Consider the following 57,671-nt stretch of genomic DNA (forward strand, 5'->3'; position numbering starts at 1 on the left):
TAAGTGAAATTGGTATTACATTCGCTAATGCGTAAGCGTTGGCCCCGATACGGCTTGTGAATCTCGCTCTAAATGTTGCAGCTCATCAATCAGCTCCAGCAACTCCGGCTCAATATAATCAAAGTCACGGGATTGTTTTAAGGCCGTTTCCAGCGTTTCGGCCAGGTTCTTGAGCGTCGGCACACCGGTATAACAGCAGGCGCCATGAAACTTGTGGATCACCGTTAGCAGCGTTTGGGTATCTTCCTGTTGCGCCGACTCACTCAGCTGGCTGAGGGTTTCGGGGACACTTTGCAACAGCATATCCAACATCTCCAGGGCCAGCTCTGGTTTATTGCCAGCGCGTTGCAGGGCCAGCTCCCAGTCCAGCAAGTGGCTTTCAAACGGGGCAATGCTGGCCACCTGAGGCTGTTGTGCCTTTTGTTTTTCCGGCGGCAATGACGGGCTGTGGTCGCAAATGATCTGCCGCAGCATGTCTTCGTCGATCGGTTTTGTCATGTAGCCATTAAAGCCATCTTTGATCAGCTGCTCTTTTTCACCCGTTAATGCATGCGCCGTCACTGCAATGATAGGCGTATCATCATTCAGGGAAGACTCTTTAATGGTTCTGCACGCAGTGATGCCATCCATGATCGGCATCTGAATATCCATAAAGATCAGGTCGTACTTTTGTGACTTACATAAACTCACCGCTTGCGCGCCATTGTGAGCCGTATCTATGGTATCGACCTGCTCTTCCAGCAGGGTGTAAAGCAGCTTTAAATTGGCGTCATTGTCATCGGCTATCAGCACTTTGAGCGGCAGGTGTGCTAAGTCTGTGTCGTCAATTGATACGCTGGGATGATCTAAGCGATAAGGCGCTGCCAGCATGTCGCACAGCTTTCTGTGATGCATAGGTTTGCTGATACAGGCATCGGCGCCACTGCCAATTAATGATTCACGCATATTGTGAGAAATGGTGTTGACCATCAGGTACAGATAATCCGCCATCTCTCTGGCCTGGGTAATATAGGCCTTCACAGTTTGCATATCATCCACCGTTGCCATGTTACCGATCAGGCAGATGTCATACTTAAATTCCTGCTCCAGTGCGGCCAAAAAGGTTTCTTCATTTTTACAGCAGGTCACTTGCATCGCCCAATCTTCAAGCTGAGCTTTAACGGCATTGCGGGTATGCTCCTGTGGCTCAAAGTACAGCACGCGCTTGTTTTCCAGTGGCTTGGTAGGCAGGTCGTCATCAAACAAGCGACTTGGCAGATTAAAAATGGCATTAAAGGTAAAGCACGAACCACTGCCGGGTGCAGAGTTAAGCGTGATGCGGCCACTCATGGCTTCGACAATATGTTTGGTGATGATTAAGCCAAGACCTGTGCCGCCGAACTTGCGGGTAATGCTGGAATCGGCCTGAGCGAATGGGGTAAACAAGGTGTCTTGTTTTTCCTGTGCAATGCCGAGCCCCGTATCACTGACCGAGATCAGCAGCGAGGTCTGGCTGTCGCCCTTGAGTCGATGGCTGATATCGACTTTCACTGAACCTTTTTCGGTGAACTTGATGGCATTGCTGATCAGATTGATCAGGACCTGTTTAAAGCGTGTCGGATCGCCCACCAGGTTATCCGGCACCTGGCGATTGATGGCAATCGACAGTTCCAGTTGTTTTTCATAGGCGCTCGGGGCAAGCAGCGTCATCACTTCATTCACCGCATCCCTGAGCTGGAACTGAATACTTTCCAGCTCCATGGCACCGGCTTCGAGCTTCGAAAAGTCGAGAATATCACTGATGATGGTCAGCAGGCTGTTGGCCGACAGCTCTATGGTATCTAAGTAGTCTTTCTGGTGCTTGTTAAGGGGCGTTTTGTAAAGCTGGCGGGTAAAGCCAATCACGCCGTTCAGCGGGGTTCTTAATTCGTGACTCATCTTAGCGAGGAAGTCGGATTTAACCCGGTTGGCCACCTGGGCTTCTTTTTTCGCAATATTCAGCTGGATATTCTGGGTTTCGTATTGCTCCAGTGTTTCCCGGTAATCGCTGGTGGCCTGATCTATGTGCTTTTGCATTTCGTCGCGTTGTAGCACCATTTTTTCGCTGATGGTGATGAGGCCCTCACGAAGTAAGTCGAATTCGCCCTGCATCGGCTGTTCTACGCCAATTTTGGTTTTGCCCTCAAGCAGTTTATCTGTGGCCAACAGTAAGTGAGACAGCGGTGTTGAGAACATGCGGCTGAGCCGGGTCGAGACAAAGGCACTCAGCAACAAAGCCACCATAATGATGGCGCCACTGAACAGCAGTGCTTGTTGCTGGCCAATAATGGCTTGGTCTTTACTGAGCTCTATCATCAGCACTGCGGTGGTGCGGGTATGGGCATTTTGCCAATCCGAAGTCCCTTGCTGTTGCGGCTGTTTTACGGGCGCAAAGATAATGTATCTGTCGAGGTACTGAACGATTTCAGTGGCATGTAATTCCGTGACATTGCCACGATAATGGAGCTGATTAAAATCGTTATGATAGTTACTGGTTAACAGCAACTGATTGTCTTCATTGAACAGCGCGATGCTATTGACGAAACTGCCATGCTGGTTGTGGGTGGTGGTGATCACCCGATGCAACCTGGCTTTATCTCGCTCAGCCAACGGTTGTTCCACCGTCATTGCCAGGGTATTGGCCAGGCTGGTGCCTTGTTGCTTGAGGATTTGTTCAAGCTCAACGTAACGATTTATAGTAAAATAGCCGCCAAGTACCAGGCCGATTAACACCGTTGGGATCAGGGTCAACACTAATACGCTGTCGCGCAAACTCAATTTAGACATAAATTGGATGTAAAACAGTAAGTAGTCTGAGCCCTAGAGTATCGAGTTAACAGGTGTTTAGCAATCTTATAGGGGCGGCAATATGGCACAAATATTTCGTGCTGGAAAATCTTCTAAACAACGTAGTAAGCAAGTCGAGACAGTTGAGCTGACAATTGACTCACTGGATCATCAGGGGCGCGGTGTGTGCAGACACCAGGGAAAAGTCGGCTTTGTGGATGGTGCACTGAGTTCCGAGCGGGTTAAAGCACGTATCAAGACTCAAAAAAGTCGTGTTTTCGAAGCGCAAACCGTCAAGGTGCTGGAGCCAAGTGAGGAGCGGGTTACGCCGTTTTGCGAATACTATCAACAATGTGGTGGCTGCGCGTTACAGCATCTGGACGCCGATGCGCAGCTGGTGCATAAGCAGCAGGCGGTTTCGGCCTTATTTAACAAATTCGCCAAAGCTTCTGAGTTGCCCTGGCTGGCACCACTGACTGGGCCTGAGCGCCATTATCGCCGCGCCGGGCGTATTGCCTGCATCTATGACAAACAAAATAACCAGCTCAAACTGGGGTTTCGCTCTGCCGGGTCAAAGAAAATTATTGAAATTGATCACTGTGCGGTCATGGTTGATGCCTTTGCTGGTGGCTTTGAAGCGCTGCGCCAGGCTCTAAATGCCCACCCAGAACTTCGCAGCGTCAGCCATATCCAGTTCTGTGCAGCGGATAATGGGGCGTTTGTACTACTGCGTCATACCCGGGCAATTAGCCCACAGGTTAAAGCACAGGTTGCAGAGCGTCTTGCGGGGCAAAACTGGCAGCTTGTCTGGGATGATGGCAAGTCGCAGCCAGAATATGCGCTGTTGCCAACCTATGAGAGCGCCGGCGTAACGTTTGCGTTTAAGCTCGACAACTTTATTCAGGTTAACCGCGATATCAATGAGCAAATGCTGCAAAGGGCACTTGAGTGGTTAGCGTTGACGGGCACTGAGCAGGTTCTGGATCTGTTTTGCGGAATTGGTAACTTCTCCTTATTGCTGGCAAAACACGCAAATAAGGTGGTTGCGGTAGAAGGGGTGACAGAGTCGGTTGCAATGGCACGGCAAAATGCGCACACTAACCACATCGACACGGTCAGTTTTCACCAGTTTGACCTCACTCAGCCCCTGACAACGGCGAACTGGTTTCATGCGGCGCTGGATGTGCTGGTGTTAGACCCCTCACGCACCGGGGCGTACGAGATATTACGGCAGTTGCCGTTGACGCAGTTTAAACAGGTTTTATATGTGTCCTGCGATCCGGTGACTATGGCCAGAGATGCGGCATTGCTACTGGAAGCGGGCTTTGTGGTCGATAAAGTGTGTTTAATGAATATGTTCCCGCACACAGGACATATAGAAACCATGGCGTTGTTCCAAAGGAGGTAGTCATATGGTTGCGACTCGCCAGTCTCATCAATCCGGTCTTCCGGCTGACTTTCATGCCCGGCTTGGGTTACTGAATTTATCGCAGGAAAAGCGCGACCGGCTGGATCAGGTGTATGCTTTATGCCCGCAAGATGAGGCGACCACCACTTTGGCCAAAGCCATTGAAATGGTTGAGATCCTGGCAGAGCTGAACTTCGATTCGGAGTCGCTGGCCGGGGCTTTTTTGACTCCTTATTTCCTGTCCGGACAAATTGAGATCGACGCCATAGAAGAGGCACAGGGAGAAAATGTTGCCCTGCTGCTCAAAGGCGTAGAGCAAATGGCCTCCATCAGTACGTTGGCCCATCAGGGCAAGGGCAGCTTGCAGATAGACAAAATTCGGCGCATGTTACTGGCCATGGTGGAAGATGTCCGCGCCGTGGTGATCAAGCTGGCGGAGCAGATCTGCTATTTGCGCGCCGTTAAAAACGCCTCTGAGGAAGAGCGGGTGGTGGCAGCCAAAGCCACGGCCAATATTTTTGCGCCACTGGCCAACCGGCTGGGGATCGGACAGCTCAAATGGGAGCTCGAAGATCTTTCATTTCGCTATTTGCACCCAAAAACCTACAAGAGCATTGCCAAGCAGTTGTCGGATAAACGCCTGGACCGTGAAGCCTATATGGCCAATATGGTTGAGCTGGTGCAGAGCAAGCTCAAAGAGGCGGGTATTGAGGCCGAAGTGTATGGCCGGCCTAAGCACATTTACAGTATCTATAAAAAAATGGTGCAAAAGAATTACGAGTTTGATCAGCTCTTTGATATCCGCGCGATGCGGGTGGTGGTCAATGAAATTCAGGACTGCTACGGTGCGCTGGGTATAGTGCACACCAACTGGCGTCATCTGCACAAAGAGTTCGACGATTATGTTGCCACACCAAAGCAAAACGGTTATCAGTCCATTCACACTGTGGTGTTTGGCCCTGAGGGCAAAACTGTGGAGATCCAAATTCGCACCCAGGCCATGCATCAGGATGCCGAGCTGGGCGTGGCGGCGCACTGGATGTACAAAGAAGGGGCTCTGCCGGGCCGTGGTTCAGGGTATGAACAAAAGATTAGCTGGCTGAGAAAACTGCTGCAATGGCAAGAAGAAGTGGTCGATGGCAGCGAGCTGGCCGAAGAGCTGAAAAACCAGGTTGTAGAAGACAGAGTGTATGTCTTTACCCCCAAAGGCGATATTTTTGATTTGCCATTAGGCGCGACGCCACTGGATTTTGCCTACTACATTCACTCTAACGTTGGACACCGCTGCATCGGTGCCAAGGTATTTGGCAAAATTGTGCCCTTTACCCATAAGCTATCGACCGGCGATCAGGTTGAGATACTGACCCAGAAAAACCCGTCGCCAAGTCGTGATTGGCTCAGCCCGTCGCTGGGCTATGTGCACTCATCCAGAGCGCGCAGCAAGATCCATCACTGGTTTAAGCAGCAGGACAGAGATAAAAATCTGCAGGCGGGTAAAGAAATTCTGGACGGTCATCTGCAAAAGCTTGACCTGACTTACAAAGATCTCGACTCCGCCATTGAGCGCTTTAATTTTAAAGAGCTTGACGATTTAATGGTGGCCATTGGTGCTGGTGATATTCGCATCAACCAGTTCCTGAATTATGTTCAGGACAAGCCAGAGCCGATGCCTAAGCTCAAAATGAGCACGCCGAAAAAACACAAAGGCGATAGCAATGGCATTGTGGTTGAAGGTGTTGGCAATCTGATGAGCCATGTTGCCAAGTGTTGTCAGCCGGTTCCGGGGGATGAGATTGTCGGTTATATCACCCAAGGGCGGGGCATTGCCGTGCATCGTGCCGATTGTGACTCCTTTGCGCATATTTGTGAGCAGCATCCGGAGCGGGAAATTGCCGTCAGCTGGTCAGACGATGTGCGTGCCTGTTATGCCGTGACCTTACATATCGAGGCCAATGACCGCCACGGCCTGATCCGCGATATCAGCTCGGTACTGGCCAACGAAAAACTCAATGTGATGAATATGAACGTCAATACGCAGGATGATAAGCACATTGCCATTTTCACCATGAAACTCGAAGTGGGCGACTTATCCGCGATGAACCGCTTACTGACCAAGCTAATGCAAATAGAAGGCGTATTTGAAGCCCGGAGACAACACTGACTATGAGCGCCTCGTTGCAGCAATTACTGGAGATTATGGCAACCCTGCGTGACCCGCAAAAGGGTTGCGCCTGGGATCAACAACAAAGCTTTGAAACCATAGTGCCCCACACCCTTGAAGAAGCCTACGAAGTGGCCGACAGCATAGAGCAGCAAGACTTTGTCGGGCTCAAAGATGAATTGGGCGATTTACTGTTTCAGGTGATTTTTTATGCTCAGTTGGGCAAAGAAGCCGGGCTCTTTGAGTTTGAAGACATAGTGAAAGGGCTGAATGATAAGCTGGTGCGCCGCCATCCTCATGTTTTTGACACTCCTAATAGCACGTTGAGCGAGGCTGAATTAAGTGCGCAGTGGCAGGCCATCAAAGATAAAGAGCGCAGTGCAAAGCCGGTGCGGTTTGGCGACGATGTCCCACTGAATTTACCCGCCTTATCGCGCGCTGCGAAAATTCAAAAGCGCGCTGCGTCTTTGGGGTTTGACTGGCCGACCTATCAGGGCGCGCTGGACAAAGTAGCTGAGGAAGTGACGGAAGTCAGTGAGGCACTCAGTCACGACCCTGACTCCGAGCACAGTGCGGAGGAGCTCGGCGATCTGCTGTTTGCTACGGTGAATGTGGCGCGTCATATCAAACGCGACCCGGAGCAGCTTTTGCGCCGTGCCAGTGACAAATTTATCGCCCGCTTTAGTGCCATCGAGGGCATTCTGGCGGAGCGGGAAATCGCCTTGTCGGACGCCAGCCTGGCGCAAATGGATGACGCATGGGAAGAAGTCAAACGACGCCAGCGTTCAGGTGAGAATAATTAAAGGGGGTGATTTTTCGCTGGATTGCCCCCTGCGCTTTTGCTATACTATTGCCCCGTCTTGATTCTTATTTAAATTCCATTTTTCCTGATATTCTAGGGTTCGCATGAGTACAAAATTTATCTTCGTAACGGGCGGAGTTGTTTCCTCCTTGGGTAAAGGTATTGCAGCTGCTTCATTGGCTGCGATATTAGAAGCGCGTGGTTTAAACGTCACTATCCTTAAGCTGGATCCTTATATCAATGTTGACCCTGGCACAATGAGCCCGATCCAACATGGTGAAGTCTTTGTGACAGAAGACGGCGCAGAAACTGACCTGGACTTAGGTCACTACGAGCGTTTCATTCGCACCAAAATGACCAGCCGCAACAACTTCACGCAGGGTCGTGTTTTTGAAGATGTACTGCGTCGTGAGCGTAAAGGTGAATACCTGGGCGCGACCATTCAGGTGATCCCACATATCACTAACGACATCAAGCGTCGTGTTCTGGAAGGGGCTGAAGGCCACGATATTGCTATCGTTGAAATCGGCGGTACTGTGGGTGACATTGAGTCACAACCTTTCCTTGAAGCCATCCGTCAGCTGGGTACAGAGCTGGGCCGCGAGCACGCTTTGTTTATGCACCTGACCTTAGTGCCGTTCCTGGGCGCTGCGGGCGAAGTAAAAACCAAGCCAACTCAGCACTCGGTAAAAGAGCTGCGCTCAATTGGTATTCAGCCGGATATCCTGGTCTGTCGCTCAAACTGTAAACTGCCAGCTAACGAGCGTGCCAAGATTGCGCTGTTCACTAACGTAGAAGAAAAAGCCGTAATCTCATTGCAGGATGTAGACAGCATCTACAAAATCCCGGCACTGCTTAAGTCACAGGAACTGGATGACCTGGTTTGTCGTCGTTTCTATCTGGATGTACCAGAAGCAGACTTGTCTGAATGGGAACAGGTGTTATATCAGGAATCAAACCCAACAGGTGAAGTGACCATTGGCATGGTTGGCAAGTACATTGAATTGCCAGACGCCTACAAGTCAGTAAACGAAGCGCTTAAGCACGCTGGCCTGAAGAATCGAGTAACCGTGAATATCGAATATGTTGATTCACAGGACATCGAGAGTAAAGGCACTGAACTGCTGGACCACCTGGATGCGATTTTGGTACCGGGCGGCTTTGGTAACCGAGGTGTTGAAGGTAAGATTTTAGCAGCCAAATATGCGCGTGAAAACAAAGTGCCTTACTTAGGTATCTGTTTAGGCATGCAGGTTGCGCTGATTGAATACGCGCGCAACGTGGCGGGCCTTGAAGGCGCTAACTCAACTGAGTTTGATGCTAAATCGCCTCATCCGGTTGTTGGTCTGATCACTGAGTGGCTAGATGCCGACGGTAACGTTGAGACCCGTACTGAAGAGTCAGACTTGGGTGGTACGATGCGCCTGGGGGCTCAGCTGTGTCATCTTAAAGAAGGCTCAAAAGTACGCGACGTATACGGCAATGCCGAGATCACTGAGCGTCACCGCCACCGCTACGAGGTAAACAACCACTACGTTGAGCGCCTTGAGCAGGCAGGTCTTGCCTTCACGGGTCTGTCGGAAGACAAGAAACTGGTTGAGATCATCGAAAACAAAGATCACCCCTGGTTTATTGCGGCTCAGTTCCACCCTGAGTTTACGTCAACGCCACGCGACGGCCACCCGCTGTTCGAAGGGTTCGTTGCAGCTGCGTTCAGCTACCAAAAAGCTGATTCTTAATGATGAAAAGCCGTGCCTCAGTGCACGGCTTTTTTAATCGCCAAAGTAATACCAATTTGCTTAATTAAGTGTTCTATTTTGAGGCGAGAAAATAGGGTCGATAACAAGGCAAAAATCTTGCTATTTAGTTGGTCTAAATGAGAAATTTTTAACGCCGTTAGCGTCATATTTACTCCTTCAAATTGACCAGGTATTAAGTAAAATTGGTATAACACCGTATTGCTATGTAACTGCAACAAGCGGGTATATAGCAATGCGAAAGCAGACACACAACACACTCACCACTTTGGGAAAAGAGGAATCAAGATGTCAAAAATCGTAAAAGTGATTGGCCGTGAAGTTATGGACTCACGTGGTAACCCTACCGTTGAAGCCGATGTTCATTTAGAGTCGGGCGCATGGGGCCGCGCGTGTGCACCATCAGGTGCATCAACAGGAACTCGCGAAGCACTTGAATTACGTGACGGAGATAAAGCTCGTTACCTGGGTAAAGGTGTACTGACCGCGGTAAACTATGTTAACAACGAAATCGCAGCAGCCCTGAACGGACACAATGCCCTTGAACAACGTGCAATTGACCAGCTAATGCTGGACCTGGATGGCACTGAAAACAAAGAAAAGCTGGGTGCCAACGCTATCCTGGCTGTGTCTTTAGCTACGGCTAAAGCGGCAGCACAAGAAAAAGGCGTGGCGCTGTACGAGCACATTGCAGACATCAACGGTACAGCTGGCCAGTACTCTATGCCAGTACCTATGATGAACATCCTGAACGGCGGCGAGCACGCTGACAACAACGTTGATATTCAGGAGTTCATGGTTCAGCCAGTGGGCGCGAAAAGCTTCCGTGAAGCACTGCGCATGGGTGCAGAAATCTTCCACAGCCTGAAGAAAGTATTGAAATCACGTGGCCTCAACACCGCGGTAGGTGATGAAGGTGGTTTTGCACCAGATCTTAAGTCAAACGAAGAAGCGCTGGAAGTGATCGTTGAAGCGGTTGCAGCAGCGGGCTATGAAATGAACAAAGACGTGACACTGGCACTGGATTGTGCGGCGTCTGAGTTCTATAAAGACGGCAAATACGACCTGCAGGGCGAAGGTAAAGCGTTCGACTCTGAAGGCTTTGCTGGCTTCCTGGCAGACCTGGCTGCGCGTTACCCAATCGTGTCTATCGAAGATGGTCTGGACGAAAGCGACTGGGCTGGCTGGAAGATCCTGACCGATAAGATCGGTGACAAAGTACAGCTGGTGGGTGACGACCTGTTCGTTACTAACACTAAGATCCTTAAGCGTGGTATCGATGAGCAGATCGGTAACTCTATCCTGATCAAGTTTAACCAAATTGGTTCACTGTCTGAAACTCTGGACGCAATCAAGATGGCACAGGATGCAGGCTTCACTGCGGTTATCTCTCACCGTTCAGGTGAAACAGAAGACGCAACCATCGCTGATTTAGCAGTGGGTACTGCGGCTGGCCAAATCAAGACTGGCTCACTATGCCGCTCTGACCGTGTTGCTAAGTACAACCAGTTACTACGTATCGAAGAAGCGCTGGGCGACAAGGCTATCTACAAAGGTCGCAGCGAGATCAAAGGTCAGTAATTCATATTCTCTGATTGAAAAAGCCGCGTAACTGACGCGGCTTTTTTGTGCCGGTTAATTTTGGTTTATTTACCCGATAAACTGCTCGGCCAAGATACTCTGAGTAAACTGCATTTTCAGATAAAACCCGCGGGGCAGGGTTTTGATTACTTTGCCTTGTGGGCCAATCGCATCGGTCAGGGCCTTACTGTTGGCCGCTTTTGGTCGGATCTGCATGACCTCGCCCAGTTTGCCACTGATCTCATCGACCCGCCCCAGCGCAATCAATTCAATTTGCTCTTCCCAGTCCCGTTGTAGCTGCTGTTCCTGCACGGCGTTAGGTTGCCATAAAAAACCGCTGCCTATGGTCCGGTCCACCGGAGCTATGTCCCGCTCCGCTAAAATCGGCAGCCACAATACATGATTGAGTTTTTTCTTTACGGTACTGTCTTGCCAGCGTAAACCCGTCAGGTTGGTCAGCGGCACCACAGACACATAGGTGGTTTCGAGAGGTTTGCCGTTATAGCCAATGGGCAAGGTTTTTAGCTCGACGCCAATAAACTCAAAGTCGGGTACAGGTTTAGAGCCTGCGCTGGCACCGAGCACATATTCTATTAGCTGACCTGGCCAGCCTTTTTCCCGGTTCAGATCCTGCGGGGTTTTAAAATGAAACTGCGCCGCAAGCTCTCCGAGTGTTTGTCCGGCGATGGCATCTACGCGGGTCATGAGTTCGGCAATGGAGTGGGGAGGTGTTGGCTTTGACACAATCTGGCTCGTCTTTTTCTGCTTGGCCTCGTATGGTAACAAAAATAAATCGACAATGTGGATGAAAACCGATTTGTGTGTTTTTTGAACTGCTTCGTTGTGGGTTACTCTTTAAGCTGTGACTTTCTCACTCTTTAAGTTTAATTTTATGATTTATATGATTTTTTTAAATTTTGCTCCACATCAACAAGGGGGGAAATTAGCCAGGTTTTGGATAAATACAAGTATATAAACATAATTATCCACAGATTCTGTGGAGAAGATGCAGATTTCATCGTGTTATTGTGGATTTGTCTGTAAAATCATCATGAATAATTAAACTTATGCACAAGTTGTGGGTAAGTTGCGTAAAAGCAGGAATTAAATTTGCCCAGTGCCCTGAGTTGTGGAACAATCAAAATCATATCAAACAAATATACGAGGCACTTAAGGTGATTGATGCCGAAGGATTTCGTGCCAATGTAGGAATTGTTATTTGTAACAATCAGGGGCAGGTATTTTGGGCGCGGCGCTATGGCCAGCATTCATGGCAGTTTCCGCAAGGGGGTGTGGATGAAGGCGAAACACCCGAACAGACCATGTACCGTGAACTGCATGAAGAAGTTGGGCTACGACCGGAAGATGTCGAGATTGTTGCCAGCTCAAAACATTGGTTACGTTATAAATTGCCAAAGCGACTGATCCGCAAAGACTCCAGTCCCGTGTGTATTGGCCAGAAACAAAAATGGTTTCTACTGAAACTCAAGTGCAAAGATGAAGATGTAGACTTAATGCGCACTCATCATCCCGAATTTGATGACTGGCGTTGGGTGAGTTACTGGTATCCGGTGCGTCAGGTTGTGTCGTTTAAGCGTGATGTATACCGCCGGGTGATGAAAGAGTTTGCGCCTTTTGCGATGCCCTTTAATCGCAAAGAGCATGCGCATAAAGATCACTGGCGACGCCGTTAATCAGTACAGGCGTAGGTCAGATCAGGGTAATTAGAAAGAGTAAATGAGCAGTACAGAGCGATTTCTACCAATTTAGGAGTCAGGTGTGTTAGCAACATTACGAAACATCGCAGAGATGGTCTCTCAGCAGGATAACCTCGAAACGGCCTTATCTCGCTTTGTGATGATGGTTAAGGAAGCAATGCACACAGAGTGTTGCTCGGTTTACTTTGCCGATTATAGTCAGGACAATTTTGTACTGATGGCCAGCGATGGCCTCAACCCCGAAGCCGTCGGACGGTTTCGGGTTGGCTTCACTGAAGGTCTGGTCGGGCTGGTCGCTCAGCGGGAAGAGCCAATCAACATAGCGCATGCGCAAAGCCATCCCAGATTCAAACTACATGCCGAAGTGCACGAAGAAGGCTACAATGCTTTTTTGTCGGTCCCAGTGGTGCATCAACGTAAAGTGCTGGGCGTCATCGTGGTTCAGCAGCGTGATGAGCGGGTGTTTAGTCACGATGAAGAATCCTTTCTTATTACACTATCTGCGCAACTGGCCTCACAGCTTGCTCAGGTAGAGTTACAATCTGTGCTCAAGCAGGATGCATCCAGTCACAAAACCTCGGTGCTCAAAGGTGTTGCCAGTGCCCCCGGCATAGCGCTGGGTGAAGCCTTTGTGGTGATCCCTAAGCTCGACTTTGCCAGTATTGAATCTCAGCAATGTGAGCAAATCCATCAGCAGCGCCAGTTGTTCCAGCAAGCGGTGGCTGCGACCCGACAAGAATTTCATGTCTTAAAAAACACCCTCAGTGACTCCTTACCCAAAGAAGCACTGGCCGTATTTGAGGTCTATCAGCAGCTGTTAGACGCACGCAGCCTGGGTCAGCGTGTTGAGCAACAGCTGGAGCAGGGCTGGAATGCCAAATCCGCGTTAAAGCATGTCATTATCGAGCTGGTAACACAGTTTGAAGCCATGTCCGATCCCTATATCAAAGAGCGGGCGGTTGATGTCAGGGATCTGGGGCTGAGGGTATTGCATCACCTGGTCAGCACAGAAAGCATGGTGAAAAGTTACCCTGATAATACTATTTTAATTGCCAATGAGCTGACCCCGGCGATGCTGGCCGAAGTACCCAAAGATAAACTCAAAGGGGTGATCAGTGTCCATGGTTCGGCGAACTCCCATGCTTCGATCCTGACTCGGGCAATGGGGATCCCCGCAATCTGGGGGATTGAGGATATTCCGCTGTTGCAGTTCGACGGCAAAGATATGATCCTCGATGCGTATGCCGGGCGGGTGTATATTTCGCCTTCCGACGTGCTGCGTAATGAATACTCTGCACTGAAACTGAAAGAAGGTCAGCTGCACGATAAATTTGAGGCTGAGCATCATTTGGAGTCTGTCACTGCCGATGGTGAGCGGATCAGCCTGTTGCTCAATGCAGGCCTGGACTTATCTACCGAGCACCTCAGCGCCAAATATTGCGATGGCGTGGGTTTGTATCGCACCGAAGCCTGGTTTATGCAGCGCGGACAGTTTCCGTCACAGGCTGAGCAGGAAAACTGGTATCGCGAGGTGTTGGCGCGTTATCACCCGGAACCCGTCATTATGCGCACCCTGGATATTGGCGGCGATAAAGTCCTGGATTATTTTAACATTAGTGAAGATAACCCTTTTCTTGGCTGGCGTGGGATCCGGGTTACGCTCGACCATCCCGAGCTGTTTTTAGATCAACTCAAGGCCATGCTCAAAGCCAATGCCGGGCTGGGTAACTTGCGGATCATGTTGCCTATGGTCAGTCACACAGAAGAAGTCGACGAAGCACTGGCGCTGCTGGAGCAGGCGTACTTTGAGCTGCAAGAAGAGTGGGCCGATCAGTTTTATACCATAGATAAGCCCGACATCGGCGTGATGCTGGAAGTGCCATCAAGTATTTTTTTACTGCCCGAGTGGGCCGACAAGGTCGACTTTTGCTCTGTGGGTAGCAACGACTTGACGCAATACCTGCTGGCGGTAGACAGAGCCAATGCCCAGGTCGCTGAGTTATTTGAACCTTATCATCCCAGTGTGCTGCGGGTCCTGAAAAAAATAGCCGATGATTGTCAGCAGCTGGAGTTGCCGTTTAGTCTATGCGGGGAGCTGGGTGGTGAGCCGCAAGGCGCGATCTTACTCGTTGCCATGGGATTTCGTCGCCTTAGCATGAACATCTCATCGTTAAATAAAATAAAGTGGACACTGCGCAGGCTGGCTGTCAGAGATATGGAGGCTTTGCTTGCTCAGTGTCTCGCGGCATCCAGCGCCAAGCAGGTCCACAGACTGCTGCGCGAGTTTATGATAGCGCAAGGCCTCAGTGAGTTACTTTATACCAAAAGTGATACGGCCTGAACCGCGACTGGAGGCGTGCGCACAGATACGCTACTATAACGCGCCCATAATAATAAGAGTGTCTTTATGACAATCAGTGTGTTACTCATTTTAAGCTGCGCCTTGCTTGGCTGTATTGTCGGCTTTCTGGCCGGGTTACTCGGTATCGGCGGCGGCTTGATCATTGTGCCTGTGCTGTCGGCAATCTTATTGTACTTTGAGGTACTGGCTGATGAGCATGTGATAGTGGTTGCCATTGCCACCTCTTTGGCGTCGATTTTGTTTACGTCCACCTCCTCTGCGCTGGCTCACCATCGAAATCATAATGTGCCCTGGGAGATTGCCCCCTGGGTGATGACAGGTGTCGCTGTGGGTGCTTTGGTCAGTGGTTTTATGGTCGCGCTGATCCCTGTGCACTGGGTTAAGTGGACTTTTGTCATTTCGGTGTTGCTTATCGCCGCTAAGATGGTGTTTAGTACTCGCTCAAGCAGGACAACAAAAAAGCGCGCCCTGCCATCTGGCACCGTGCTGACAGGCATTACCACTTTGATGGGGGCCTTGTCTGCCATGATAGGCATAGGCGGTGGCGTGTTGATTGTGCCGTTGCTGAGCTATTTTGGTGTGGATATACGCAAAGCGATAGGCTGTGCGGCGGTCAGCGGTGTTGTGATTGCGCTGTTTGGCTCTGTCGGTTATGTCGTATCGGGGGGGCAGGCCTTGAAACTCACCGACGGGTTTGCAGGTTTTGTGTATTTACCGGCATTATTTGGTATTGTGCTGACATCCTGGTTTGTCGCTCCAATTGGGGCCAAAGCAACACACACTCTGCCGGTGCCAGTGATTAAGAAAGTGTTCGCGTTACTGCTCGTGGTGATTGCGGGAAAAATGTTATTTTATTGAGGGAAAGCGATGGCTTTGCAGTTTCCAGAAATCGATCCAATTATTTTTTCGATTGGACCCCTAAGTGTACGCTGGTATGGCGTGATGTATCTGATTGGCTTTGCCTTCGCCATGTGGTGGGCAAATAAAGAAGCCGACAAGCCCAACTCGGGCTGGACCAAAGATGAAGTCAGTGATCTGCTGTTTTACGGCATGCTCGGGGTGATCCTGGGCGGACGCATTGGCTATGTGTTGTTTTACCAGTTCAGCCACTTCCTTGAAAACCCAATGTACCTGCTGCGTATTGATCAGGGTGGCATGTCCTTTCACGGTGGCGCGCTGGGTGTGATCGCAGGCATCTTTATTTTTGCCTGGCGATTCAAGAAATCTCCGCTGGCGGTGGGCGACTTTGTGGTTCCCATGGTGCCGGTAGGCCTGCTGGCAGGACGTATTGGTAACTTTATCAATGGTGAGCTGTGGGGCCGTGCTACAGATGTTCCCTGGGCCGTCGTTTTCCCAACGGGAGGCCCGATTGCGCGTCATCCGTCGCAGCTTTACGAGGCGTTCCTGGAAGGACTGGTGTTGTTCGTTATGCTGATCTGGTACAGAAAGCAGCCACGGCCGGCTGGCAGCGTGGCAGGTTTGTTCCTGCTTGGATATGGTACTTTCCGTTTCATCGTTGAGTATTTCCGTGAACCGGATGCCCATATCGGTTTGTATGCAGGTATGATTTCTCAGGGTCAGATCTTGTCTTTACCTATGGTGATCGGTGGCCTGGGCCTGATGCTCTGGAGCCACAAGCGTACTGCAACAGCACGAGCTTAAACTTCGGCGGGCTCCAGATCTCAGGGGCCCGCTTTACTTGCCAACAAATCCCATCGTGAATTAGTTACCCCAGCTTGCGAACGTAGTATACTTTCGTGCCAGATAAGCCCTGAGTCGGGTCATTAGTGAGATCATTTGAGGAGTAAAGCATGAAAGTGTATTTGGAGTTGTTGCGAGATGTATTAGAAAACGGCACCCAGAAAGGGGACCGTACTGGTACTGGTACGCGCTCCGTATTTGGCCGTCAAATTCGTCATAACCTCCAGGATGGTTTTCCGCTGCTGACCACCAAAAAGCTGCACTTTAAGAGCATTGCCAATGAGCTGATCTGGTTCCTTAAAGGCGATACCAATAAAACCTGGTTAAACGAAAACGGGGTGAAAATTTGGGATGAATGGGCACTGGAAAACGGCGACCTTGGCCCAATTTATGGCAAACAGTGGACAGCCTGGCCGACTAAAGACGGCGGAGAAATTAATCAGATTGATTATGTGGTTGATACGCTCAAAAACAACCCGAACAGTCGTCGTATCCTATTCCATGGCTGGAATGTGGAGTATCTGCCTGATGAGTCGATGAGCCCGCAAGAAAATGTCCAGGCCGGTCGTATGGCCTTGCCGCCTTGCCACTTGCTTTATCAGTTCTACGTGGCAGACGGTAAATTATCCGGGCAGCTGTATATTCGCAGCTCAGACATTTTCCTGGGGCTGCCGTATAACATCGCCAGTTTGTCTTTGCTGGTACATATGTTGGCGCAACAATGCGACCTTGAGCCTGGCGAAGTGATTGTCAGCTTTGGCGACTTACATGCTTATTCAAACCACATGGAACAGATTGAGCAGCAATTACAACGTGAGCCAAAGGGTCTGCCCACGTTGAACATTTTACGCAAGCCCGAGTCGATTTATGACTATCGTTTTGAGGATTTTGCCATCGAAGGCTATAACGCCGACCCCAACATTAAGGCACCCGTTGCTATTTAAGGAATTTTTAGCTTATTATCTGTTGTAGGCGGCCAGTGAAGGCCGTCAGGGCAAAAAAGGAAGATAGGAATGTTGTATCACACCCGTGTTAAAAGACGAGGCTTAAATAGCCTGTTGTCCAAAATCCCCATTGCGTTAGTGTTACTGTGTTGTTTGTCTGCGTGTAATACTGCTCCCGCACCGGACCAAGAGGCTGAAGCGCAGGCCAGAGCTGAGCTGATCAAGACCTATAACCAGCATAAAGCACGCATTGAGCGTGTTGCGCAGATGGAACAGGATCTCAGTCAGCTTCTGCAATTGTTGTCTGAAAGTAATCAGATTTCCTCCCTGGAACAGCAATTTACTCAGACAGATAAGCCTGTTATTACCCATCAAGCAACTGGGTCAGAAAACTCCGCTACACATCAGGTTGATGGAAGCCACACCCATCTAGTGCAATTTGGTCGTCACCTGCGAAGTGAACGGGCAAATGCGCAAAACAGGCAGATTGAACAATCCTTGCAACTCATGCAAAGTTACTACCCGGATATGTTTAAAGGCGTGTCTATTTTTTTGCAACAACCTGGGCAAAATGGTACTCGGTTTTATGAGACGCGCGCATCTGGATTCTTGTCTAAACAAGAAAGTCAGTTGTTTTGCCGCTTGATAAAAGCAAGTGGCCAGCCCTGTAAATTAGTTAACTAACTAAAAATATTGAAATATAGCTAAAGGTTTTGTATTTAGGTACGATACAAAGAGGACTGACGAGTTCGTTTACTCTAATATGAGCACTTACTACCCACTGTACTCAGAAGAGCAGAATTACGTCGTCAATAGCATCATTATAAAGTAGTAATAAAGGTGGCGAGCATAGTATTTGCCACCGGTTAATAATTGATATGGCCAAGTGGATTTGGCCGGCACTAAAAAGGACCTACTCATGGATAAGTTAATGAACAAGTACACTCTGCTCTCAATTTTGGCAGTTATGCCAGCTCTATCACATGCCCAACCTGCGGATTTTAAGGCAACGGTTGAGGTAGCAAACTCATTCAACTTTGTGAAAGTCAATGACTTGGATTTCGGTACAATCCGAGCATCTGGTGACGCAGCTGGTGTGGAAACGGCGAGTCTGACCATCGCGGCGAACGCTGCTACCGCGCCCACCGTAGCTTCAACTAACGCGAGCCTGGCAACCATTGCGGTTATTAATCCGGGAACCCCTGCATCGTTTACCGTAGAAGGCGTTGCGCCATATTCTACGCTGACGATTACGGATCCGACGAATACGCTGGTGTCACCTAAAAGCTTGCCACCTGGTACTCCCGGGTTTGTGTTGAGTAATTTTACCTATTATATGACATCTGGCACCCCAGGCCCTGTTGCCGGTACCATTCAGGTTGATGCAAATGGTACAGTGGCGTTCAATTTAGGTGCCACGCTGACCACCACCAGTGCTGCCACTGGTAACTATCTAAATGGTACCTATGAAGGTAGTTTCACCTTAGAGCTCAACTACTAAGTTGTGTTGGCGGGATATCCCGCCTGCTACTATGACTAAGGCTCTGATATGCATCCTGAGTGTATTACTAAGTGCGCCTGGCTATGGCGCAATTACACTCAATAGTGATCTAAACTTTGGCAAAATTATTGTTGCTTCACCTCACCAAATTGGATCTGTCACTGTCTCAACGACGGGGGCCACCAGTTCGTCAGGTAGTATTCATGTGATCCAAAAAGGGCACCCGGCAGAATTATTACTGGAGGATTTTCCAGTTGGTGTGTACCTGAATGTCACAACATACATGCTCAATAATCAATTGAACCATACCAGCCAAAGTACAGCAGGACACTTGGGGATAACAGCGCTACACCATGTCGATAGGGTATATACCGACAGTTTTGGACGGGCCCGCTTAGTGATTGGTGGTACCATGCAAAGCCAGCCTTTAGCACACGCCTATCTGGATGGTAACTATCAGACTACAGTCAGCCTTGAAATAAGTTACTGAATAAGTAAATTACACCGCTTATTCAACAATATGCAGTTAAATAAGGCTCCAAATCATGAATTATGTCACGCTTCGAATCGTGTTTGCCGTGTTACTTTTGTGCACGCTGAAAGTCCATGCGAGCTTGATGATCTCACCCACACGCGTCGTATTTGATGAACGTCAGCGCCACGCAAAAGTTTTTCTTATTAATAGCAGTCAGGAGTATAAAACCTACCGGCTGAGTTTTAAGGAGAAGCGCGCATTGCCACAAGGGGGCTATCAGGATATTGCCAGTGAAGACAATCCAATGCGATTGAGCGAGTTGCTGAGAATGACACCGAAGCAAGTTCGACTGGCACCGGGTGAGCGTCAGGTCGTGAAGCTGGCACTGCGGCGTAAAAGGGATATGGCCGAAGGAGAATATCGCTCCCATTTGTTTTTTCAGGCATTACCAAATGGACAAGAACAAGCCCAACCTGGGGGAGGGATCCGTCTGAACATGATCATGAGCTACAGTATCCCCGTCATTTATCGCCAGTCTACCTCGCTGCCTCAGGTTGAGATTGAACAGGCACAGATACTGCGCAGTGATACAGGCTTATACGACAAAGTTGCCATTACGCTTAAGCGTAATGGCAACGCCAGTTCATTTGGTAATCTCAGGGTGTTGTGGCGTCAAAATCAGCAGGCCCAGTGGCAGCAAATTGCCCTAACCAATAGTTACAGTATCTATCCTGAAGTCAGTCGGGCTCAACTGCAATTGACCATATTAAAACCACAACTGCTTAAAAATCCCCGCTCTGGTCAGCTCAAAGTTGTCTATGACGGTGGCTCGGAATATGCGCAGCAGCAGTTTGCTGAGCGGATATTTACGGTTTCCTCAGGTCAATAGTCAGGCATGTGATGACACGGAATGTGATCCCAATCTGGCTGTTGGCAACCTGGCTGCTTTGTGCGCCTGTAGCTGCCATAGAGCAGGCCAAGTTGACACAGGCGTTGCAAACTTTGCAGCGTGCACAGGCTAAGCTTGCACAAGCAAAAGCGTCTGTAACAGTACAAAACCCAGAACAACAAACAGGCATCCCAGAAGGGGAAGCGTTGTTTCTTTCTGTTTATGCAGATCGAGAATACCTGGGTGAGGTCTTTGCACTAAAAAGTGCGCGCGAGGCTCAAGTCGAACTGCAAAGTCTGATTGCCGTACTCGATTTTGCCATTGACGAGACGGAAGACAATGTACTATCGGGGTGGTATCTCAAGCCGGAGCAATCATTTTCTCTCGATGCAAACCGCTTGCTGGTGAAGCTCAACGAGCGCGAGTTGAGCGTGGCTCCTGAGCTAATCAGCCGTGAAGGCCAAGACATTTACGTTGAAGCCGAGCAACTCATGGAGTGGTTTGGTATTGACTTGCAGTTTAATTATACCGATCAACAACTTTATGTACGTTCAGAGCTCCCATTACCAGCCATTCAAAGGCTTAACCGGGCTAAGCGTAAAGCGACCAATCAGTGGGCAAATAGAGAGTCTCGTTTGCCCTGGAAACCCAACGACTATCTGGCGTTGTCCTCCCCCTTACTCGACGTACAGTTTGGATATCGCCGTGAACTTAACCGTAATGAACCACTCACTATTCCCACCAGTGATCCAGAAAAAGAGACCGCAGACTCACTTTATTACTCAGTATTGGGCGCGCAGGACTTGGCATATTGGAATGTCGAATATTTTGTTGCCGGCAGAGAAGGGGAGTTGCTTGATCAGGGGCGTCTTAAAATAACCAAAGAAGATACGCAAGGAGAGTTGCTGGGCAATATAGCCGCAACTCGTTTGGAGGTGGGTGATATTGTTGCCAGCAGAATAGGCGCAGGTTTGAATAGTAATCAGGGTCTGGGACTGCGAGTGTCAGATACGCCCCTGCAAAGTACCAGTCTGGATAATACCGTACAGATCAGCGGACCTATCCAGGCTGGCTGGGACGTCGAGCTGTATCACAATAACTTGATGATTGCGCAGCAGCTGCAGATCCAGACAGGGCGATTCAATTTTGAAGGGGTCCCTTTGTATTTTGGCGGGAATCGTTTTGAGCTGGTGAAATACGGGCCGCAGGGACAGGTGGAACGAGAAACGAGAAATTACTATGTTGAGGGGACGGGCATTGAATCGGGGCGTGGATATTTTGACGTGTCTATTACCGATGTGGGCAACTCCCTACTGGATAATGAGGCATTTGCATCTGAGCAAAACGGATGGCAGCTTAATGGCCGTTATGACCAGGGGGTTTCCGATAACCTGTCTTTCTATGGCGGCTTTGCACATGCATTCTCTGATGCTGCCAGCATAAGAAGTACCCTGACCACTGGTGCACGTCTGAGTTTGTGGCAAAAATTGCTGCTAAACCTGGATTTACACAGAGACAATGAGGCACAACAACAGGCACAACTCAGTGCGCGCAGTGAGTTGGCTGGACAGGCCATCAGTGCAAGTTGGCTTAACAAGCGCGCCCTTATCACCGGTGGCACTCGTCACGGTGAGCTGTCTGATACTCAAACACTGCAGTTAACTACGTCCGGTGTCGTGCGCGGTGACATGGGCGCCGTTAACTACCAAAACCGCGTGCAATGGCGTGAAAATGACGGAGGTCGTGAGCAAACCGTGGTGACCAGTCAGGTGAGCAGCGCTATCTGGGGGATAAACGTAAGCAACGCATTGCACTGGCAAAATGACAGTGCCGAGGTAGATCACCTACTGAATGGTCAAGTACGACTTCAAAGTCGGTTTGGCCAGGTATTTGGACGCTTAATCTTTGATTACCAGCTGCATCCCGAGCGTGAACTGGTTGCCTATGAAACCCGCTTGTATCGTAGCTTCACCGAGCAGTTCAATGTGGAATTGGGCTTTCGGGATACTGTCGATACTGATTACCATAAAGGGGAACTCGGGCTTAACTGGCTGGGTGATAAAATGCGCGTGAGTAGCTTACTGAGTTACGACAGTGAAGATGAGTGGCAGCTGGGATTAAATGGTCAGTTCAGCTTTGGTTATCATCCACACACAGATCAGGTATTGCTCAGTCGTCGACGCCTGGCAAGTAATGGCGCGGTGCTTATCAAGGTGTATCTGGATAATAATAATAATGGGGTATTCGATGCGGGTGATGAAGTGATGCCTGATGTGCGCGTGCGCGCATTGCAGAACTATTTGCAGGGTACCACGGACGAACAGGGCCTGCTGTTACTCAGTGGTATGCCGTTAAATCAGAAAACCGATATGGTGATTGATATCGACAGTGTGGAAACACCTTTCGTTGCGCCTGCAATGGAAGGCTTAGCTATCACGCCCCGACGTGGCTACGTTGAGTATCTGGAGCTACCTATGGTGAATACCAGTGAAATAGAGGGCATGGTGTTCCAGCAAGAAAGTGAAGAAAATACGCCACTTCCCTATGCCGAAGTAACGCTGATAGATGAGCAAGGGCAGGTCGCTGCGAGTACCCAAAGTGCCTATGACGGTTATTATGTGATCACCGGGATCAAGCCGGGACGCTACCAGGCACAAGTGGCCAATGCGGCAAAACGCGGCCTGACACATGCCGAGGTCACTGAGGTCGCTTTATCGCAACATGGGGATATGCTGCTGGAGGTGGATTTGCAACTGCAAGCGCGCGAAAGTGTCGACGTCACAGTATTATCTGCCGGGCGCTTTACCTCGCTGGCAGTATTAAAAACCTATGCCTTGCTGTTGCGCAAGCGTCACCCGAATTTGATACCTGAACCGCCATTTTATCTTTTTGACGAAAAGGCTGAAACCTATGTGCTGGGTATTGCATTTACCCAAAATGCTGACGATACGACGCAACTGACACAACGTTGTGAAACCTTGAAAACGGTTGGCGTGATGTGTCAGCTGGAACAAACAGAATTAAAACGATAATAGGAGCAAGCGATGAAGTTATTTCCTTATCTGGTATGGCCTTTGCTCAGTTTGCTTAGCGGCTGTGCCAGCACTGGTCAGGACAGCCAACGTCTGGCAGAGCTGGAGCAGCAGCTGACGGAGTTAAACACGCAAGTCGAGCAGATGAAGACGAGTATCGCGCAGTGGCAGCAAGTCGCGCCGCAGGTCAATGAACTTTTAAGTATTGAGCAGGACCTGAATTTGCTGAGCACCCAGTTACAGCTTGCGCTTGCACCCACAGAATCGCAAAGCGAGGTGATGGTGGCACAAATCAGCAAGCCTCCGGGAATTGTTGAGCAAGACAGTAACACGACAAAGGCGGGTGCAGAGCAACAGGCTGCAAATGCGCAACCCAATCAGCCGATACCCGCTACAATTAAAAAAGAAGCTGTGGCTGTGGTCGAGCATCACAATAAAGCGGAGTTTGCGGTGCAACTGGCTGCCACCAGAAAGCAAAGCCTGCTAAAAATGGTCCACCGAAGGCTGCTGCAGGATTATCCAGCGTTGCGCAAACACCCGGTTAATGTGGAGCAAGTTGAGGTCAAAGGGCAAAGGTACTTTCGGCTTAAACTCGGTGCGTTTGAGCGCAAAGAGCAGGGGAGGGCGCTATGTGCTGAACTCAAACCGTTTCATCCTCAGTGCCTGCTGAGTCATTACACAGACAACCCCGTCACACTCTAGCACTGACTATAGTACATTGTGGATCGCTTTTTGCATTTGATTGGTCAAATAGAAAGAGGTGATCATTATGCAATTTCCTGCTGTGATAGTCGCACTGGCCCTGTCGGTGCTGCTCAGTGGCTGCGCTGGCATGCTAAAAGCGCAGCAACAAAAAGAAGTGGAGCAAGCGCCCCCCTTGCCGACTTTGCATCAGTACATGGGGCAACTTGCTGCCGCATTGGGTGAACACAGCCGTCCGCTCAAACCGGGCGCGACTGTCGCGGTGACGAGCTTTTATCTGGCCGATCAGCTGGGCAATGCCGTTGCCAGCAATCAGGGCAGTGGCTTAAGCACCCAGGTTCAGGAAAGCCTGATCAGTTATGTAACGCAGATGGGCCTGGAAGTGGTGGAGTTTCGGCTGCAACGCACTTTAACTTTGGCGGGTAGTGCCGATAACTTATTAAGCCGTGATATTGCCCTGCTGCGCGAACGTCATAAATTTGACCTTGCCCTGACGGGCACCATCAGTGAAAGCCACGACCATTACACGATCAATGCGCGATTGATCACTATGCTTGATAGTCGCACGGCATCCGCTGCGACTATATCCGTGCCCAAGGCGGTGCTATGGGGCAACGAAAAAGCCCAGATGCGAGACGGTAAACTACATCGCGGCCAGTATTAGTGGAGACAAAGATGAAAAAATCTGTGATAGCACTTGTGTTACCCACCCTGACTCTGTTTGGGTGCGCACAACTGGGTATGACAAAACACCAGGAAACCGCCACGTCACCGGGCAAATTCAGTGCCGCTGAGCAGTTTCAGGCTCACCCCAGGGGTGTGCAACAAATGTCCATGTCGCAACGAATGGCGGCTAAAAACGTCACGCACTATGTGCAAAAGCTGATGCAGGACATGGTGGGTAATGTGAAGTACATTAACGACCAGACGCCGGTGGCCGTATCGAGCTTTGTCTTTTTAGACGAAGACTTTAATCACGCTACTTTGCTTGGCAACCAGATTGCCGAAAGCTTTATTCATGAACTGCATAACTTTGGTGTACCGGTTATCGACTTTAAAACCACGGACTTTATGCGCGTCACTAAGCATGGGGATTTTATCTTCAGCCGTGACTTTTTAGAGCTCTCTGATGAACTGCCGTTTAAATACGTGCTGGCTGGGACTTTGGCCCATCATCAGGGCGGGATCTTAGTAAATGCCCGGATAGTGGGTATGCAAAGCAAAGTGGTAGTAGGCACTGCCCAAGGGTTTTTACCTCAGTCAGTGGTAAATGCCTTAAGAGACGGCGCTATCCACGAAGGGATCCGGTTACAACGAGCGGGTGAGTGATCATGAAAACACGCATTCTGAGTGGCTTAACACTGTCGATAGTTATGTTGAGTGGCTGTCAGATGATGGGCACACAGCCTGCGCCACAGGCAGTGGAAACCACCCCTATGACGCCCAAAGTGGCCAAGTTTCGAGAGATAGAAGTGCTTTATGAAGCTCTGGAGGAACAAGCGCCAGAGGCCGAGCAGCCGATTGACCCAGGCTTTATCAGCGAACGACACCGTAAACAGGTGGCTAACTATGCATCCCAGATAGCACTGGAGCTGTCAGACTCTTTATTAGGCGTGCACCCTCATTCCGTGGCGGTCACAAGCTTTGTGAGTTTTGATGATACGCTCAGAAGCAGCAATCAGCTGGGTAATCAGCTTGCCGAGAACCTGATCCATGCTTTTCAAAAGCTGGGTTATGCCGCACTGGATTTTAAGTCACAGCAACAGATCCAGGTCACCCGCAGTGGCGATTTTTTGTTTTCCCGCGATAGCAGAGCTTTACCGGGCAAACCCGAACCCAGTCATGTGTTGTCGGGCACTATGATTTATCGCGACCGGGGCGTAGAAGTCAATGCACGGCTACTCGATTTTGAAAGCCGTTTGGTGGTTGCCAGCTGTATGGTGACTATTCCCTACTTTGTGTTAGATTCAGGCGCAACCGCGGCCAGATAGCCATTTAGCGGCAAAGCGCTGATCTTGCCTTTGCCGTTACTCACCCTCCGCAAAAAAATCATTTATTTTATTAAGAATCAAATGGTTGACCAATTAAGCGAAAACGCTTAGTATTTTTCGCAGCGACACGGCCTCTTAGTTAAATGGATATAACAGCCCCCTCCTAAGGGGTAGTTGCAGGTTCGATTCCTGCAGGGGCCGCCAGCTACTTTTCTTTTAAAACAACCCCGATACAGTAACCAAGCCTCACTCTGAACGACCTGAATTGGTTCAGGTGAACCTCATCATGAGAGGGTGACCAATGTTATCGAGCGTGCTTTTGATGTTGTGCGGCTAAAGCGCAAAGTCTTCCTGGGTTTGTACCATTACTTCTACCAGATCGTTGATCTGAATGTTATTCAGCGGGCGCTTTGATATGTTTTCGGCAATCGCATTTTGTGCATTTACCTGAGTAATACGCACCTGATTGAGGGTCTTAATACTTTGCGGGAAAAATTGGTTGGTTGCGCCTTGCATATCCCGGCGGTGAGAGATTGTCAGTACCTGGCCTATTTCAATACCATGATTGCGGCCCAGGTTGATCACCAGCTTGCCCTGTTCCCGGTGCAGGATCTTGCCCCTGCTGGGCAGGCACGATAATGCCGAATCCAGATCCTGCGCCACGCTGTTAAAGACGCTCTGGATCTGTTTGGCGTAGTTGGTACGCCAAAAGGTATCACTGTAAACATCAACAATTTTGGTCTTTTCGAAAGGCCAGACGCCACTGACGGCATAGTGTTTTTGCCACACTTTGTCACGAGTCAGGGCATCAAATGCTACAAAGTCGATTTTAAAGCTACGCACATATTCCTCGTCTTGCCAAAAGGCGTAGTCATCGTTGGTTTTATCTCCCGCTGCCACGTCCGTGATCTGACTCATCAGCACGTACTGGCTATTGCTTAGGGTGGTCAACGAGTCGATCAGCTGTCCATCGTATTCAAAGCGCTGGGTAAAAAACGGACGGGCATTGATCGCATGCTCCAGATAAGGAATAGGCTTTACGGTAAGATTGCGTTGTGCCAGTGTATGGTACAGACGTTCACTGGCGGCTTTGGCAATGTCAAAAATTTGACCCAGGCGTGCCTGATGCGGCTGAATAAGCTGGCTTTGTGTGATGGTCACCTGCTTTGCCACCGCCGCTTGGGCGCATTGCTCCAGTTTGGGGAAGATATCCAGGTGCAAAGTAACACTGACGACCCCATCTTGCTTTTGTTCAGAAACCAGGTTGATCTGCTGGATCTCGCCATGACTTTTTATCTTGATCTGATCTTGCGTGAGCACGCCGTCGGCCAGGGTCTGAACGCTGGATACGGTCGCACCGGAGAAGATCAGCGCCTGAGTGATGGCATCCTGTACGGCTTCCTGGCGTGCTTCGGCCAGATCTTCGGTGTGCGCATTGGCATAGCCCGTTACTTCAAACCACTCTGCACTGGCCCCAAAACTGGCGGTAGCCAGTAACACACTCATAATACGCGACAATTTCATGACTTTATTACCGAACTCTAAGCAAATCTCTATACTGAATCAGCAAGTCCCGTGCCAATGGTGTTGGCAAGGTTTGTGCATACAGAAACGTTACTTAATGAGATGGCCAACGGGCCACACAGAGGAGTTACCCTATGAATCAGTTTAGAGCGCTTTGGCATCAACGGGTAGTCAGCCTGGTTAAATTTTGTGTTGTTGCAACAGGACTGAGCCTGGCGGGATGTAGCTCTATTATCGACAAGCACGTTGAATACAGTTACGTAAAACCTGACTCTTACCCTGTGCTTAAGGCGGTTGGTTATGCGCCACTGAGTTCACAGCCGGGCAGCAGCGATACAGAAAAAATGCTGATGGCTATTAAGGTATCTAAGCTTGAAGCCTATCGTGAACTGGCTGAGCAGGTATATGGTCACAGATTAAGTGCCAGCACCACGGTACAGGGCGCAATTGCACAAAACGATGGGTTACGCAGCCAGGTACAGGGCTTGATCCGCGGTGCCAAGGTGATGAAGAGCTATGCGGTTGGCGATATTTATACCACAGAGCTGGAGCTGGATATGAAGCGGGTTCACGATTTGTATATTGGTGAAGTGAAACCACGTAAAGTTGAGCGCGTCACGTATTACTGAGTGAGCCTGACGGGTTAGGCGGTAAATTATGTCCTTTGCTTTCATTGTGCCTTCAATTTATACTGTTTAAATATACACACCACCTCAGCTATGCTGAGGTGCAGAGTAAGGTTAGTGGGAGACTTGTCGGTGCTTGATCCGAGAAATGAAGCGCAAAAGGTGCTTAAACGTTTGTGGTGTGACAGCCAGTTTCCGGTTGATCCTGTGACCATTTGTAAGTCGCTTGGTCTGGACGTTGTAGAAATGGCGCTGCCAGATAAGGTGTCGGGGGCGCTGATCAAAGAGGCGGGTGCCGATCCGGTTATCGTGTTACATCAGGATGACCACCTAAATCGCAAGCGTTTTAGCTGTGCCCATGAGCTTGGCCATTATATTTCCCGTATAGAGTCTGACAATACAGACAAAGAATACGAATATATCGACCTCAGAGGCCCTAGCGCGTCTACCGGCGAAGACGAGGAAGAAGTGTTTGCCAACCAGTTTGCTGCCAACTTATTAATGCCCAATGAAGAAGTGAAAAAGCTGCATCGTAAGAAAATGGCCCACTTTGAAATGGCGCTGCATTTTGGTGTGTCCGTTGAAGCCCTCAAGTATAAGCTCAATGCGCTGGAGCTGTTGTAATGACGCAAAACAGGGAAGATAGTAAGGCCGAGCAGTCATCGTTTGTTGCGCAAATTAAACACAACGTTAAAGAGAATAAATTCACCAATGTTGACCCTATGCAGGCGCAAAAGGTCAAAGATGCAGAGTCAGACCGTGGTCTGAAACAGCGTTATGCTTTGTGGTTTATTGTTATTCTTGCCGTACAGCTTTTGATTATGAACTTAGTGCTCGTACTGGTTGGCATGGATAAGCTGCATTTTGAAGAATGGACACTGAATTTATATATGGCGGGAACGCTGGCTGAGGTATTTGGCGTGATTCTGGTGATCACCAAAAACCTGTTTCCCACCAAAGCTGAGTAGCATTAGCCTGAACACTCAGGCTTTAAGGTTTTTAACCAACTCACCCATATTAGAGACAACGCTACCGTCTTGCCCATAGGTCATCGAAGTGGGCGCGCCAATCAAAATGTCTTTTAGTTCGCGAACGCTCAGTTGCGCCTGGTGCGCAGCCTGGGCGTTAACGTCATTTTGTTTCTTGCAGCGTTGCAGTAAGTCTTTAACCTGTTCGGTTAATGGGGTGATTTCTTCGTGGCTGAACGTGGCTTGCGGGTATTTAGACAGGTCTTTGTCTAGCTTTTGCAGTTGATTTAGGGTCGTTAGCTTAGTGCGGGCGATTTCTTTAAGGTTGTCACCGTTACGAGAAGCAAGTGCTTCCAATTCATCATCCAGAAGCTGGGTCAGAGCTTCCAGAAGATTGATTTGCGCTGTTAGCTGGTGGGCACACAGTGCCGTTTGGTCGTCCACTTATACTCTATCCAAATAAATCGAACTCAAAGGCGGCAATATTTTTAGCCAGCTTTTCGCTGTCTACCTGATACTTGCCCTCGGCAATGGCTTTTTTCAGTTCATCGACTTTTTTATTGTCGAAAGACGGCGCCTGTTGCGCTTTTTCCTGCAACCCCTTAAGTTGCTGAGCTTGCGGCGTCAGACTCACTGAGTCGGCGGCAGCTTTGGCCTGCGCTTGAGGTTTAGCAGTGGTGTTACTTGCTTCATTTCTTTGTAATTCAGCACGTTGTTGCTTTGCATTCGTTGCAACATTGTTCGGCTGATTTTGACCGTTAATGTTGTTTACCATGATGATGACCCGTTAGTTAAATTGCTTCAGCCTTTATATCGGCAAGCCATTAGCTTACTTTAGCAAAAAAATCAGATTTTGACTGCTACTGAATCAACATCTTTTACCCGCGCAAGCACCGTTTTTCCTGATTTTGCATTTTTGACTCGGATTTGCTCTCCTAAGTTCCCATCCTGCAAAGCAATGCCATTGGTTTTAATCATAAGTGTGCCATCACTGGCCAGAATTGTCACGTTATCCCCCTTGCAAATCATACAAATCTGAAACATGCTGAGCGGCTTACCCTGCTGGATGCGGCGTTTGGTTTTACTACCTACAAGCAAGGTCATGTCGTCAACGTTCGCCGCCCGCACAAAGTGCTTGGGTCGCATCTCGATTGTTAAATCCTCTGCAGTTAACAACACGCCTTTATCAAGCATTCTGGTGCTGACAATCACAGGTAACAGTGTTTCGATTTTTACATGAACAAACTGGACCCAGGATTCCAGGTCGTCACAGCGTACCATGACCGTCACCTGACGGTTAAAGGGCGGGCTGGACTTAGTGCCAACCTGCAGTGGTTGCTGACATTGACGTTCAGGAATGCGGGTATCCAGTGGTAGCGCTGTAACGTGCTGTTCTTCTTCCGCCTGAATGGGTTGTGGGATCTGCGTTGCAATAAAATCTATTGCTAATTTTTCAATGTCTTTTGACTCATAGGTTTGACCATAAGCAAATGACGTGGCTAAAAAATATGCCACTATGGGAAAGAAATATACGGATAATGTAATTTTTAACAAACTCATGATGTTTCGACTATGCTTATGGGGTGAAACAAGGTATAAAGATTTTGCGTGATTTGCCTCACCGCTTCAAGGGCGACTTTGAATGGTAGAGTACAAGCAAACATTGTTCCGATAAGCAGTTTTATAGCAGGAGAATGACATGGCAGGTATTTTGGACTCAGTAAACCAACGAACGCAGTTGGTGGGTCAAAACCGACTTGAACTTTTACTATTTCGCCTCAGAGGGCGCCAACGCTTTGGGATCAATGTATTCAAAGTGAGAGAGGTACTGCAGTGCCCACCCCTGACGGCAATGCCCAAGTCCAATGCATTTATCAGAGGCGTTGCACACATTCGGGGGCAAACCATTTCCGTGATTGACATGTCTTTGGCTGTCGGCGGACCGCCGATTGAAAATATTAAAGACTGCTTCATTATCATTGCCGAGTATAACCGCTCAGTACAGGGGTTTTTGGTCGGTGCGGTTGAGCGCATAGTGAACATGAACTGGGAAAAAATAATGCCACCGCCTTCAGGCGCTGGTCGTTATTCCTATTTGACCGCAGTTACAGAGATTGAAAATGAGCTGGTTGAGATCCTCGACGTAGAAAAGATCCTCAACGAGATCTGCCCCATTAACACAGAAGTGAGTCAAGAAATTGTCGCCGACGGTGAAATGCAGCGAGACCTGGGCGAGCGCATTGTCTTTATTGCAGACGATTCTGCGGTAGCACGTAATCAGGTCAAGCGCGCACTGGAGCCGTTAGGTGTGCAGACTGAGCTGGCCAAAAATGGTAAAGAAGCCCTGATCCGTTTAAAAGAAATAGCGGAGATGGATTGCCAGCATGATGTCACCGAACGCGTGGGTTTGTTGATCTCGGACGTTGAAATGCCTGAAATGGATGGCTACACCCTTACCGCAGAGATAAAAGCGGATCCTAAACTGGCGCCTTTGCATGTTATTTTACATACTTCATTGAGTGGCGTATTTAACCACGCAATGATCGAAAAGGTCGGTGCTGATGACTTTATTGCTAAATTTAACCCCGATGAATTGGCAACAGCCGTGAAGAAATGGGTTCATTGCGATTAATTAGTGGCGGTAATACTTTGGAAAATAAACACTTAGAACAAAGCGAGTATGACCAGTTTCGCACTTTTTTAGAACAACAGTGTGGGATTGTACTGGGCGACAACAAACTTTATTTAGTAAAAAGCCGACTGGCGCCCTTAATGTCTCGTTTTGGCGTTGACTCTCTGTCAGCTTTGGTTAGTAAAACGCTCAGTCCGCATGAGCGGCAATTGCGTGCCGCTGTGGTGGATGCGATGACCACTAACGAAACTCTGTGGTTTCGTGATCAATATCCCTTTGAGCTACTTAAAACAAAGATCTTCTCTGAATTTAAAGATCTGCGTCGTCCCGTTAAGATTTGGTCTGCGGCCAGCTCATCCGGGCAGGAACCTTATTCTATTGCCATGTCGGCCAATGAGTATCAGACGTCAAACCCAGGTGCATTGAAAATGGGTGTGCAGATCGTTGGTACAGATATTTCAAATACCATGCTGGATATGTGCAAAAATGCCGAGTACGATGCGCTGGCATTGGCACGCGGTTTATCACCGGAACGTAAAAAGAAGTTCTTTACAGACAGTGGTAACGGGATGGCGAAAGTGAATGAGCCAATTCGCCGTATGGTTAACTTCAGACATTTAAATCTGCTTGACTCTTATGCATTGCTGGGCAAGTTTGATGTGATTTTCTGTCGTAACGTACTGATCTACTTCTCGCCGGATGTTAAAGCGAAAATCATTAGCCAGTTTGCCCAGGCGCTCAACCCCAAAGGATACTTGTTCCTTGGCGCGTCTGAATCTATGGCGGGCCTGAATAACGACTTTGATATGCTGCGCTGTAACCCGGGTATCATTTACCAGAAAAAAACCTAATCTTTTTGTCGGCCGCTCTGTGCGGCCCGCTTATTCCTGCTAAGTATTCTTCAGCAGCCACTTCATACAGACAAACTCATAGCGCTAATCTCATAGAGCCTAGCTGTGTATATACTTGCAACGATGGCAAACTTCGCTAATACAGATACATCTAGGCGGTCTTGCTATGTCCAGCCTGGATGATCCCAGATATACTGCATTGTATTAAGTACTAAACCTTTACCGTGATTTATGGCGAAACCCAATAAAAAAGGCCCCATCAGAACCGTCGATATTTTTTGTGCCAACTGTAAGACTCCGTTGTATAAATACCGAAAGGGTGGAAAAGGCGCACTGGTAAAATGCTTTAAAGAACGGATTGTAACGGATCACACTAAGCTTGGCGGTGTGTGTCCGGGTTGTGACACTGTGTTTGCCCGAGATACGCTGGTGCGTGGCACACCTGCCTTTAAAATGATTGGTGGCAAAGTGTTTTGTAAATAAGCCCTGCACTTATTTGTGCCATCTTTCCATGATTTTAATAACAAGGGTAAGAACAACAAAAAAATAGTTTGTTCGAGTAAAGGTGGTTGATGTGAGTGTGCTTTTAGCAGTTTCTTTGTCAGTAATTTTAACGGTAGGCCACGTTGCCATCAGGTTTTTCGACTGGGTTAATAACTATCGCTATGTTTATATGCTCCAGTTTGGCGCGTTTTTTACTAGTTTTTCTGTTGCTGAACGTTTCCTAAGTGGCAACGATACACATTTTACTCTGGGGTGTATTGGGTTCCTACTCACTGTATTTAATCTATTTTTAATGTTTTCTAAGTGGCGAAACTGAGCTACTTTAAGTCGCATTGCAAAGTAGAGCTTGTGTTAGGAGGTAATATGGGAAACCCTTTGGGGGTTGCTCTCTTAATTTTTGCAGTTGCCGCTTTTTCGTATGGTGCAAATTGCATGTTTCAGTTCTTCATAGGCTTTTGGGGAGAAAGAAGCATAAAAGTAGGTTGTCTGTTGAAAGGTATTATTTCAATTCTCACCGCGTTTTTCATATTCGTTGTTATAACCAGCAACGCGGAATACTTTGAACTTAAGCGCGTCGAACCTAACTCCACTAAACTCGCGACAGAGTAGCCTTTGCCCCTCACCTACGCAAAAAACAGGCTGGCGTACATGTGCGTTAGTCAATTACTATAACAGGCAATAAGAACGCATTGATGCGATAAAACAGTGGAACAGTTTGACTACAAAGAAATCTTGCCTCCTGACTGGCTATCTTCTTTTGTGGAGCCGTTTTGGATCCGCAGGGTGTCTGGCTGCGCCTCATTTTTTCCACAAGGTGTGTTTGAGCTCCTGTTTCATAGTATGCCATTGACATACTCGTCTGTGATCCATGAACCAAAAGCCGTGCCTGCCGGTGTCAGTCTTGTGGGACAGCAGTTAACAGCATATAAAATTTCGAGTGCGCAGCCACAATGGGTAGTTGGGGTGAGGTTAAAACCTTTTGCATATTTTCAGCCCCAGCAGGCAGCTGCATCAGAGGTTAAAAACACCATTGAAAGTATGCAGCATGTGTTTGGTAATAGTCGGGAGTTAGACACAGTACTCGAGTGGTTAAAGGCTTGCCCGGAGCAGTTACCTGAAACCCAGTTTCAGCGCATCATGGCAACGTTAATGCCTTGGCTAAAAAGACTATTTTATTGTCCAGATTTTACCTTTCCAGAGCGGCTGAGGGCGAAAACTAACACCATTCTTGATGCGCGAGGCAATATTCTGATTGCAGATATTTGCGAACAGTTTGAGATTAGTAAAGTGACTTTGCGTAATCACTTTGTGTCAAAAATTGGCTTGTCACCTAAAGAGTTATGCAAAGTATGGCGGATGAACAGCTTTTTACTCAATGCCTCGCACTATCCGGGTGACCTGACTGGCGCGGCTTTGGCATCCGGATACTTTGATCAGGCACACTTAAATAGAGAGTTTAAGGCTGTGATTGGCCTGACACCCAAAGCTTATTTAACGGCGCAAAATGGCTATGATAAGCATCAGTCATCTCAGGTTGTGTATAGTCGTTTTATTGGCCACTATGACCCTTTCTGAGTCCTTTACTTTTTTACGGCTGTGATTGGCCTGACATCCAAAGCTTATTTAACGGCTCACAATATGATGGCTATGATAAGCATCAGTCATTTCAGGTTGTGTATAGTCGTTTTATTGGCCACTATGACCCTTTTTGAGTCCTTTACTTTTTTACAATTCATTTTTTGCGAAATAGCCAAGAATAGGGAAAACAAACAAAACAGTGAGTTTTACCTATGAATTTAAAACATCTAACAACAGCCGCAGCTGTATTAATGGTGGGGCTGATTGGCACACCGTCATATGCAAATGCGATAACACAAGGTGAAAAAGCTGCTGCGATTGAAAAGATAACTCAGTTGATGAGTGAGCATTATGTCTTTCCTGAGGTCGCTGCACAGACTAATCGTAAGTTACACAAGGCTTTTCAAGCCGGTCACTTCGCGTCTATGCAAGATCATGCATCATTCTCCAAGGCTTTGACCGAGTGGTTAAGAGCAACGGCAAAAGACGGGCATTTAAGAGTACGTGCCAATCCCGTAGGTGAACAGATCACCGGGATCGAATCTTCAATACGCGACAACTTACTCAAACCCACGCGCCACAAGTTCTTAAATTATGGTGTACTTAGTGCAACTGTATTAGAGAACAATATTGGCTATATAGATTTACGTGCATTTTATCGCTTAGCTGACAGCAAACCCTATATCGATGCAGCAATGAAGATGATGGCAAAAACCGATGCCGTGATCATTGATCTGCGAAAAAACGGAGGAGGATCGCCACGAACGGTCCAGTACTTGTGTAGCTACTTTTTTGATGAAAAGTTTCTGCTGAACAGCCTTTATTTTCGCGAGGGTAATGAAACAACGGATTACTACGTGTTAGATAAAGTCGGTGGCGAGAAAATGCCTGATGTGCCCCTTTACGTTTTGACCAGCACTAAGACCTATTCCGCTGCAGAAGAATTTAGCTATAACATGTTGACCAGAAAGCGGGCGACACTCGTCGGTGAAACGACCGGCGGGGCCGCCAATCCTGGAGGTATGTTCACGATCAATGATGAGCTGCGCATGTTTATTGCGACAGGTACTGCCATTAACCCTGTTACCCAATCAAACTGGGAAACGGTTGGCGTGAAACCGACCGTGGAAATTGGGGCAGACGACGCGCTGGATAAAGCCATTGAAATGGCGAATGAAGTGGTTGAGAAAAACTGGCTGGCCGAGCAGTCCCGACGGGAAATTGAGATAGATCGGCTGCTTGCTTTATTGCAAAAAGTAAGGCTGAGCGATAAGCCCATCGCTGACATTAAATCTGCCTATGCAGGCAAGGTCTCAGAACTGGCAAAGAGCTTACCTGAGCCAGATCGGGTGATTGCCGAATTGGCCTACGAATATTGGGACAAAGAGTCAAAATATGCTGTGTTTCTATTTGATGTAGCGGTGCGGCTGAATAATCAAAATATGTACTTTTTCGCCTACTGGGCCAGAGCGCTTGCCAGGCTTGACAACATGCCGCAGGCAATAAGTGTGCTCAAGCAGGGATTGAAGCTGGCTGCTGATAAGGAAGACAAACAAATGCTGTTAAGTACTTTAGCTGAGCTGGAAAAATCTGCAGTTAAGCTTTAATTGCGAGGTTACATCCAGCAGGGTGGGTTACATGGCGTCGGGTTGCATGGACATCCACCCAAAATTAAGAGGTTTACAGGGCTGTGGAGGCACATCGCAGCAGCTTTGCTGGATTGCTCAGAAGCGGTTGCATGGAGGAAGGTTGCATGGACACCCACCCAAAATTGATAGGTTTACAGGGCTGTGGAAGTACATCGTAGCAGCTTTGCTCAGGTTTCTTGGCGCTAACCTGAAGCCACTAATTATCATTAAAAATGACCTCCCTCAAAAGAGGAAGGTTGCATGGACACCCACCCAAAATTGATAGGTTTACAGGGCTGTGGAAGTACATCGTAGCAGCTTTGCTCAGGTTTCTTGGCGCTAACCTGAAGCCACTAATTATCATTAAAAATGACCTCCCTCAAAATGAGGTGGGCTCAAGTGGAGCCCATCAATTTCTACACTGAATATTCTTCATAATTTAATCTTAGTTCTCTGAAGTTCATCCCCTATGTGCTGTTTGAGCTGTAATTTTCCATCAATTTCTGTCAAGCGGAATTACGTTTGGATCATAATTTTTACATTAAAGATCAATATTTATGTCATTTTTAACAGTTGACCAAAGGAAATGTTATAACAGTTTTTTCGTTTGTATGTTGCTTTTTGAACTTTCCAGTTGCTACCTTTATTAACAGTTTTACAACACAAAACTGACATGTTTATCGCGGTAGATGGCCTTGTTGTATCGGTACAAGTAGTTAAACCACTTGTTCGCCTCGCCTTTCAGGGCAGGTATTTAAGTGCATTGTCAGTTAGAAAAAAGTGATAATACAACAAGGAGAAGACATGAGTACCAAACGCTTCAAACTAACAACGCTATCTACTTTAATGCTGACTGCGATGAGCTTGCCGGCCTTAGCGCAAGTACCTGTTTTTCAAGGTCAAACAGAAGATGCTAAGTTGCAGATCAAGTCTAAAAAAAGCGACAGTAATCGCTACATTATTCGCTTTAAAGAAGAGTTGTCTGGTGGCAAAAATAGTTTTAATAATTTTATTGCGCTCAACTATTTGTTTACAGCGGGCGCCGAGCCACTGTTTGCACTTAATGGCCTGCAAGCTATGGTGGCGGAACTGGACGAGTATAGCTTGGAAACACTGCGCAGCTTTTCGTCTGTTGAATCGATTGAAATAGACCCCAAACGTTACGTGTTGCCACTGGCAAAGTCGGCGAGTCAAATCGTGCCTTTTGCGCAGAGCACACCTTACGGTATTACCATGGTGCAAGGTCACTTACTGCCCCAGTCTAATACCTCCGCCAGAAAAGTCTGTGTGATTGACACGGGTTATAACCTCGGTCACCCGGATTTACCCTATGGCAATGTCACCGGGGTTGCGAACAACAGTGCAGTTGGTCAGTGGAACAATGACGGCAACGGTCATGGTACTCATGTTGCGGGTACTATTGCGGCAGAAGACAATAATCAAGGCGTGGTAGGCGTATACCCGGGCGTTGATTTACACATAGTCAAAATTTTTGATGACAATGGACAGTGGACCTATGCTTCTAACCTGGTGAATGCCATTCAGCAGTGTAAAGATGGCGGTGCTCAGGTCGTCAACATGAGTCTGGGTGGCGGCAATTACTCCAACAGTGAAAATACTGCGATGCAGAACTTTGTAGACGGCGGTATGATCCTGGTGGCCGCAGCGGGTAATGGCGGTAACAGCTCAAAGTCTTATCCGGCGTCGTACAATTCGGTTATCTCTGTGGCATCTGTTACCTCAAGCGAGAGCCGCTCGTCGTTCTCTCAGTACAATGATCAGGTTGAACTGGCGGGCCCGGGCTCCAGCGTTAACTCTACCTATCCAACCAATACTTATCGCAGCTTAAGTGGTACGTCTATGGCGTCACCGCATGTTGCCGGTGTGGCGGCATTGGTATGGAGCCACAACAGCCAGTGTAACAACCAGCAGATCAGGGCTGCGCTCAATGCAACTGCCAAAGATAAAGGCGCAGCAGGGCGCGATAACTATTACGGACATGGTATTGTTCAGGCCAAAGCTGCATCAGATCACATTGCTGCGAACGGGTGTCAGGGTGATGACAATCCGGGTGGTGTAACGCCTGTCAATGGCTCATTGCCAAACCTGCAGGGTAGCCAAAATGCCTGGACGCACTACACCTGGGACATTCCACAGGGTGTGAAAGAGATGAACCTGACCATCACAGGTGGCACAGGGGATGCCGATTTGTACGTCAGATATAATGCCCAGCCTGACGCAAATAACTACACTTGTCGTCCCTGGAAGGATGGCAATGAAGAGCAGTGTGTCTTCACTAACCCAAGCGCGGGCGTGTGGCACATCAGTCTGTACGGTTACAACAGCTACAGTGGTGTGACATTAAACTACTCGTATAAGTAATCGGCAGCTTGCCGGGATTACCCAAAAATAAAGGCGCTCCGGGAGCGCCTTTTCATAAGCTCAATTATCGCACCCAGAGTAGTCCCCAGCGGGTGCCGTTACCAATTGCATTATAACTGCATCGTTGTGAGCCTTTAAACGCCGTGCTGAATTCACCATAAGCTAACCAGCATGCATGATGACCTGGATGAATATCACGCTGCCAGCCAACCACATTCATGTTATTGCGATAGTCACCATCTCCGTAATAAATACAACTTGTTGTGATGGCGCTGCCGGCATCGTAGGTTGCCCGGCAATCAGGTAGTGGGTTGTATTTGCACAGTGAGTTGTAGGTGCTGGGCACCGCTGGTGGCGATTACACCACCTAATTGTGTGTCGCTTACGAGCTCCCACTGAATATCAGCGGCAGCGTGAAAAGAAAAGCTTACAAGCAGTCGCGTTTTAAATTTGGTCATGAATTATCACTATTCTCATTTTGGTTATAATGGTCCGAATAGACACAACCGGCATTTGACGCAACAGTACATTACTTTATGGCTGAAGTGTGTGGAGGTTGTGATTTATATCAAGTAATGGGCTTGTTCATCATAAATATGCGTCAGGGTGAGCAGACAGTTACCAGGAAAGCGTTCAAAATTCTGTTTCAGTAGAGCAAGCTGGCCCGAGAGGGCAGCGCTGTCATCATGTGATCTTGTCAGGGGTTGAGATAACCCTGGCAGGATCCATGTAGCGTCAGCTTTGTCACAATTGCTGGTAAAAATTTAGTTTGTTTTCTTGACCTTAACTTAGGTTGAGGTTCTAGCCTTAAGTTAATCTCAAAGAAAAGGAAAAAGATCATGATGATTCAAGATTACATAAACTCGCTTCAATTAACTCAGCAGCATGCTTCGCTTGCACAGCTTAGGGAAATCCAGGAAAAACATCTTGAACTGTATAGTTTTTCAAGTATCAGTGCACTGGGCGCAGAAATAATATCGCTTCAGGAAGAAGCCTTGCTGGAGCGTCTGGTACATAGAAAAAAGGGTGGCTACTGTTTTGAGCAAAACAAACTGGCCTACCTGGCATTGGAGTATTTGGGCTATGAAGTTCAGCCATTGTTGGCCAAAGTACTGTTAAATGGCCAGGAAGACAATGCCAGAACACACAGGATCACTTTGGTCAAACTGGAAGGCGAAAGCTATTTATTTGATGTAGGATTTGGTTCCAAGTCACCCAAAGCCCCATTGTGCGTGTCTCAATCTGGTACCATCGCAGTGGGTAATTATCAATACAAAGTGACCCGAACCGAGTCTGATGTACGCATTGAACTATTTCAACCTGAGCAGGTTTGCTTGTACAGCGTGTCTCTGACGCCTGTCACAGAAAAGGATTTTGATGTGGTGCACTTTTACAGCCACCAGCATCCTGAGTCTAACTTTGTCAATAACCTGGTGTTATCCAGGGTTGTCAGCGGGCAACGCTTTACCTTGCGCAACTTAGTATACCGGGAGCTACACGAGGCCAGTCAATTCAGCACTGTGGTTGAAGTGACGTCGGCGCAGCAATTACTTTCCCTTATTCGCCAAAAGTTTTTACTCAATGTATGTACATCTGAGGCAGAGCGTTTGTTCTCCAGGGCTCAGAAAAGTATGAGACTGCAAAGCGCATAACCAAACTAATAAATACCCATAGCGGCAGCGTATTGACATTATCAATACGCCGCTGCTAAGACCGATTTTTTTGAGAGAAACAGGCCAAGGTGATGGCCAATGAGTTGATCATTTCAACCCAAAAAAAGGGGAGCGTAAAACGCTCCCCTTTTTTATGAACTGTGACAGCGCCTCGAAGCACACTCAGTGATGTAAATTGACAAGCAATTTTTTCAATAGATTTGCCAGTTGCTCCTTTTCTTCTTCCTCGAGTGGCGACAGTAAGTAGCGGCCTTTAGCGACATGTTCCGTGACCACTTCGTCTATCAGTTGCAAGCCCTGATCCGTCAAAGAGACCATCACACCCCGGCGGTCATTCGGGTCTGGGTTGCGTTTGACCAGATCCTTTGCTTCTAGCTTATCAATGCGGTTGGTCATTGAGCCGGAAGTCAGCATTAATGTTTGTAATAGCTGGTTAGGCGTTAATGTGTAAGGCTTGCCTGAACGACGTAATGTCGCCAGCACATCGAACTCACCACCGTTTAAACCAAACCGGCTGAACACACCATGTAGCTCTTTACTGAATATTGCATCCGTTCTGACCAGCCGGCCCATGATGGCCATAGGTGAGGGATCGATATCTGGCCTTTCTTTCTCCCATTGAGCAATTACGGTATCTACCAAATCATTTTTCTGCATAACAACTACTTCTCTGTTTTCTTTGATGGGTTAAAGATACTGCAAAACAAACTTGAAGGCAAGAGTTACCACATCAAATATCTTAACAAAAAGTATGTTGACATTAAGATATATTTATTTATCTTAGTATGGAACTTGTTGCATAGGATTTAGCTACTAGGCTTTGAAGCTAAAGTTGGGAAGTAGCATCAAGTGGATATGTGAAGACTTAGAAACTTAGATGAACGAAATATAATTAAGGGATTGAGAAATGAACTTACTAAACTTACCGAACACGCATCAGCCAGCCCAGGGTGTAACGCTTGCTGAAGCAGAGATAAATGCAAACAATCTCATCGAACTATTACGCCATCAGGTTGCGATACAGCCAGACGCGGTAGCTGTGGTCGGTCATCATAACAAGATGACCTTTGCACAGCTCGACCTGCGCGCCCAGCAGATTGCTGCGACGCTACAACAATTGGGTGCCAAACCCGATGAATATATAGGCTTATTTGTTGAGCCTTCAGATGAGTTAGTGGTTGGTGTTTGGGGCAGCTTATATGCCGGGTGCGGTTACTTACCTTTGTCGCCTGAATACCCCGACAAACGGGTTTTGCACATGGTGACAGACTCAAAAACACACCTGATCCTGACGCAATCGCACCTCAAAGAAAAGCTCCTCTCGCTTGTCGGGCCGACAGTCACTGTGATCTGCCTGGAAGAGCTTGGCTGCGAACAGACGTATTGCGCACCCGTTGCTCCGGAAAATCTGGCATACATGATTTATACCTCGGGCAGCACCGGGACACCGAAAGGCGTCATGATTGAACACGGTAATATAGTTAATCAGATGTGCTGGCTTCGTCAGCAGTTTGGTTTTGATAACAGTACGCGCATTATTCAGAAAACGCCATTTAGCTTTGATGCAGCGCAATGGGAGATCCTGGCGTGTGCCATGGGTGCCTGTGTGGTGGCGAGTGAGCCTGGCATGTATCGTGACCCTATGGCACTCATTGATGCCATGATAGAAAACGAAGTCACTGTTTTACAATGTGTTCCAACCTTGCTGCAGGCTTTGCTGGACACACCAGGGATCCAGCTTTGTAGCTCACTGCGGCACGTCTTTAGTGGCGGTGAGACACTTACCAAGCAATTGGCTGCCCAGTTTTTTGAAGAACTACCAGGGCTGAAGTTAACCAACCTTTATGGTCCGACTGAATGTACCATTAACTCATCCAGCTACACGGTGACACAAAGTACCCTGGAGCAAGACTTTGAGGCCATTTCAATCGGTCAGGCGGTAGCAAACACCCGGTATTATGTGCTGGATGATGAATTACAGCATGTCGTTGCGGGCGAATCTGGAGAGCTATACATCAGTGGTGCTCAGATTGCGCGAGGGTATTTCGACAGAGCAGAGATCACCAAAGAGCGTTTTATTCCCAATCCGCACAGCGATGAGCCACAACATAGTGTGTTGTATCGCAGTGGTGATGTGGTCAAACTGGATGAGCAGGGCAATGCACACTTCCTTGGTCGTGTTGATAATCAGGTCAAACTGCGTGGCTATCGGGTTGAGCTGGATGAGATCCGATTAGCTATAGAAAAACACGACTGGGTTAAAAACGCGGCCATGGTGATCAAAAATGATGAGCGAACTGGGTTTCAAAACCTGATCGCCTGCATCGAGCTGAACAAACGAGAAGCCGCGGTGATGGATCAGGGTAATCATGGTGAGCATCACCAGTCAAAGAAAAACAAACTACAGGTTAAAGCACAGCTCTCTAACGCGGGTTTCCGCGCAGCTGAGGTACTCAAAAATGAGCCGTCTTTTGAATTACCAAACAAACAGCCAACGCAGGGACAGACCGAAACCGTTTTTGCGCGCAAAACCTATCGCTTCTTTGAAGGGGGTGAGCTGACACAACAAGACATCATAGCATTATTGGCAGCGCCTCAGGGCGCAAGCAAGAACCTGAATGTGGCACAGCTAAGCTATGGTCAGTTTGGTCAAATCATGCGCTACTTTGGTCAGTTTAAAAGCGAGGAACGTTTGTTGCCAAAGTATGGCTATGCTTCACCGGGGGCACTGTATGCCACTCAGCTGTTTGTAGAGATCCATCAGCTCTTTGACCTGGATGCGGGCATTTACTACTACCATCCGGAGCAGCATGCACTGCACCTGGTGCGTCCGGTGGCAGAGCACAGCCAGGCTCAGCTGAAAGTCCATTTCCTGGGTAAACAGCAAGCTATCGAGCCGGTCTACAAAAACAATATTCTTGAAGTGTTGGAAATGGAAACTGGCCACATGCTGGGCTTGTTTGACCAGGTATTGCCGTTATTCGGGCTGGCTGTGGGGAAAGGCGAGTTCGCTCAGCCCATGCAGGAAATACTGGCACTTGAGCAGGACGATCAATATCTTGGCAGCTATGAGATCACGACCGCTGCACAGGCGCAGCCACTGCATGAAGTTGAAACCTTGGTACAGATCCAAGGTGTGGCCGGTCTTGAGAACGGTCAGTATTCGCTGCAGGACGGAGAATTTGTACAGCTGTCCGATAAGCTCATAGAGAAAAAGAGCGTGATTGCGATTAATCAACAGGTTTATGAGCGTGCCAGTTTTGGTATTTCCATGCTCAGCCACACCACAGAGGCATGGCGACACTATATCGACCTGGGACGACGGTTACAGCAGTTGCAAATGAACAAGTTAAACATCGGATTGATGTCATCAGGTTACAGCTCTAAAAGCGGGAATAACCTGCCATCGGCAGACCGCTTCAGCGATATTCTGGCGGAGCAGGGCAAAGCAATGAAGCCTTTCTATTTCTGTGTTGGCGGTAAAGTATCGGACGAGCAAATGCGCAGCGAAGGTATGAAGGAGGATTCTATTCACATGCGTGGCCCGGTAGAAATACTCAAAGACGATCTGCAAAGTCGCTTACCTAACTACATGGTGCCGAATCAGATTGTGGCGTTCGATGCGTTCCCGCAAACCGCGAATGGCAAGGTCGACTACATAGCCTTGCGTGACAGCGACAAGTTGTCTCAGCTGGGGAATGATGTGCCATACATTGAGCCGCGGAACCCACTCGAAGAGCACATTGCCGAGATCTGGAAGCAAACGCTGAAATGGGACAAGGCCTCAGTTAAAGACAACTTTTTTGAAAGTGGCGGTAACTCGCTTACTGCGGTGACCTTACTCAATCGCATTAATAAGGAGCTGAACCTTAATCTGCCAATGCAGACGTTGTTCCAGGCGCCCAGCATTGAAGATTTGGCCCAACATATTCAGGAAAGTGATCACGATACAGACAACCGACTGATCACACTTAATAACTCGTCGCAGGCAAGCAAAATATTCTGCTGGCCGGGTCTGGGTGGTTACCCCATGAGTCTTAAGCCTCTGGCCGAGAAAGTGGCTGATCAGGCTGAGTTTATTGGTGTACAGGCCCATGGTATTAATGCTCAGGAAGTGCCATACCAGACAATCAGCGAAATGGCCCGCGCCGATATCAAATTGCTAAAAGAAGCGCAGCCGCAAGGGCCTTATACGTTATGGGGATATTCATTTGGCGCCAGGGTAGCATTTGAAGTGGCCCATCAGTTAGAACAGGCGGGAGATGAAGTCAAAGACCTGTATCTGATTGCCCCAGGTTCACCTGAGTTACCACAGTTTGCTAGCCGGGCACGCGTACCTTGCTTCAGCTCAGGCGCATTCGTGACCATCTTGTTCTCGGTATTCTTCCAGAAGATCAGTGGGCCGGTGCTTGAAAAGTGTCTGGAAGTGGTCACAGATAAAGCCAGCTTTATTGACTTTGTGTGCACTAACCACCGCGCACTGAACCGGGACATGGTGAAGCGCATTGTCGATATTGTGGTGCAAACCTACGAGTTTAAATACACCTTCAATGAATTACTGGAGCGTAACGTTAAGGCACCTAAGGTGATATTCAAGGCGCAGGGAGATGATTACTCATTCCTTGAAAACATCCCAGGTTATGCAGAGGACGAAACCCGCACAATCCACCTAGAGGCTGACCATTATGCCTTGCTGAAACACCCAGGTGTTGAAGAGTTGTTTGACTGTATTGTTGATTACCAGAGCGAAGCCGAAGCGTTTAACCGCTTGATGAGCGCCTAACGAATTTAAGGAAAACACTATGCCACATGTAGATATTCATTATTTTGCTTGCCCGGTTTCTGATGTAGCGAAAGAAGCGATTGCACAAACCATCACGGCAATTTTGAGTAAAGAGCTCAATTGCGGCGAAGAAGTGATTTCAGTTGCCTTGTGTCCTCAAGTACCAGAGCACTGGCAGCAAAACGTATACCAGCCGTTAATTACGGCACAAAAAGATAAATTGATTAAATTCCCAAATTATTAAAAGGATATAAATTATGAACAACGTAACGATCCCATTAGTGATAAAACCTGAAGTTAAAGCGGCCCTGCAACAAGGCAAACCTGTTGTCGCGCTTGAGTCTAATGTCATCACCCACGGGCTGGATTATCCGGATAATCGCCTGACGGCATTGAAAGTAGAGGCGGCAGTGCGTGAGTCGGGGGCGGTGCCTGCCACAATCGGGATTGCTGACGGGAAATTCCTGATAGGTATGAACGAAGAGGAAATTGAACTGTTCGCAACAACGGCCAATATTCCAAAAGTGAGTACGCGTGATTTACCCGTAGTTTTGGCGAAGAAACAGCTCGGGGCTACCACAGTTGCCTCTTCGTTAATTGCGGCCGAGATGGCGGGCATTGATTTCTTCTCCTCGGCAGGCATTGGTGGTGTGCACCGTGGGGCGCAGGAAACCATGGATATTTCTTCAGATCTGATTCAGTTCACCCAGTCGCGTGTTGTCGTGGTGTGTGCAGGCGCTAAGAATATTCTTGATTTGGGCTTAACGCTGGAGTTTCTGGAGACCCACAATGTGCCGGTGATCTCTTATCAGTTTGATGATTTCCCTGCTTTTTACTGTCGCTCAAGTGGCTTTAAAGCGCCACAACGCGTTGATGACGCCGACTTATTGGCCGAAATCATTGAAACGCAATGGTGTTTAGATGATGGGCGCAGCGTGGTTATCACAACGCCGACCCGTGTAGAAGATGCCATTGACAGCGAAGAAGTAAATGATGCCATTAACGATGCAGTGCGTGCTGCAGAGGCGCAAGGGGTGAGTGGTAATGCAGTGACTAAATACATCATGAAAGCCATTGATAAAGTGACGAACGGGCGTTCTGCCGCAGCCAATTCAGCTGTGTTGATCAACACCGCGCGGGTTGCCGGGTATCTGGCTGTGGCGCACGCAAACCAGAAACAGCGTCAAAAAGAGAACGCGGCATAAGGAAAGACCAACAAAATACGTTGACAAAATTTTTTGGTCATATATCTTTATATAAAGATTCTTTGCTTGATGTATCTTTTTGCAAAGTTTGATTCAGGTGCAGCCTTCGGGCTGCGCCCCAAGGTAAAGGAATAAGGAGAAAGTCATGAATATTAAACCCTGGATTTCAACAGCAAGTGTTGTTGCCACATTGGTCGTAGGTAGTATCGCGCTCAAAGGGCGCATCATAGAAGCACGCAATACCGAGTTTTCAGAGCAAGCCGCCACGGTTGAAGCAATGCGTGTAGAGACGATGCCGTATCAGTCATACATAGACATCAGCGGTGTGATTAAAGCCCCCCAGACCATTAATCTGGTGAATGAAGTTGCAGGCAAAATTACCCAGCTGCATTTTAAATCGGGCGACTTGGTTAAAGCGGGTGAGCCCTTAGTTGAAATTGATCACGCAGAAGAACTGGCTCAACTGGCCGCGGCCAGGGCGCGCGTCACGCAGCAGGAAAGTACACTGGTTCGCTATCGCAACTTGCACGAGCGCAAAAAATTCAGCGACCAGCAGCTGGAAGAAGCCATCACCCAACTGGCAGAGTACCGTGCACAAGTTGACTTACTGACAGCACGCATCGAGAAAAAAATCATTAAGGCACCATTTACCGCCCGGGTTGGTATTCACGACCTTCAGATTGGTCAATACCTGGCACCAAACACAGTACTGACCAACATGGTTGGATTGCAGGAGCACATGTGGGTTGATTTTTCGGTACCACAAACGTATCAGGCACTGGCACTCAATACCCCGATCCGTGTCTCTCTAGTGGGTGACAAGGCAGCCCCACAAGTGGCGTATGTTGAATCGGTAGAGCCTGGCATGAGCGCCGCATCCAGACAGCTTAAATATCGTGCCCGCATTGAGCGCACGGAGCAGCTTAATGCGAATCAGCTGGTCAAGATAAGCCTGCCTGTTGGCACTGATCAGGAAGTCATCGCTGTGCCTTACCTGGCCATCGTTAAAGACCAACTGGGTGACTATGTTTATCTGTTGGAGAAAGATGAGCAGGGCACACTCAGAGCGACGCGCCAGCAAGTTGAATTGGGCGAGCGTTTGGGTGATATGGTGATGATCACCGATGGCCTGGAGGAAGACCGCCTGATTGCAAGTAGCGGGGCTTTTAAACTGCGCAGTGGGCTGAAGACCTTTGTTTCTGAACCTCAGCAATCACAGCAGGCAGTGGCGATGGAAGATACTCGCAAAGAAGGAGTTTCGCTATGAAAAATGCAGCCCACTTTATGGATAGATTTGTAACTATGCCGGTGCTGGCCGTGGTGTTATCCGCCATGATCTGCATCGGCGGGCTGTGGTCCGTATTGAAGATCACAGTGCTGCAATTTCCGAAGATTGAAAGTTCGTCTTTGGTGGTATCGACCACTTATATCGGCGCATCGGCTGATACAGTAAAAGGCTTTGTGACCGAACCCATAGAGCGTGTAACAGCCACGGTCCCCGGCATTGACTATGTGGAATCCACCACAACGGCTGGGGTCAGTACTGTAACTGCGTACCTGAACCTGAATGAAGACAGCTCCAAGGCACTGGCTGAGCTGACGGCTCGGCTGGGTCAGGTCAGCTACATGTTGCCGTCGGAGTCTGAAGATCCAGTTGTGACTGTGCAACGTGCCGACAGACCACACGCTTTATTCTATCTGAACATTGAAAACGAAGGCGTGTCGCTTATCCAGCTAACGGATTACTTGTCACGTCAGGTTACGCCGGTGCTCAATGGCATTGAAGGGGTACAGCGTGTTGCGATAGAAGGTAGCCGTACGCCGGCACTGCGAGTAGATTTGGACTCAGCGAAACTGGATGCATTTGGCCTGAGTGCCGACGAAGTGTACAGCGCACTGGCTGCAAACAACACGATTGCCACCCTGGGCTTTACTGAAACCAGCAAGCAACGTATTGACCTGGTGGCCAATACCCAGCTGAAAGACTTGAACGAATTTAAGCGCCTGGTGATCAGACAGGCAAACAACGAAACCATTTACCTGCGCGATATTGCAACGGTCAGGCTGGGCTCTGAGCAGCCCACCATCAGTGCCCGTTTAAGCCAGCAGGATACCGTGTATATCTCGGTCTGGCCGCTGCCTGGTGCGAACGAAATTGCCATTGGTGATGCCTTATATGCGATGACCGATGAAATCAATGAAACCCTGCCTGATGGCATTCGCATTAACTATGCCTACGACGGCACATTATATATGCGTGATGCACTGAACGAAATCTTCAAGACGCTGGTTGAAACCGTTGTATTGGTTGGCGCTGTGGTGCTGTTCATGATGGGCTCATTCAGAAGCGCCGCTGTGCCGCTGGTAACCATTCCGATTTCAATTCTGGGTGCGGTTGCTGCTATGTATGTGGTCGGTTTCTCTATGAACCTGCTGACCGTACTGGCCATTGTGTTATCAGTTGGCCTGGTAGTGGACGATGCCATCGTGGTGGTCGAAAACGTCTCACGGTACATTCGTGAAGGTAAGCCCAAATTGCAGGCTGCACTGGAAAGCTCCAGACAACTGTTTGTGCCTATTGTTTCGATGACGCTGACACTGGCGATGGTCTATCTGCCAATTGGTTTCCTGTCCGGGCTGACCGGGATCTTATTTAAAGAGTTTGCTTTTACACTGGCCATTGCCGTGGTGATTTCTGGATTTGTTGCTGTGACCTTGTCGCCTATTATGAGTGCGTATGTCACACCGCCGGGGGGTAAAGAAACTAAGCTGACACGCAAAGTAAACGGTGGATTTGACTGGCTACGTAAAAAGTATAAAACCGTACTGAGTGCTTCATTGAACTGGCGCAATCAAATTCTGTTGGGCGCCATGGTCCTAAGCCTGATGGTTGTGCCGTTTTTCACCGGCTCGAAAAAAGAGTTGGCCCCGGTTGAAGACCAAAGCCAGATTTACGTACTGGTACAGTCTCCGCCTGAGTCATCACTGACTTATAACGAAGACAACATGCATGGTGTGGTTGATACCTTACTCGACATGCCGGGCACGACGCAGATGTGGCAAAACATCTTCACCAACAGTGCATTTGGTGGTGTGGAGTTCATCAGCGCATCCAAGCGGGATTATACCACAATGTCATTGATCCCTGAGGTGTATGGTCGCCTGGCGCAATTACCGGGTATCAACCCGCTGCCTATTCTGCCTTCGCCTTTACCTACAGCGGGTCAGTTTGATGTGGAAATGGTGGTCAAATCGTCAGCCAGTTACGAAGAAATGAAACAGTATGCCGATCAGCTGATAGGCAGAGCGTTTGGCAGTGGCCACTTCCTGTATGCCGACACGGACCTGAAAATTGACTTGCCACAAATTGAGGTAACCCTGAAGCGTGAACAAATTGCAGATTTGGGTATGGACCTGGCCCATGTCAGTCGCCAGTTGGGAGTTTTGCTCTCTAACAACTATGTGAACCGCTTTGATGCAAGTGGTAAGGCTTACCAGGTTATCCCTGTGGTCGACAGCCAGATCAAAACGGATCCGTCGAAATTACTCAGCCTGCAAATCAAAGCGCACAACGGCACTATGGTTCCTTTGTCTGCCATTGCTGAAATCAACTGGACCACAGTACCGCGTCAGCTAAGCAGCTTTGGTCAGCAAAATGCGTTTCGTATCTTCGGTGGTGTGCTGCCAAGCTCAACCAAAGAGGCGGCACTAACGGCGCTGGAGGAAGCGGCCAAAGAAGTACTGCCTCCTTCTTACATGATTGATTATGCGGGTGAATCAAGACAAATCAGACAGCAAGGCAACAGTCTGCTGGGTGTCATGGCGGTGTCTTTGGTGATTGTTTATCTGCTACTAAGCATTCAGTTCAACAGCTTCAGAGATCCGCTGGTGGTCTTGCTGGGCAGCGTACCGCTGGCCATGATGGGCGCACTGGCACTGTCTTACTTTGAGCTGACCACGATGAATATTTACTCGCAGATTGGTTTAATTACTTTGATAGGCCTGATTGCGAAAAACGGTATCTTGATTGTGGAGTTTGCCAATCATTTACAAGAGGAAGGGCGCAATAAGCTGGATGCTGTGGTTGAATCAGCCGCCACCCGGTTACGTCCTATCCTGATGACCACCGCAGCAACCGTGCTGGGCCACTTCCCACTGATGCTGGTAACCGGCGCAGGGGCTGAGGCACGCAACAGCATAGGGATTATTCTGGTTGCAGGCATGATGGTAGGCACCTTATTTACCTTATTCGTATTACCGGCTTTCTACGTAAAACTTGCGACGCGTCGTGAGGCACGTAAGGCTCAAACTCAGGAGACTGTGAATGCAACGCCAACGCTTGCAATGAGCTAATCTGTAAACCGTTTAATATGCCGCAGAATTCGGGCTTCTAAGGCCCTAAGTCGCAGCAAAGCGCCAGCTTCCCCTGGCGCTTTTTTGCGTAAGCTGACTATGCAAACACTCGCTCAGAGTGCAACCAAAACTGACGAACTACTGCCTCACCCTGGACGCGTGCGAGCCGGGACCTACTGAGCATCGCGCAGAAATTCCTCAATGAAGACAAACCTGACAAACCACCGCGTCATCCCGGACGCTTGCGAGCCGGGATCTACTTAGATACCACGCAGTAGTTGTTCAATGAAGACAAACCTAACAAACAGCTCCGTCATCCCGGACGCATGCGAGCCGGGATCTACTTGAACCCCCGCAGTAGCACAAAATCACAGGCACCCAGCGTTGTCTTTGCTTGTTTAGTTGACAGTTTCAAATTGGATGTCCTCGAAGCTATCAACGGCGGGCTTAACGGCAGGCGCCGGACATGTGCTCAGAGGGATGGAGGCTTTTGCGGCGGCAGACAAGGCTGGTAATGCGATTAACGCCGTTAATGGTGCAGGCAAAGCGCTGGATGGGGTGTACAAACTCAGTAGCGCGGGTAAAGCGGCGCTGGGTGCCACCAGTGCGGTAAGTACGGTGGTTGCCAACAAGGTCGTGGGCAATGACACCAGTTTCAGGTGGGGCAATGTGGCGGCGTCGGCACTGACCTCGTATGCAGGTGGTAAGCTTGGGCTGGGCAACCCGGATAGTCTGGCAGGAGGCATGACCTCAGGCAATATGGTGTTTGATACAGCGGGAGGAATAGCCAACAGTGCACTGAGATACGGCTCAGACAAGCTATTTGGGAATGAGAGCAGCTGGAACTTTAGCAGTGTAGCGACGGATGCGTTTGGTAATGCGTTGGGGAATTCTATCGTTCAAGGTTTACAAAGCAAGCCTAAGCCACAAAATAGCGGTAACTCTAGCCAAGGTCAGAATAGTCAAAGTCCACAAGTAGCAGGTCAAAATGGTGCTACAGATCTGAACAAACGATACAAAGAAGGTGACTTCATTGGTTATCATGAAGATGGCCGTAAGATGTACGCTGGTTCAGTAGATAAAAATGGCCAAGTCATTTCACAAGTGATTCCACTAGAGCATGAAGCACCAATTATAGAAACTTCAACAAGTAGCTATGATTGGTTAGCTGGTTCTAATTTATGGAATAATAGCTTTATTGATTTGGGAGGCTTGAATAATCTTTAGTATAAGAAGTCTTTCAACTTTAGTTCTTATCAAGAAGCACAGTTCAATAATCCGGTTCGAGAGCGTGGGTTCTTTGGTCGTAAACTAGATAGCTTTAATCAATGGAAAACCGACGTATTTAACTCATACGAGGATCTTGCAATTACAAGCGGTGGAGGCTTTGGAACCGCAGCTGTAGCATTCTTAGAGACTCCAAGCAGACTAGGTCTTGGTGTACTTGAGGGAGGCTTAACACTTGGTGGCCTAGTGTTTGACCCAAGTGTAAGGCAAGACACTTGGGATGGCTTAAACTACCTATACGATAACTACGATACTGTTGTGCCGGGTGCTATTGACGGATGGCTAGACAAATCGTGGGATAGACAACTTAGTGATCTGTTTGTTCTTGGTGGTGAGGTAGCACTTGGTGGTGCTTCAGGTAAGTTTGCTTATCAAACAGGAGCGTATGGCGGAAGCTTAGTTTATCGTGGTATTGATAACTTCGGTAATGGACTATCTAACGCGATTTTTGATACTTTACATAACACTCCATCAACAAGATTGTTGAATAGTCAGCTTGATTCATTCTCTATTGGCTCAGCCAGACTAGACCAACTAACTTGGGGGTATTTACCTGATGAGTGGTCAATGGCAAACCTTTCAGCAGGTTCAACTGTACTAGGTGGTTTACCGGGGCAGTCTGCTTATTACACAACTCATAGTACTTTAGAAGCAGCTGGAAGAAGTCGAGAAGCTTTGTTTAATAGCCTGCAAGTTCTCCCTCACCCGGAGTTTGGTTATAGACCTAAAATGGGTGTTTATGAAGTTCAGCAACCTATCCGTGTGCCGTTTGGAACAGTTCAAGCTAATCCAAACTTGGGGGTAGGTATGGGTGATCAATACTTCATTCAAAACTACCAAAATTACTTAAAGTTAGTCGGTGAAATAGATTTAGGTCAATAATATGAATTTATTATGTGAGCATATTCAAAAGGTTGTTGATATATCAAAGCAACATGGTGTAGATGTTTTGGAGGTCTCAGATGGCTGGACAAAAATCAAACAAGTTGTCCATATGAAATCTGGATTAACATCTGAATTAAAGAAAGAAATAGAAGAACAACAGCTCTGTCTGCGTTATTGGAGTTCTCCTAAAACACCTCATAATGCTGGTGATGAAGGGTTTACATGTGATGCATGTAAAGTAGGAATAACCTTCCCACAATAAAGTTATTAACGCCCTTAGTTTACTGAGGGCGTTTTTGTTGTATCACCGTATCCAGCATCTCGCTTACAAACTTCTGTTTGATGCGGGGTAGCTGGCTGATCTGCTCAATCTGCCGCTCTAATAACGAGGTTGGCCTTTGCGGCGGCAGACAAGGCCAATCAGGCAGCCAATGTCGTTAATGGTGCAGGCAAAGCGGGGAAACAAGCGACACCCACCTAAAAATGGCGTACTTTTGCTATGGCGTCTACGCTTAGAACACGCTCAAAGGATTGAGGAAAATGGACTATGCCAACAGCAAGGAAGAAGCAGTTTAGCTTAAGCGATACCAAATATTATCACTGTATTTCCCGGTGTGTACGTCGGGCGTTTTTATGCGGCGAAGACCGCTTCACAGGCCGCTCATATGAGCATCGGCGAGACTGGGTAGAAGAAAAACTACTGACGCTGGCAAAAGTGTTTTGCATCGAGGTATGTGGCTACGCGGTCATGAGCAACCATACGCATATTGTGCTGTATGTTGATGATAAAAAAGCTGAAAGGTTATCAGATAAAGCGATAGTCATTCGCTGGCATAAGCTGTTTAAAGGCAACTGGCTGACACAAAAATACATCAATGGTAATGAGCTGAGCGAGTCTGAGCACATTATGTTGGCGGCTGACATTACTGAATTCAGACTTCGGCTTGCAAGCATCAGTTGGTTTATGCGAGTGCTTAATGAGAGCATTGCTCGCCGAGCTAATGAAGAAGATGGTTGCACGGGGCGTTTTTGGGAGGGGCGATTCAAGTCACAAGCTTTACTGGATACTGCTGCATTGGCAGCCTGTATGGCTTATGTTGACCTGAACCCAGTCAGAGCCAGAGTGGCTGAAACACCAGAAACTTCGAACTATACCAGTATCAAAAAACGCATTGAGTGTGCACGGCAGGGCAAGCAGCCTAATAGCTTGCGGCGTTTTGCAGGCAATCCAAGAGCAAATATGCCAAGTGGTCTCCCGTTTGATTTGACTTATTACATTCAGTTGGTTGAATTAACAGGCAGATGTATGCGTGCAGATAAACGGGGTTACATCAGTGATAGCCAGCCGCTGCTGGCCAGGTTACAAATAGCGCCAGACAACTGGCTTAAGCTTACCACCCAGTTTACCAAAGTGTTTCATGGTGCTGTAGGGCGAAAGCAGGCAATGACAGATTACTGTGAGCACCTTAACAAAAAGCGACGTGTTAATCTGACTCAGTGTGAGCAGTTACTGGGCTAGCATTATTCGAATTGGCTCCGAACAGACCCGACATATCTATTTTCCCAAACTTAGTTTAGGGGCGCTTTTGTATTGTCTTATCCTGTCTATTTTCAAATATTCCGAGCTTAAATGCGTGCACCTGGCTGCTCAAAGCCCTTGGTGAACGAAGAATCCACTATATTTCAAATTCAATTTGGAACATAGCTCTATGGGCTAGATGAATGTAAGGGTGGGTGTCGCCGTTATTCTATGTGAAGACTATACGTTGTTGACCTTAAGCCTATACTTAATGAGTTTGATGTTGGCAGACTACGGCAAGGAAGAAGAGTATAGTTATTTTATTGGACTCTTTCGCAATTCTTACTTATCTGGCTCTAAGTAAAATTAATACTAGGTCTTATTCTCTACAGATAGCAGCATACTTGAAGGCTAGTGCACTGGATGGTAGGTTATTGTTCTTATTCAGAGTAAAAATTTTAGCAGTGGTTCAGAAGAAACAAGCAGAGTAGGACTTCACCGAGCTTATCAATATTATAATTTTATCTACCTAAGGATAATCATCATCAGAAAGTTACTTGAGAGAGCATCAATTTCGTATGTTGGGTTTCTACTTTTATTTATTTGGTTTTTATTATCAGATAATCCTCTTTATGCATTAGGCTTTGGTGGCGTATTTGTACTGTTTTGTTCTGAACATATATTTAATTTCATGAACCGAAAAAAAGTGTTTGGCATTCAGAAGCTATCAGGCCCTATACTTCAAAGGACTATATCTTTTTTGCTCCCAGGTTTTATTTTGCTTTGCCTGTATTCCCTATTCAGCACATAACAAAAATGCAATGGAGCAAAAGCACTGAGTCAAAATTTATTGTTTCAGACGATTCATTCACTCGCCACTCCAGCTCTAAGAGCAAAACAAAAAAGGGTGATAAATCACCCTTGCGGTCGGTAAAGGAGAGTCAGACCATAAATTAGACTCAGGCGGTCACTGCTGCCTGCTCAAGTGTCGGGTAGTCGGTATAGCCTTCTGCTCCGCCACCATAAAACTTGCTGTCATCTACTTCATTAAATTCGGCGCCTACTCTGGTTCTTTCTACCAGGTCGGGGTTGGCAACAAACAGGGCACCAATGCCCACACCATCACACAGGTCTTGCTGTAAAACCTGGGTGGCAATGGCTGGTGTTGTCGGGCCGTCTTCCCACGACTTATGCGGGTTGAGGATCAGAGGGCCTTGCCACAAATCACGGACCATTTTACTGGTGTCACGGCAGGCCGCTTCCATAATATGTAAATACGCCAGGTTTGTGGGCAGCGCCTTAATCAGAGCCTGATATAGCGGCAGAGTATCGCCTTCGTTAATATCATTGAACTGGTTATGCGGTGAGAGTCGAAGGCCGACTTTATCTGCGCCGATGGCATCACTAACGGCAGCTATCACTTCCAGCGTAAAGCGGATGCGGTTCTCTATGCTACCGCCGTATTCGTCGTCGCGCAGGTTGGTGTTGCTGGCTAAAAACTGATGCGGTAAAAAGCCGTTACCTGCATGGATCTCTACGCCATCAAATCCGCCGAGGATGGCAAACTTAGCAGCCTGCGCAAAATCAGCAATGGTGGCCTGGATCTCTTCATACGTTAGTGCCCTTGGCGGCGCAAAATCTTGCATGCCCTCTGGGGTAAATGTCTGGCCATTTGCGCTGACAGCGGAAGGCGCAACGGACTGGTGTGCACTTGGATACAAGCTGGGGTGGCCAATGCGGCCGCAGTGCATAAGCTGGGCTACAATTTTGCCGCCTTTTTCATGCACCGCATCGGTGACTGGCAACCAGCTTTGCGCCTGTTCATAGGTGTGCAGGCCGGGTGAGTTCATGTAACCCTGGCCAACCTGGTTTGGCTGTATGCCTTCTGTAATAATCAATCCGGCCGTGGCTCGCTGGCTGTAGTAAGTGGCCATTAAAGGGGTGGCCAGGCCAAGTTCAGTAGCGCGGTTGCGGCTCATTGGTGCCATTACAAAACGGTTGTTTGCTTTAATGCTGCCGTATTCAGTTGCGTCAAATAGAGTGTTCATAGCAATATCCTTAATTTTTTGAATTCTGAGTTACGCTTTGGATAGCGCTTTGTCCGTTGCGGGACTCGCTGGTGTTCGGTTAAACAGCTGTTGCTGTGAAATGGCGATGGCCAGTACGATGACACACGCTCCGAGTATTTGACTTAAGGTCAATACCTCCCCGAGCACGAAGTAGCCCAGCAAAGTGGCCGATAACGGGCTGGCAAATGAGATAAAAGACACGGTGACCACAGGCAGCTTTTCAATTGCCTTAAACCACAAGACATAAGCGACCAGCGCGCCAATCAGGCTCAGATAGGTGTAGCCGATAATATTGTTAACCGTTAGTTCACTGGGGAAGCCTTCCTGCACCAGTCCAATTGGCAGCAAAAACAAGCCGCCGACCACCAACTGCCAGCCAGTGAAGGTGTACAAAGACACATCCGTTGGTTTACCCCATCTTTTTGTCAGTACAATGCCGGTTGCCATAGACACAGCACCTGCCAGACCAGCTATTACACCGGCGGTTGGGAGCGCCATATTTGGTTCAAGCACCAACAAAGACACACCCAGAGCACCTATCAGGCAGGCGACAAACTGTCGGGCTTTTAGCTTATTTTTTAACAGCAATGCGCCGAGTAACATCACTATAATGGGTTGACACGACATAACCAGTGCAGCAACACCTCCCGGTAGCAGATAAGCGGCAACAAATAAACAGTAAAAGAAGCCACCGATATTGAGCAGGCCAAGTACGATTGAACGTATCCACCACACGCCTTGTGGCAGCTTACGGCCCAGTAATACCAGCAGGATCCCAGCCGGCAAGGCCCGTAAAACCGACGCGATAAGCGGCTTGTCGGCCGGTAACAGTTCAGTGGTAACAATATAGGTGCTACCCCAGATGGTGGGTGCTATCATCGCAACCACCATCCAAAAAATCAGTTGTTTGTTACTCATACAGCCCCCAGGTCTGTGGTGCCAAAGTAACGGTCGCCAAAGTCGCCAATGCCGGGGATCATAAAGGCATGTTCATTCAGGCATTGCTCAATTGACGAGGTCACTATGGTGACATCCGGAAACTGCGCGGTGACTTTTTCAAGCCCTTCGGGTGAGCAAAGCAAGTTAACAAATGTGATGTTCTCGGGTTTTACGCCAGCTTTGGTCATCACATCAAGGGCGCAAATGGCCGAGCCACCAGTTGCCAGCATAGGTTCGAAAAGCAGTACGTGGAACTTTTCAACGTTATCGGGCAGTTTTGAGTAGTAGAGTTTTGGTAATTTGGTTGTCGGGTCACGCTGGATGAGGATTTTACCAATCGGGATATTCAGATCCAGGCGCCGTAGTTCGTTCTCCATACTTTCACCGGCGCGCACGACAGATACGCCACACAGTGGCATCGCCAGTTCTTTACCAG

General features: G+C 48.3%; 49 protein-coding genes and 1 tRNA gene (1 of these 50 running past the window's edge). 39 read left to right on the forward strand and 11 right to left on the reverse strand.

Annotation, left to right across the window (positions count from 1 at the left end; all coding sequences use genetic code 11):
* Positions 1-24 precede the first annotated feature (24 nt).
* Positions 25-2,805 (reverse strand): two-component sensor histidine kinase BarA, encoded by a 2,781-nt coding sequence (barA, locus tag C3B51_RS12970; RefSeq protein WP_130245306.1) that lies wholly within the window; start codon positions 2,803-2,805, stop codon positions 25-27.
* Between the two features lie 82 nt (positions 2,806-2,887).
* Here barA and rlmD point away from each other — a divergent pair, with 82 nt between their 5' ends.
* From rlmD to eno, 5 genes are all read left to right on the forward strand, one after another.
* Positions 2,888-4,213, forward strand: a complete 1,326-nt coding sequence (gene rlmD, locus C3B51_RS12975; RefSeq protein WP_130245307.1) for a 23S rRNA (uracil(1939)-C(5))-methyltransferase RlmD — start codon at positions 2,888-2,890, stop codon at positions 4,211-4,213.
* A gap of 4 nt (positions 4,214-4,217) precedes the next feature.
* Complete coding sequence (gene relA / locus C3B51_RS12980) at positions 4,218-6,374, forward strand: GTP diphosphokinase (protein WP_125783596.1); 2,157 nt, start codon at positions 4,218-4,220, stop codon at positions 6,372-6,374.
* A gap of 2 nt (positions 6,375-6,376) precedes the next feature.
* Positions 6,377-7,177: a nucleoside triphosphate pyrophosphohydrolase gene (mazG, locus tag C3B51_RS12985; protein WP_130245308.1), complete on the forward strand. Its 801-nt coding sequence runs from the start codon at positions 6,377-6,379 to the stop codon at positions 7,175-7,177.
* A gap of 103 nt (positions 7,178-7,280) precedes the next feature.
* Complete coding sequence (locus C3B51_RS12990; RefSeq protein WP_054017337.1) at positions 7,281-8,915, forward strand: CTP synthase; 1,635 nt, start codon at positions 7,281-7,283, stop codon at positions 8,913-8,915.
* Positions 8,916-9,221: 306 nt separating this feature from the next.
* Positions 9,222-10,514: a phosphopyruvate hydratase gene (gene eno / locus C3B51_RS13000; RefSeq protein ID WP_046003480.1), complete on the forward strand. Its 1,293-nt coding sequence runs from the start codon at positions 9,222-9,224 to the stop codon at positions 10,512-10,514.
* 69 nt (positions 10,515-10,583) lie between these two features.
* On the opposite strand, the gene mutH is transcribed toward eno, so the two are convergent.
* Positions 10,584-11,258, reverse strand: a complete 675-nt coding sequence (mutH, locus tag C3B51_RS13005; RefSeq protein ID WP_130245309.1) for a DNA mismatch repair endonuclease MutH — start codon at positions 11,256-11,258, stop codon at positions 10,584-10,586.
* A 431-nt stretch (positions 11,259-11,689) separates the two neighbouring features.
* Between mutH and rppH the strand changes: the two genes are divergently transcribed.
* From rppH to C3B51_RS13080, 15 genes are all read left to right on the forward strand, one after another.
* Positions 11,690-12,208: an RNA pyrophosphohydrolase gene (rppH, locus tag C3B51_RS13010; protein WP_010386751.1), complete on the forward strand. Its 519-nt coding sequence runs from the start codon at positions 11,690-11,692 to the stop codon at positions 12,206-12,208.
* 85 nt (positions 12,209-12,293) lie between these two features.
* The gene (gene ptsP, locus C3B51_RS13015; RefSeq protein ID WP_130245310.1) at positions 12,294-14,573 is read left to right on the forward strand and encodes a phosphoenolpyruvate--protein phosphotransferase; all 2,280 of its coding nucleotides are present in this window, start codon (positions 12,294-12,296) and stop codon (positions 14,571-14,573) included.
* A 66-nt stretch (positions 14,574-14,639) separates the two neighbouring features.
* Positions 14,640-15,452 (forward strand): sulfite exporter TauE/SafE family protein, encoded by an 813-nt coding sequence (locus tag C3B51_RS13020; RefSeq protein ID WP_130245311.1) that lies wholly within the window; start codon positions 14,640-14,642, stop codon positions 15,450-15,452.
* Positions 15,453-15,461: 9 nt separating this feature from the next.
* Positions 15,462-16,256 (forward strand): prolipoprotein diacylglyceryl transferase, encoded by a 795-nt coding sequence (gene lgt / locus C3B51_RS13025; protein ID WP_130245312.1) that lies wholly within the window; start codon positions 15,462-15,464, stop codon positions 16,254-16,256.
* Positions 16,257-16,405: 149 nt separating this feature from the next.
* Complete coding sequence (locus C3B51_RS13030; RefSeq protein ID WP_130245313.1) at positions 16,406-17,239, forward strand: thymidylate synthase; 834 nt, start codon at positions 16,406-16,408, stop codon at positions 17,237-17,239.
* 69 nt (positions 17,240-17,308) lie between these two features.
* Positions 17,309-17,923 (forward strand): hypothetical protein, encoded by a 615-nt coding sequence (locus C3B51_RS13035; protein WP_130245314.1) that lies wholly within the window; start codon positions 17,309-17,311, stop codon positions 17,921-17,923.
* Positions 17,924-18,158: 235 nt separating this feature from the next.
* Entirely contained in the window at positions 18,159-18,740 is a 582-nt protein-coding gene (locus C3B51_RS13040; RefSeq protein ID WP_125721162.1) for a DUF4402 domain-containing protein, read from the forward strand.
* A 31-nt stretch (positions 18,741-18,771) separates the two neighbouring features.
* Positions 18,772-19,230 (forward strand): DUF4402 domain-containing protein, encoded by a 459-nt coding sequence (locus tag C3B51_RS13045; RefSeq protein WP_125721160.1) that lies wholly within the window; start codon positions 18,772-18,774, stop codon positions 19,228-19,230.
* Positions 19,231-19,285: 55 nt separating this feature from the next.
* Positions 19,286-20,104 (forward strand): fimbrial biogenesis chaperone, encoded by an 819-nt coding sequence (locus tag C3B51_RS13050; RefSeq protein ID WP_125721158.1) that lies wholly within the window; start codon positions 19,286-19,288, stop codon positions 20,102-20,104.
* An 11-nt stretch (positions 20,105-20,115) separates the two neighbouring features.
* Entirely contained in the window at positions 20,116-23,136 is a 3,021-nt protein-coding gene (locus C3B51_RS13055; protein ID WP_130245315.1) for a carboxypeptidase-like regulatory domain-containing protein, read from the forward strand.
* Between the two features lie 12 nt (positions 23,137-23,148).
* A complete protein-coding gene (locus C3B51_RS13060; protein WP_130245316.1) occupies positions 23,149-23,838 on the forward strand; it encodes an SPOR domain-containing protein in 690 nt (229 codons plus the stop codon).
* Between the two features lie 67 nt (positions 23,839-23,905).
* Entirely contained in the window at positions 23,906-24,502 is a 597-nt protein-coding gene (locus C3B51_RS13065; RefSeq protein ID WP_130245317.1) for a FlgO family outer membrane protein, read from the forward strand.
* A gap of 11 nt (positions 24,503-24,513) precedes the next feature.
* Entirely contained in the window at positions 24,514-25,167 is a 654-nt protein-coding gene (locus C3B51_RS13070; protein ID WP_125721151.1) for a FlgO family outer membrane protein, read from the forward strand.
* A 2-nt stretch (positions 25,168-25,169) separates the two neighbouring features.
* Entirely contained in the window at positions 25,170-25,829 is a 660-nt protein-coding gene (locus tag C3B51_RS13075) for a FlgO family outer membrane protein (RefSeq protein WP_046003493.1), read from the forward strand.
* Positions 25,830-25,958: 129 nt separating this feature from the next.
* Positions 25,959-26,033: transfer RNA gene (locus tag C3B51_RS13080), tRNA-Arg, on the forward strand.
* A gap of 129 nt (positions 26,034-26,162) precedes the next feature.
* Here C3B51_RS13080 and C3B51_RS13085 read toward each other — a convergent pair.
* On the reverse strand, positions 26,163-27,353 hold the full coding sequence (locus C3B51_RS13085; RefSeq protein ID WP_125721149.1) for a flagellar assembly protein T N-terminal domain-containing protein: 1,191 nt from the start codon (positions 27,351-27,353) through the stop codon (positions 26,163-26,165).
* A 134-nt stretch (positions 27,354-27,487) separates the two neighbouring features.
* Here C3B51_RS13085 and C3B51_RS13090 point away from each other — a divergent pair, with 134 nt between their 5' ends.
* The 3 genes from C3B51_RS13090 to C3B51_RS13100 all read left to right on the forward strand — a co-directional run bounded on the left by C3B51_RS13090 (position 27,488) and on the right by C3B51_RS13100 (position 28,947).
* Entirely contained in the window at positions 27,488-27,982 is a 495-nt protein-coding gene (locus C3B51_RS13090; RefSeq protein WP_046003495.1) for an LPP20 family lipoprotein, read from the forward strand.
* Between the two features lie 129 nt (positions 27,983-28,111).
* The gene (locus C3B51_RS13095) at positions 28,112-28,603 is read left to right on the forward strand and encodes an ImmA/IrrE family metallo-endopeptidase (RefSeq protein WP_082078806.1); all 492 of its coding nucleotides are present in this window, start codon (positions 28,112-28,114) and stop codon (positions 28,601-28,603) included.
* Positions 28,603-28,947, forward strand: a complete 345-nt coding sequence (locus tag C3B51_RS13100) for a hypothetical protein (RefSeq protein WP_052713011.1) — start codon at positions 28,603-28,605, stop codon at positions 28,945-28,947. Before C3B51_RS13095 ends, C3B51_RS13100 begins: the two co-directional genes overlap by 1 nt.
* A gap of 15 nt (positions 28,948-28,962) precedes the next feature.
* Here the strand turns inward: C3B51_RS13100 and C3B51_RS13105 are convergent, their stop codons facing one another.
* The 3 genes from C3B51_RS13105 to flgA form a co-directional block, all read right to left on the reverse strand.
* The gene (locus C3B51_RS13105; protein ID WP_130245318.1) at positions 28,963-29,391 is read right to left on the reverse strand and encodes a flagella synthesis protein FlgN; all 429 of its coding nucleotides are present in this window, start codon (positions 29,389-29,391) and stop codon (positions 28,963-28,965) included.
* 7 nt (positions 29,392-29,398) lie between these two features.
* Positions 29,399-29,722, reverse strand: coding sequence for a flagellar biosynthesis anti-sigma factor FlgM (gene flgM, locus C3B51_RS13110; protein ID WP_125721143.1), 324 nt, complete (start codon positions 29,720-29,722; stop codon positions 29,399-29,401).
* Between the two features lie 71 nt (positions 29,723-29,793).
* Entirely contained in the window at positions 29,794-30,507 is a 714-nt protein-coding gene (flgA, locus tag C3B51_RS13115) for a flagellar basal body P-ring formation chaperone FlgA (protein WP_130245319.1), read from the reverse strand.
* Positions 30,508-30,646: 139 nt separating this feature from the next.
* Between flgA and C3B51_RS13120 the strand changes: the two genes are divergently transcribed.
* The 6 genes from C3B51_RS13120 (at position 30,647) to C3B51_RS13145 (ending at position 38,522) form a co-directional block, all read left to right on the forward strand.
* Positions 30,647-31,579: a chemotaxis protein gene (locus C3B51_RS13120; protein WP_125721139.1), complete on the forward strand. Its 933-nt coding sequence runs from the start codon at positions 30,647-30,649 to the stop codon at positions 31,577-31,579.
* Positions 31,580-31,596: 17 nt separating this feature from the next.
* Entirely contained in the window at positions 31,597-32,430 is an 834-nt protein-coding gene (locus C3B51_RS13125) for a CheR family methyltransferase (RefSeq protein WP_130245320.1), read from the forward strand.
* A gap of 231 nt (positions 32,431-32,661) precedes the next feature.
* Positions 32,662-32,913 carry a hypothetical protein gene (locus C3B51_RS13130; RefSeq protein WP_125721135.1) on the forward strand — a complete coding sequence of 84 codons (252 nt, stop codon included), beginning with the start codon at positions 32,662-32,664 and terminating at the stop codon, positions 32,911-32,913.
* Positions 32,914-33,639: 726 nt separating this feature from the next.
* On the forward strand, positions 33,640-34,509 hold the full coding sequence (locus C3B51_RS13135) for a helix-turn-helix domain-containing protein (RefSeq protein ID WP_130245321.1): 870 nt from the start codon (positions 33,640-33,642) through the stop codon (positions 34,507-34,509).
* 215 nt (positions 34,510-34,724) lie between these two features.
* On the forward strand, positions 34,725-36,119 hold the full coding sequence (locus C3B51_RS13140) for a S41 family peptidase (protein ID WP_130245322.1): 1,395 nt from the start codon (positions 34,725-34,727) through the stop codon (positions 36,117-36,119).
* A gap of 825 nt (positions 36,120-36,944) precedes the next feature.
* Positions 36,945-38,522: a S8 family serine peptidase gene (locus C3B51_RS13145; RefSeq protein ID WP_130245323.1), complete on the forward strand. Its 1,578-nt coding sequence runs from the start codon at positions 36,945-36,947 to the stop codon at positions 38,520-38,522.
* A 64-nt stretch (positions 38,523-38,586) separates the two neighbouring features.
* On the opposite strand, the gene C3B51_RS13150 is transcribed toward C3B51_RS13145, so the two are convergent.
* Positions 38,587-38,868 (reverse strand): hypothetical protein, encoded by a 282-nt coding sequence (locus C3B51_RS13150; protein ID WP_130245324.1) that lies wholly within the window; start codon positions 38,866-38,868, stop codon positions 38,587-38,589.
* A gap of 493 nt (positions 38,869-39,361) precedes the next feature.
* On the opposite strand from C3B51_RS13150, the gene C3B51_RS13155 reads away from it, so the two are divergent.
* A complete protein-coding gene (locus tag C3B51_RS13155; RefSeq protein ID WP_130245325.1) occupies positions 39,362-40,174 on the forward strand; it encodes an arylamine N-acetyltransferase family protein in 813 nt (270 codons plus the stop codon).
* 183 nt (positions 40,175-40,357) lie between these two features.
* Here the strand turns inward: C3B51_RS13155 and C3B51_RS13160 are convergent, their stop codons facing one another.
* Positions 40,358-40,852: a MarR family winged helix-turn-helix transcriptional regulator gene (locus tag C3B51_RS13160; protein ID WP_130245326.1), complete on the reverse strand. Its 495-nt coding sequence runs from the start codon at positions 40,850-40,852 to the stop codon at positions 40,358-40,360.
* A gap of 250 nt (positions 40,853-41,102) precedes the next feature.
* Between C3B51_RS13160 and C3B51_RS13165 the strand changes: the two genes are divergently transcribed.
* The 9 genes from C3B51_RS13165 to C3B51_RS13210 all read left to right on the forward strand — a co-directional run bounded on the left by C3B51_RS13165 (position 41,103) and on the right by C3B51_RS13210 (position 54,227).
* Positions 41,103-44,978: an amino acid adenylation domain-containing protein gene (locus C3B51_RS13165; protein WP_130245327.1), complete on the forward strand. Its 3,876-nt coding sequence runs from the start codon at positions 41,103-41,105 to the stop codon at positions 44,976-44,978.
* Positions 44,979-44,997: 19 nt separating this feature from the next.
* Positions 44,998-45,222 (forward strand): indigoidine synthase IndC, encoded by a 225-nt coding sequence (locus C3B51_RS13170; RefSeq protein ID WP_130245328.1) that lies wholly within the window; start codon positions 44,998-45,000, stop codon positions 45,220-45,222.
* Positions 45,223-45,235: 13 nt separating this feature from the next.
* Complete coding sequence (locus C3B51_RS13175; protein ID WP_130245329.1) at positions 45,236-46,183, forward strand: pseudouridine-5'-phosphate glycosidase; 948 nt, start codon at positions 45,236-45,238, stop codon at positions 46,181-46,183.
* Positions 46,184-46,328: 145 nt separating this feature from the next.
* Positions 46,329-47,450, forward strand: a complete 1,122-nt coding sequence (locus C3B51_RS13180; RefSeq protein ID WP_130245330.1) for an efflux RND transporter periplasmic adaptor subunit — start codon at positions 46,329-46,331, stop codon at positions 47,448-47,450.
* Positions 47,447-50,536: an efflux RND transporter permease subunit gene (locus C3B51_RS13185; RefSeq protein WP_130245331.1), complete on the forward strand. Its 3,090-nt coding sequence runs from the start codon at positions 47,447-47,449 to the stop codon at positions 50,534-50,536. The genes C3B51_RS13180 and C3B51_RS13185 overlap by 4 nt, the downstream gene beginning before the upstream one ends.
* Before the next feature lie 420 nt (positions 50,537-50,956).
* The gene (locus C3B51_RS13190; RefSeq protein WP_130245332.1) at positions 50,957-51,763 is read left to right on the forward strand and encodes a hypothetical protein; all 807 of its coding nucleotides are present in this window, start codon (positions 50,957-50,959) and stop codon (positions 51,761-51,763) included.
* A 246-nt stretch (positions 51,764-52,009) separates the two neighbouring features.
* Positions 52,010-52,705 carry a hypothetical protein gene (locus tag C3B51_RS13195; protein WP_130245333.1) on the forward strand — a complete coding sequence of 232 codons (696 nt, stop codon included), beginning with the start codon at positions 52,010-52,012 and terminating at the stop codon, positions 52,703-52,705.
* 1 nt (position 52,706) lies between these two features.
* Positions 52,707-52,970, forward strand: a complete 264-nt coding sequence (locus C3B51_RS13200; protein WP_130245334.1) for a hypothetical protein — start codon at positions 52,707-52,709, stop codon at positions 52,968-52,970.
* 285 nt (positions 52,971-53,255) lie between these two features.
* Complete coding sequence (locus C3B51_RS13210; protein WP_130245335.1) at positions 53,256-54,227, forward strand: transposase; 972 nt, start codon at positions 53,256-53,258, stop codon at positions 54,225-54,227.
* A 959-nt stretch (positions 54,228-55,186) separates the two neighbouring features.
* Here the strand turns inward: C3B51_RS13210 and C3B51_RS13215 are convergent.
* The 3 genes in view from C3B51_RS13215 to upp are tightly spaced (at most 30 nt apart) and all read right to left on the reverse strand, a layout consistent with a single transcriptional unit that may run on beyond the window.
* The gene (locus tag C3B51_RS13215) at positions 55,187-56,275 is read right to left on the reverse strand and encodes an alkene reductase (protein ID WP_130245336.1); all 1,089 of its coding nucleotides are present in this window, start codon (positions 56,273-56,275) and stop codon (positions 55,187-55,189) included.
* Between the two features lie 30 nt (positions 56,276-56,305).
* A complete protein-coding gene (locus tag C3B51_RS13220; RefSeq protein ID WP_130245337.1) occupies positions 56,306-57,214 on the reverse strand; it encodes an EamA family transporter in 909 nt (302 codons plus the stop codon).
* Positions 57,211-57,671, reverse strand: the 3' portion of a protein-coding gene (upp, locus tag C3B51_RS13225; RefSeq protein ID WP_130245338.1) for a uracil phosphoribosyltransferase. It continues 238 nt past the right edge of the window; 461 of the gene's 699 nt are visible here — the last part of the coding sequence; its start codon lies off the right edge, out of view; its stop codon occupies positions 57,211-57,213. The genes C3B51_RS13220 and upp overlap by 4 nt, the downstream gene beginning before the upstream one ends.

The organism is Pseudoalteromonas rubra, assembly GCF_004212645.1.
In the GTDB taxonomy this organism is placed as follows: domain Bacteria; phylum Pseudomonadota; class Gammaproteobacteria; order Enterobacterales; family Alteromonadaceae; genus Pseudoalteromonas; species Pseudoalteromonas rubra_G.

Bases quoted from the DNA above. Each gene is read 5' to 3' on its own strand.
- C3B51_RS13160 (WP_130245326.1), bottom strand. From the start codon at position 40,852: ATGCAGAAAAATGATTTGGTAGATACCGTAATTGCTCAATGGGAGAAA.
- relA (WP_125783596.1), top strand. From the start codon at position 4,218: ATGGTTGCGACTCGCCAGTCTCATCAATCCGGTCTTCCGGCTGACTTT.
- C3B51_RS13220 (WP_130245337.1), bottom strand. From the start codon at position 57,214: ATGAGTAACAAACAACTGATTTTTTGGATGGTGGTTGCGATGATAGCA.
- C3B51_RS12990 (WP_054017337.1), top strand. From the start codon at position 7,281: ATGAGTACAAAATTTATCTTCGTAACGGGCGGAGTTGTTTCCTCCTTG.
- C3B51_RS13200 (WP_130245334.1), top strand. From the start codon at position 52,707: ATGAATTTATTATGTGAGCATATTCAAAAGGTTGTTGATATATCAAAG.
- barA (WP_130245306.1), bottom strand. From the start codon at position 2,805: ATGTCTAAATTGAGTTTGCGCGACAGCGTATTAGTGTTGACCCTGATC.
- C3B51_RS13055 (WP_130245315.1), top strand. From the start codon at position 20,116: ATGACACGGAATGTGATCCCAATCTGGCTGTTGGCAACCTGGCTGCTT.
- C3B51_RS13170 (WP_130245328.1), top strand. From the start codon at position 44,998: ATGCCACATGTAGATATTCATTATTTTGCTTGCCCGGTTTCTGATGTA.
- C3B51_RS13100 (WP_052713011.1), top strand. From the start codon at position 28,603: ATGACGCAAAACAGGGAAGATAGTAAGGCCGAGCAGTCATCGTTTGTT.
- flgM (WP_125721143.1), bottom strand. From the start codon at position 29,722: ATGGTAAACAACATTAACGGTCAAAATCAGCCGAACAATGTTGCAACG.
- C3B51_RS13155 (WP_130245325.1), top strand. From the start codon at position 39,362: ATGATGATTCAAGATTACATAAACTCGCTTCAATTAACTCAGCAGCAT.
- C3B51_RS13130 (WP_125721135.1), top strand. From the start codon at position 32,662: ATGGCGAAACCCAATAAAAAAGGCCCCATCAGAACCGTCGATATTTTT.
- C3B51_RS13140 (WP_130245322.1), top strand. From the start codon at position 34,725: ATGAATTTAAAACATCTAACAACAGCCGCAGCTGTATTAATGGTGGGG.
- flgA (WP_130245319.1), bottom strand. From the start codon at position 30,507: ATGAGTTTGTTAAAAATTACATTATCCGTATATTTCTTTCCCATAGTG.
- C3B51_RS13045 (WP_125721160.1), top strand. From the start codon at position 18,772: ATGACTAAGGCTCTGATATGCATCCTGAGTGTATTACTAAGTGCGCCT.
- C3B51_RS13060 (WP_130245316.1), top strand. From the start codon at position 23,149: ATGAAGTTATTTCCTTATCTGGTATGGCCTTTGCTCAGTTTGCTTAGC.
- C3B51_RS13190 (WP_130245332.1), top strand. From the start codon at position 50,957: ATGTCCTCGAAGCTATCAACGGCGGGCTTAACGGCAGGCGCCGGACAT.
- C3B51_RS13085 (WP_125721149.1), bottom strand. From the start codon at position 27,353: ATGAAATTGTCGCGTATTATGAGTGTGTTACTGGCTACCGCCAGTTTT.
- C3B51_RS13210 (WP_130245335.1), top strand. From the start codon at position 53,256: ATGCCAACAGCAAGGAAGAAGCAGTTTAGCTTAAGCGATACCAAATAT.
- C3B51_RS13180 (WP_130245330.1), top strand. From the start codon at position 46,329: ATGAATATTAAACCCTGGATTTCAACAGCAAGTGTTGTTGCCACATTG.
- C3B51_RS13040 (WP_125721162.1), top strand. From the start codon at position 18,159: ATGGATAAGTTAATGAACAAGTACACTCTGCTCTCAATTTTGGCAGTT.
- C3B51_RS13090 (WP_046003495.1), top strand. From the start codon at position 27,488: ATGAATCAGTTTAGAGCGCTTTGGCATCAACGGGTAGTCAGCCTGGTT.
- C3B51_RS13070 (WP_125721151.1), top strand. From the start codon at position 24,514: ATGAAAAAATCTGTGATAGCACTTGTGTTACCCACCCTGACTCTGTTT.
- eno (WP_046003480.1), top strand. From the start codon at position 9,222: ATGTCAAAAATCGTAAAAGTGATTGGCCGTGAAGTTATGGACTCACGT.
- C3B51_RS13075 (WP_046003493.1), top strand. From the start codon at position 25,170: ATGAAAACACGCATTCTGAGTGGCTTAACACTGTCGATAGTTATGTTG.
- C3B51_RS13065 (WP_130245317.1), top strand. From the start codon at position 23,906: ATGCAATTTCCTGCTGTGATAGTCGCACTGGCCCTGTCGGTGCTGCTC.
- C3B51_RS13120 (WP_125721139.1), top strand. From the start codon at position 30,647: ATGGCAGGTATTTTGGACTCAGTAAACCAACGAACGCAGTTGGTGGGT.
- mazG (WP_130245308.1), top strand. From the start codon at position 6,377: ATGAGCGCCTCGTTGCAGCAATTACTGGAGATTATGGCAACCCTGCGT.
- rlmD (WP_130245307.1), top strand. From the start codon at position 2,888: ATGGCACAAATATTTCGTGCTGGAAAATCTTCTAAACAACGTAGTAAG.
- C3B51_RS13030 (WP_130245313.1), top strand. From the start codon at position 16,406: ATGAAAGTGTATTTGGAGTTGTTGCGAGATGTATTAGAAAACGGCACC.
- C3B51_RS13020 (WP_130245311.1), top strand. From the start codon at position 14,640: ATGACAATCAGTGTGTTACTCATTTTAAGCTGCGCCTTGCTTGGCTGT.
- C3B51_RS13215 (WP_130245336.1), bottom strand. From the start codon at position 56,275: ATGAACACTCTATTTGACGCAACTGAATACGGCAGCATTAAAGCAAAC.
- C3B51_RS13185 (WP_130245331.1), top strand. From the start codon at position 47,447: ATGAAAAATGCAGCCCACTTTATGGATAGATTTGTAACTATGCCGGTG.
- C3B51_RS13035 (WP_130245314.1), top strand. From the start codon at position 17,309: ATGTTGTATCACACCCGTGTTAAAAGACGAGGCTTAAATAGCCTGTTG.
- C3B51_RS13165 (WP_130245327.1), top strand. From the start codon at position 41,103: ATGAACTTACTAAACTTACCGAACACGCATCAGCCAGCCCAGGGTGTA.
- lgt (WP_130245312.1), top strand. From the start codon at position 15,462: ATGGCTTTGCAGTTTCCAGAAATCGATCCAATTATTTTTTCGATTGGA.
- C3B51_RS13145 (WP_130245323.1), top strand. From the start codon at position 36,945: ATGAGTACCAAACGCTTCAAACTAACAACGCTATCTACTTTAATGCTG.
- C3B51_RS13050 (WP_125721158.1), top strand. From the start codon at position 19,286: ATGAATTATGTCACGCTTCGAATCGTGTTTGCCGTGTTACTTTTGTGC.
- C3B51_RS13175 (WP_130245329.1), top strand. From the start codon at position 45,236: ATGAACAACGTAACGATCCCATTAGTGATAAAACCTGAAGTTAAAGCG.